This window comes from Magnetococcales bacterium, assembly GCA_015232395.1.
Classification (GTDB): Bacteria; Pseudomonadota; Magnetococcia; order Magnetococcales; family JADFZT01; genus JADFZT01.
This window is the reverse complement of record JADFZT010000007.1, coordinates 57672-106467: the sequence shown is the minus strand read 5'-3', so window position 1 is coordinate 106467 and position 48796 is coordinate 57672. Positions and strand designations below refer to the sequence as shown.

At 58.5% G+C, this 48796-nt stretch carries 58 protein-coding genes, 1 tRNA gene and 1 pseudogene (1 of these 60 running past the window's edge); 17 read left to right on the top strand and 43 right to left on the bottom strand.

The genetic code is table 11. The features are described from left to right. Nucleotides 1–41: 41 nt before the first annotated feature. The gene (locus HQL52_04045; GenBank protein MBF0368608.1) at nucleotides 42–311 is read right to left on the bottom strand and encodes a hypothetical protein; all 270 of its coding nucleotides are present in this window, start codon (nucleotides 309–311) and stop codon (nucleotides 42–44) included. Between the two features lie 188 nt (nucleotides 312–499). Between HQL52_04045 and HQL52_04040 the strand changes: the two genes are divergently transcribed. Further along, nucleotides 500–811, top strand: coding sequence for a DUF3301 domain-containing protein (locus tag HQL52_04040; protein ID MBF0368607.1), 312 nt, complete (start codon nucleotides 500–502; stop codon nucleotides 809–811). A gap of 32 nt (nucleotides 812–843) precedes the next feature. Here the strand turns inward: HQL52_04040 and HQL52_04035 are convergent, their stop codons facing one another. From HQL52_04035 to tsaD, 3 genes are all read right to left on the bottom strand, one after another. Then, nucleotides 844–1347: a hypothetical protein gene (locus tag HQL52_04035; GenBank protein MBF0368606.1), complete on the bottom strand. Its 504-nt coding sequence runs from the start codon at nucleotides 1345–1347 to the stop codon at nucleotides 844–846. Nucleotides 1348–1416: 69 nt separating this feature from the next. Beyond that, nucleotides 1417–2451, bottom strand: a complete 1035-nt coding sequence (locus HQL52_04030; protein ID MBF0368605.1) for an NAD(P)-dependent glycerol-3-phosphate dehydrogenase — start codon at nucleotides 2449–2451, stop codon at nucleotides 1417–1419. A gap of 105 nt (nucleotides 2452–2556) precedes the next feature. Continuing rightward, a complete protein-coding gene (gene tsaD / locus HQL52_04025; GenBank protein MBF0368604.1) occupies nucleotides 2557–3603 on the bottom strand; it encodes a tRNA (adenosine(37)-N6)-threonylcarbamoyltransferase complex transferase subunit TsaD in 1047 nt (348 codons plus the stop codon). Nucleotides 3604–3760: 157 nt separating this feature from the next. On the opposite strand from tsaD, the gene hemC reads away from it, so the two are divergent. Then, nucleotides 3761–4696, top strand: coding sequence for a hydroxymethylbilane synthase (gene hemC, locus HQL52_04020; GenBank protein ID MBF0368603.1), 936 nt, complete (start codon nucleotides 3761–3763; stop codon nucleotides 4694–4696). 15 nt (nucleotides 4697–4711) lie between these two features. After that, complete coding sequence (locus tag HQL52_04015) at nucleotides 4712–5497, top strand: uroporphyrinogen-III synthase (protein MBF0368602.1); 786 nt, start codon at nucleotides 4712–4714, stop codon at nucleotides 5495–5497. Nucleotides 5498–5892: 395 nt separating this feature from the next. Here HQL52_04015 and HQL52_04010 read toward each other — a convergent pair whose 3' ends face one another. Further along, nucleotides 5893–6789, bottom strand: coding sequence for an adenylate/guanylate cyclase domain-containing protein (locus HQL52_04010; protein MBF0368601.1), 897 nt, complete (start codon nucleotides 6787–6789; stop codon nucleotides 5893–5895). Between the two features lie 73 nt (nucleotides 6790–6862). Beyond that, complete coding sequence (locus HQL52_04005) at nucleotides 6863–7687, bottom strand: serine/threonine-protein phosphatase (protein MBF0368600.1); 825 nt, start codon at nucleotides 7685–7687, stop codon at nucleotides 6863–6865. A 381-nt stretch (nucleotides 7688–8068) separates the two neighbouring features. Between HQL52_04005 and hemB the strand changes: the two genes are divergently transcribed. The 5 genes from hemB to HQL52_03980 all read left to right on the top strand — a co-directional run bounded on the left by hemB (nucleotide 8069) and on the right by HQL52_03980 (nucleotide 12488). Then, complete coding sequence (gene hemB, locus HQL52_04000; protein MBF0368599.1) at nucleotides 8069–9058, top strand: porphobilinogen synthase; 990 nt, start codon at nucleotides 8069–8071, stop codon at nucleotides 9056–9058. Between the two features lie 39 nt (nucleotides 9059–9097). Continuing rightward, the gene (locus tag HQL52_03995; GenBank protein MBF0368598.1) at nucleotides 9098–10282 is read left to right on the top strand and encodes a tRNA (5-methylaminomethyl-2-thiouridylate)-methyltransferase; all 1185 of its coding nucleotides are present in this window, start codon (nucleotides 9098–9100) and stop codon (nucleotides 10280–10282) included. A gap of 116 nt (nucleotides 10283–10398) precedes the next feature. Continuing rightward, entirely contained in the window at nucleotides 10399–10857 is a 459-nt protein-coding gene (locus HQL52_03990) for a hypothetical protein (protein ID MBF0368597.1), read from the top strand. A 249-nt stretch (nucleotides 10858–11106) separates the two neighbouring features. Further along, on the top strand, nucleotides 11107–11301 hold the full coding sequence (locus tag HQL52_03985) for a sulfurtransferase TusA family protein (GenBank protein MBF0368596.1): 195 nt from the start codon (nucleotides 11107–11109) through the stop codon (nucleotides 11299–11301). After that, nucleotides 11298–12488, top strand: a complete 1191-nt coding sequence (locus tag HQL52_03980) for a cation transporter (protein MBF0368595.1) — start codon at nucleotides 11298–11300, stop codon at nucleotides 12486–12488. Before HQL52_03985 ends, HQL52_03980 begins: the two co-directional genes overlap by 4 nt. Before the next feature lie 245 nt (nucleotides 12489–12733). Here the strand turns inward: HQL52_03980 and HQL52_03975 are convergent, their stop codons facing one another. Together HQL52_03975 and HQL52_03970 are read right to left on the bottom strand one after the other, a co-directional pair. After that, complete coding sequence (locus HQL52_03975; GenBank protein ID MBF0368594.1) at nucleotides 12734–14587, bottom strand: diguanylate cyclase; 1854 nt, start codon at nucleotides 14585–14587, stop codon at nucleotides 12734–12736. A 147-nt stretch (nucleotides 14588–14734) separates the two neighbouring features. Next, nucleotides 14735–15610, bottom strand: a complete 876-nt coding sequence (locus tag HQL52_03970) for a CoA ester lyase (protein MBF0368593.1) — start codon at nucleotides 15608–15610, stop codon at nucleotides 14735–14737. 138 nt (nucleotides 15611–15748) lie between these two features. Here HQL52_03970 and rsgA point away from each other — a divergent pair, with 138 nt between their 5' ends. Beyond that, nucleotides 15749–16765 (top strand): ribosome small subunit-dependent GTPase A, encoded by a 1017-nt coding sequence (rsgA, locus tag HQL52_03965; GenBank protein ID MBF0368592.1) that lies wholly within the window; start codon nucleotides 15749–15751, stop codon nucleotides 16763–16765. Between the two features lie 65 nt (nucleotides 16766–16830). Further along, nucleotides 16831–16907: transfer RNA gene (locus tag HQL52_03960), tRNA-Arg, on the top strand. A gap of 680 nt (nucleotides 16908–17587) precedes the next feature. On the opposite strand, the pseudogene HQL52_03955 reads toward HQL52_03960, so the two are convergent. The 35 genes and pseudogenes from HQL52_03955 to HQL52_03785 all read right to left on the bottom strand — a co-directional run bounded on the left by HQL52_03955 (nucleotide 17588) and on the right by HQL52_03785 (nucleotide 45347). Continuing rightward, nucleotides 17588–18157: pseudogene (locus HQL52_03955) on the bottom strand (DNA cytosine methyltransferase). After that, entirely contained in the window at nucleotides 18090–18287 is a 198-nt protein-coding gene (locus HQL52_03950; GenBank protein ID MBF0368591.1) for a Com family DNA-binding transcriptional regulator, read from the bottom strand. Before HQL52_03950 ends, HQL52_03955 begins: the two are co-directional and overlap by 68 nt. Nucleotides 18288–18300: 13 nt before the next feature. Continuing rightward, nucleotides 18301–18927, bottom strand: coding sequence for a hypothetical protein (locus tag HQL52_03945; protein MBF0368590.1), 627 nt, complete (start codon nucleotides 18925–18927; stop codon nucleotides 18301–18303). A gap of 9 nt (nucleotides 18928–18936) precedes the next feature. Beyond that, nucleotides 18937–19164, bottom strand: a complete 228-nt coding sequence (locus tag HQL52_03940) for a hypothetical protein (protein MBF0368589.1) — start codon at nucleotides 19162–19164, stop codon at nucleotides 18937–18939. After that, nucleotides 19161–20741: a hypothetical protein gene (locus HQL52_03935; protein ID MBF0368588.1), complete on the bottom strand. Its 1581-nt coding sequence runs from the start codon at nucleotides 20739–20741 to the stop codon at nucleotides 19161–19163. The genes HQL52_03940 and HQL52_03935 overlap by 4 nt, the downstream gene beginning before the upstream one ends. Continuing rightward, nucleotides 20741–23296 (bottom strand): hypothetical protein, encoded by a 2556-nt coding sequence (locus tag HQL52_03930; GenBank protein MBF0368587.1) that lies wholly within the window; start codon nucleotides 23294–23296, stop codon nucleotides 20741–20743. The genes HQL52_03935 and HQL52_03930 overlap by 1 nt, the downstream gene beginning before the upstream one ends. A 4-nt stretch (nucleotides 23297–23300) precedes the next feature. Further along, the gene (locus tag HQL52_03925) at nucleotides 23301–23690 is read right to left on the bottom strand and encodes a hypothetical protein (GenBank protein MBF0368586.1); all 390 of its coding nucleotides are present in this window, start codon (nucleotides 23688–23690) and stop codon (nucleotides 23301–23303) included. Continuing rightward, nucleotides 23690–27817 (bottom strand): phage tail tape measure protein, encoded by a 4128-nt coding sequence (locus HQL52_03920; GenBank protein MBF0368585.1) that lies wholly within the window; start codon nucleotides 27815–27817, stop codon nucleotides 23690–23692. The genes HQL52_03925 and HQL52_03920 overlap by 1 nt, the downstream gene beginning before the upstream one ends. Nucleotides 27818–27893: 76 nt before the next feature. Continuing rightward, the gene (locus HQL52_03915; GenBank protein MBF0368584.1) at nucleotides 27894–28241 is read right to left on the bottom strand and encodes a hypothetical protein; all 348 of its coding nucleotides are present in this window, start codon (nucleotides 28239–28241) and stop codon (nucleotides 27894–27896) included. Nucleotides 28242–28293: 52 nt separating this feature from the next. Then, entirely contained in the window at nucleotides 28294–29043 is a 750-nt protein-coding gene (locus HQL52_03910) for a hypothetical protein (GenBank protein MBF0368583.1), read from the bottom strand. Between the two features lie 3 nt (nucleotides 29044–29046). After that, nucleotides 29047–29250, bottom strand: coding sequence for a hypothetical protein (locus HQL52_03905; GenBank protein ID MBF0368582.1), 204 nt, complete (start codon nucleotides 29248–29250; stop codon nucleotides 29047–29049). A gap of 10 nt (nucleotides 29251–29260) precedes the next feature. Next, entirely contained in the window at nucleotides 29261–29701 is a 441-nt protein-coding gene (locus tag HQL52_03900; GenBank protein ID MBF0368581.1) for a hypothetical protein, read from the bottom strand. After that, entirely contained in the window at nucleotides 29701–30141 is a 441-nt protein-coding gene (locus HQL52_03895; GenBank protein ID MBF0368580.1) for a hypothetical protein, read from the bottom strand. Before HQL52_03895 ends, HQL52_03900 begins: the two co-directional genes overlap by 1 nt. Before the next feature lies 1 nt (nucleotide 30142). Beyond that, nucleotides 30143–30511: a hypothetical protein gene (locus HQL52_03890; GenBank protein MBF0368579.1), complete on the bottom strand. Its 369-nt coding sequence runs from the start codon at nucleotides 30509–30511 to the stop codon at nucleotides 30143–30145. A gap of 12 nt (nucleotides 30512–30523) precedes the next feature. Next, complete coding sequence (locus tag HQL52_03885; GenBank protein MBF0368578.1) at nucleotides 30524–31027, bottom strand: DUF1320 domain-containing protein; 504 nt, start codon at nucleotides 31025–31027, stop codon at nucleotides 30524–30526. After that, entirely contained in the window at nucleotides 31027–31563 is a 537-nt protein-coding gene (locus HQL52_03880) for a hypothetical protein (GenBank protein ID MBF0368577.1), read from the bottom strand. Before HQL52_03880 ends, HQL52_03885 begins: the two co-directional genes overlap by 1 nt. An 11-nt stretch (nucleotides 31564–31574) precedes the next feature. Further along, nucleotides 31575–32054, bottom strand: coding sequence for a hypothetical protein (locus HQL52_03875; GenBank protein MBF0368576.1), 480 nt, complete (start codon nucleotides 32052–32054; stop codon nucleotides 31575–31577). Further along, nucleotides 32051–32587, bottom strand: coding sequence for a phage virion morphogenesis protein (locus HQL52_03870; protein MBF0368575.1), 537 nt, complete (start codon nucleotides 32585–32587; stop codon nucleotides 32051–32053). Before HQL52_03870 ends, HQL52_03875 begins: the two co-directional genes overlap by 4 nt. Then, complete coding sequence (locus HQL52_03865) at nucleotides 32584–33324, bottom strand: hypothetical protein (GenBank protein MBF0368574.1); 741 nt, start codon at nucleotides 33322–33324, stop codon at nucleotides 32584–32586. Before HQL52_03865 ends, HQL52_03870 begins: the two co-directional genes overlap by 4 nt. After that, nucleotides 33314–34978 carry a DUF935 family protein gene (locus tag HQL52_03860; protein ID MBF0368573.1) on the bottom strand — a complete coding sequence of 555 codons (1665 nt, stop codon included), beginning with the start codon at nucleotides 34976–34978 and terminating at the stop codon, nucleotides 33314–33316. Before HQL52_03860 ends, HQL52_03865 begins: the two co-directional genes overlap by 11 nt. Then, nucleotides 34971–36635 (bottom strand): phage terminase large subunit, encoded by a 1665-nt coding sequence (terL, locus tag HQL52_03855; protein MBF0368572.1) that lies wholly within the window; start codon nucleotides 36633–36635, stop codon nucleotides 34971–34973. Before terL ends, HQL52_03860 begins: the two co-directional genes overlap by 8 nt. Further along, nucleotides 36628–37125 carry a DUF1804 family protein gene (locus tag HQL52_03850; protein ID MBF0368571.1) on the bottom strand — a complete coding sequence of 166 codons (498 nt, stop codon included), beginning with the start codon at nucleotides 37123–37125 and terminating at the stop codon, nucleotides 36628–36630. The genes terL and HQL52_03850 overlap by 8 nt, the downstream gene beginning before the upstream one ends. After that, nucleotides 37125–37349 carry a hypothetical protein gene (locus HQL52_03845; GenBank protein MBF0368570.1) on the bottom strand — a complete coding sequence of 75 codons (225 nt, stop codon included), beginning with the start codon at nucleotides 37347–37349 and terminating at the stop codon, nucleotides 37125–37127. The genes HQL52_03850 and HQL52_03845 overlap by 1 nt, the downstream gene beginning before the upstream one ends. A 125-nt stretch (nucleotides 37350–37474) precedes the next feature. After that, on the bottom strand, nucleotides 37475–37867 hold the full coding sequence (locus HQL52_03840; GenBank protein ID MBF0368569.1) for a hypothetical protein: 393 nt from the start codon (nucleotides 37865–37867) through the stop codon (nucleotides 37475–37477). Further along, nucleotides 37864–38307, bottom strand: a complete 444-nt coding sequence (locus HQL52_03835; protein ID MBF0368568.1) for a DUF1018 domain-containing protein — start codon at nucleotides 38305–38307, stop codon at nucleotides 37864–37866. Before HQL52_03835 ends, HQL52_03840 begins: the two co-directional genes overlap by 4 nt. Continuing rightward, the gene (locus tag HQL52_03830) at nucleotides 38304–39095 is read right to left on the bottom strand and encodes a hypothetical protein (protein ID MBF0368567.1); all 792 of its coding nucleotides are present in this window, start codon (nucleotides 39093–39095) and stop codon (nucleotides 38304–38306) included. The genes HQL52_03835 and HQL52_03830 overlap by 4 nt, the downstream gene beginning before the upstream one ends. 125 nt (nucleotides 39096–39220) lie before the next feature. After that, entirely contained in the window at nucleotides 39221–39781 is a 561-nt protein-coding gene (locus tag HQL52_03825; GenBank protein ID MBF0368566.1) for a host-nuclease inhibitor Gam family protein, read from the bottom strand. 17 nt (nucleotides 39782–39798) lie between these two features. Next, the gene (locus tag HQL52_03820) at nucleotides 39799–40185 is read right to left on the bottom strand and encodes a hypothetical protein (GenBank protein ID MBF0368565.1); all 387 of its coding nucleotides are present in this window, start codon (nucleotides 40183–40185) and stop codon (nucleotides 39799–39801) included. Beyond that, nucleotides 40185–40748: a hypothetical protein gene (locus HQL52_03815; protein MBF0368564.1), complete on the bottom strand. Its 564-nt coding sequence runs from the start codon at nucleotides 40746–40748 to the stop codon at nucleotides 40185–40187. Before HQL52_03815 ends, HQL52_03820 begins: the two co-directional genes overlap by 1 nt. Nucleotides 40749–40750: 2 nt before the next feature. Next, nucleotides 40751–41482 carry an ATP-binding protein gene (locus tag HQL52_03810; GenBank protein MBF0368563.1) on the bottom strand — a complete coding sequence of 244 codons (732 nt, stop codon included), beginning with the start codon at nucleotides 41480–41482 and terminating at the stop codon, nucleotides 40751–40753. A 13-nt stretch (nucleotides 41483–41495) separates the two neighbouring features. Further along, on the bottom strand, nucleotides 41496–43739 hold the full coding sequence (locus HQL52_03805; GenBank protein ID MBF0368562.1) for a DDE-type integrase/transposase/recombinase: 2244 nt from the start codon (nucleotides 43737–43739) through the stop codon (nucleotides 41496–41498). Continuing rightward, on the bottom strand, nucleotides 43736–44326 hold the full coding sequence (locus HQL52_03800; GenBank protein MBF0368561.1) for a hypothetical protein: 591 nt from the start codon (nucleotides 44324–44326) through the stop codon (nucleotides 43736–43738). Before HQL52_03800 ends, HQL52_03805 begins: the two co-directional genes overlap by 4 nt. Then, nucleotides 44323–44565, bottom strand: a complete 243-nt coding sequence (locus tag HQL52_03795) for a hypothetical protein (GenBank protein ID MBF0368560.1) — start codon at nucleotides 44563–44565, stop codon at nucleotides 44323–44325. Before HQL52_03795 ends, HQL52_03800 begins: the two co-directional genes overlap by 4 nt. Then, nucleotides 44566–45024, bottom strand: a complete 459-nt coding sequence (locus HQL52_03790; protein ID MBF0368559.1) for a hypothetical protein — start codon at nucleotides 45022–45024, stop codon at nucleotides 44566–44568. A gap of 2 nt (nucleotides 45025–45026) precedes the next feature. Then, on the bottom strand, nucleotides 45027–45347 hold the full coding sequence (locus HQL52_03785; protein ID MBF0368558.1) for a helix-turn-helix domain-containing protein: 321 nt from the start codon (nucleotides 45345–45347) through the stop codon (nucleotides 45027–45029). 167 nt (nucleotides 45348–45514) lie between these two features. Here HQL52_03785 and HQL52_03780 point away from each other — a divergent pair, with 167 nt between their 5' ends. The 7 genes from HQL52_03780 to HQL52_03750 all read left to right on the top strand — a co-directional run. After that, nucleotides 45515–45937: a helix-turn-helix transcriptional regulator gene (locus tag HQL52_03780; GenBank protein ID MBF0368557.1), complete on the top strand. Its 423-nt coding sequence runs from the start codon at nucleotides 45515–45517 to the stop codon at nucleotides 45935–45937. A gap of 88 nt (nucleotides 45938–46025) precedes the next feature. Then, nucleotides 46026–46397 carry a hypothetical protein gene (locus HQL52_03775; GenBank protein ID MBF0368556.1) on the top strand — a complete coding sequence of 124 codons (372 nt, stop codon included), beginning with the start codon at nucleotides 46026–46028 and terminating at the stop codon, nucleotides 46395–46397. Between the two features lie 87 nt (nucleotides 46398–46484). Then, a complete protein-coding gene (locus HQL52_03770) occupies nucleotides 46485–46844 on the top strand; it encodes a hypothetical protein (GenBank protein ID MBF0368555.1) in 360 nt (119 codons plus the stop codon). Between the two features lie 54 nt (nucleotides 46845–46898). Next, nucleotides 46899–47519: a hypothetical protein gene (locus HQL52_03765; protein MBF0368554.1), complete on the top strand. Its 621-nt coding sequence runs from the start codon at nucleotides 46899–46901 to the stop codon at nucleotides 47517–47519. 2 nt (nucleotides 47520–47521) lie between these two features. Beyond that, nucleotides 47522–47896, top strand: a complete 375-nt coding sequence (locus tag HQL52_03760; protein MBF0368553.1) for a hypothetical protein — start codon at nucleotides 47522–47524, stop codon at nucleotides 47894–47896. A gap of 82 nt (nucleotides 47897–47978) precedes the next feature. Then, nucleotides 47979–48344, top strand: coding sequence for a hypothetical protein (locus tag HQL52_03755; protein ID MBF0368552.1), 366 nt, complete (start codon nucleotides 47979–47981; stop codon nucleotides 48342–48344). A gap of 351 nt (nucleotides 48345–48695) precedes the next feature. After that, nucleotides 48696–48796 carry the 5' end (the start) of a hypothetical protein gene (locus HQL52_03750; GenBank protein ID MBF0368551.1) on the top strand. 235 nt of this gene lie beyond the right edge of the window, so only the first 101 of its 336 coding nucleotides appear in the window; it begins with the start codon at nucleotides 48696–48698; the stop codon falls past the right edge of the window.

Genomic DNA, 48796 nt, shown 5'->3' with positions numbered 1-48796 from the left:
TGGGAATGCTATCAAGCTTGAACGGACTTTTTTCGGGGGACTCATAATTTAACTCGGGTTTCTTGTGGGGATATTTTGGTTTCATCGTTGTAGTAGGCGACGAACCACGCCACCCCCTTCTCAGTGGATTCCTTGGAGCGGAGGAGGAGTAGGGGGGCGATGGTGATGGAGATGAGGAGGTGATAGTGGGTGTCGTAATACCACGCGATCCACCAGTAGGCGCAGATCGCCAGCAACGTCTCGACGATGGCGAGAACGGTGGGTTCCCCCTTGGCGATGGATTCGTCGGTGGATATCCAGCGTATTTTCATGGCAGTCGGGATTAGACATGATTTAAAAGGAGCCAAAATAAAATATAGAGTTGTTTGTCTTCCCTGGCAAGCGGGATCTGGTCCATCGGGGGGGCAAGGGCAATGGTGGGGTGGGGGGGAATGGGCTAAGATGGGGCTTGGTAGCGGTTTTTGGCGGGCTCAACCTTTAAAACGGGGAATCGACATCCATGGACACCAACATTCCCCTCGCCATCATCATTTTGATTGGGATCTACTGGTATTTCAGCATGAAAGCCAGGGAGCGGGCTTTGAGGGTGGCGAAAGGAACCTGCCAGGAGATGGAAGCGGAGCTGCTGGACGATACCGTCGCCATCACCCATCTACGGCTGAAGCGAGACCCCGGAGGACAGCTGCGGGTGCGGCGGATTTATGAATTCAACTATATTCTCAACCATCCCACCCCCCGCACCGGCACCATCATCCTGCTGGGGGAGCAGGTGGAAGCGGTGTTGGTGGATACCAAAAGCGCCATCCACTGAGTGAATAGGGGAGGGGGCTGGAGCAAAATCAATCAAAAAGTGGTGGTGGTGGTGTCCTTGGAAAAATCGATATAGCTGATGGAAACCAGAGAGAGCACCACGTCAAAAAGTTCGTCGATAATCTGCAACGACTTGAGAAATCCCTTCTTGCCCTTGGAGTTTTTCCGCAAGCGATCATTCAGCTCCCGCTTTAAAATCGACGCCCCATGGTGGATATAGAGAATATTGACCTGCTTGTCGGCATGCTTGCGGCCTACTTCAATCTGCCGATCAATAAATGCTTCGATAGCGACATCGTTCTTTTCCGTAAAGAGCGCCTCCAGCCAGAGAATGATCGCTTCGCGCAGCTTGGGGCGGAAATTTTGATCGGCAAAAAACTCGCTCAACTCCGCCTCTTTTTCCAATTCGTCCAACAACTCATCCACCACCTCCGGTGCACTGGGAATCAAAAGCAGGCCGATGCGGCGAAACCGGTCGCGGGTTTTGCGGTTGTTGTGCCTGGCGAGTTTGTCTTTGACCAGCTCTTTGATCTCCATCACTGCCACCCTTTCACGCTATCGCACAAATATCAGCCCTGTTGATCCATGGCTGGACGCAATAATCGATTATATCTCATTTTCCGGTTTCAAATCCCGCTCCATCAACTCCGTCACCACCGATTTGGGGGTGCGGCCCTCGTGGACAATGGCATAGACCGCCGCCGTAATCGGCATCTCCACCCCCAGCTTTTGGGCTAGATGGTGCACACTGTAGGTGGTTTTGACCCCCTCCGCCACCTCCCGGGAGCCCTTCTGAATCTCCTCCAGGCTCTCCCCCTTACCCAAACGCTTTCCCACGGTGCGGTTGCGGCTGAGGTCGGTCGTGGCGGTCAGGAGCAGATCCCCCAACCCCGATAGCCCCGAAAAAGTCTCAGGACACGCTCCCAAGCGAACCCCCAAGCGAATGATTTCACTCAACCCCCGGGTGATGAGCGCCGCCCGGGCGCTGGAACCCAACCCCAAGCCATCGCTGATGCCGGCAGCCAGGGCAATGACATTTTTAAGCGCCCCGCCCAACTCCACCCCCACCACATCCTCGGTGCTGTAGGTGCGGAAAAAGGGGGTTGAAAAAAGCGCCTGGATTTGCTTCACCCGAGCGATATTCTGCCCGGCAATGGCCACCGCCGTGGGATGGCGCAAAATCACCTCCCGGGCAAAAGAGGGGCCGGAAAGATAGCAGGTGCCCAAACCCCGTTCCGGGCCTAACACTTCCTCATAAATTTGGGAAATCAGCGTGAGTGTCGCCACCTCGACCCCCTTGGAGGCGGACACCAATATCACCTCCGGACCCACCAACGGGGCAATTTTTTGCAGCACCCCCCGGGTAAACTGGGTGGGAATCACCATCACCAAAATATCGTGGCTGGAAGCGACCTTTTCCAGATCGGTCTCGGCCTGGATGTTTTCCGGCAGGGGCAGGTCGGAAATATAGACCGGATTTTTGTGGGTCTGGTTGATTCCGTCCGCCACCTCCTGCTCCAGACACCAGAGGGTCACCGTCGGACATTTGCTGGCCAAAACGCTCGCCAGGGCCGTCCCCCACGATCCCGCGCCAATCACCGCAACCCGGGGGTTGTCAGCGGTGGCACCCCCTCCATTCATGTTGGTTTCACTGGATGTACTCATTGTTTCCCTGACTTCCTTTTTTGCTATCGAGTCCCTGCCATCAAGCCCCGAATCAGGCCGTTCACGGGATCGGATAGACCTTCAACTGCAAATGTCGGCCACCGGCCACCGGGGTCGGGCATTCAACACCCTATCACTTCGCTCCCCCCGGGCCAAACGCCATAAACCCGCCGTAGCGATCATGGCACCATTGTCGGTACATAGATCCAGGGGGGGGAAGGAGACCCGAACCCCTTCCTTGGTGGCCGCTACTTGGAGTTTATCCCGCAAGCGTCGATTCGCCCCCACCCCGCCAGCCACCAAAAGCTGCTGACACCCAGTCCCGCGACAGGCCGCCAGCGCCTTGAAGATGAGGGTGTCCACAATCGCTTCCTGATAGCTCGCCGCCACATCCCGCCGCCGCTGTTCACTCCGGAGATTTTCTTCATCCTTCAAAACATGGGAGCGCAGGGAGGTTTTGAGCCCGGAAAAGGAAAAATCAAAGCGGGTTTTATCCAGCAGCACCCTGGGAAAACGCACCGCCGCCACATCCCCCCCCCGGGCTAACCCGGCAATCTGCGGCCCCCCGGGATAACCCAGGCCCAACATCCGCGCACCCTTGTCAAACGCCTCCCCCACGGCATCGTCCCGGGTCTGACCCAAAAAACGATATTGTCCAAAACCCGCCGCATGCAAAAGGGTGGTATGGCCCCCGGAAACCAGCAACGCCACGAAAGGAAATCCCATCGCCGCCTCATCACCGGTTTGCAGAAAGGGGCTCATGAGATGCCCTTCCATATGGTGGATGCCGATCAACGGGCAGCCAAGCCCCATGGCCAACCCCTTGGCTGTAGAGAGCCCCACCAACAGCGCCCCCACCAACCCGGGGCCACAAGTAACCGCCACCCCGTCGAGATCTTGGGGAGTGATCCCGGCATCGGCCAGGGCTTGGGTCACCACCGGGTGGATGTTTTGGATGTGCGCCCGGCTGGCCAGCTCCGGCACCACCCCGCCATACTCCGCATGAATCGACACCTGGGCGTGGACCACGTTGGAGCGCAGGAGGATCTTCCCTCCTGGAGTGCCATCCCCTTCCACCACCGCCGCAGCGGTTTCATCACAGCTTGATTCCACACCCAAAACCCGCATGGTCTTGTCCCCGGCTCCCTCCTGGGCTTATCCTGCCTGCTACAAAGTGGGGCAGTGTAACCCCTTTTGCCTTTTCCCTAAACAGCCAAACATCCCCCAAGCTTCCCTAAAGCGGCTTGTTGGAGACAAAGTGCCTATATCTGTTGGAGAGGATGACATGGAAACCTTGCGAATCGGTACCCGAGGCAGCGCCTTGGCCTTGTGGCAGGCCAACTGGGTTAAATCCCGCCTTTTGGAATTGAACCCGGAACTGACGGTGGAGCTTGTCATCATCAAAACCAAGGGGGATAAAATTCTCGATGTGCCTCTGGCCAAGGTGGGGGGCAAGGGGCTCTTCGTGAAGGAGTTGGAAGAGGCGATGCTTGATGGCCGGGCCGATATTGCCGTCCACTCCATGAAAGATGTCCCGGCGGAGTTTCCCGAAGGTTTGACCCTGGGGCCGATTCTGGAACGGGCGGATCCCAGGGATGTGTTTCTATCCACCACCCATGATTCCATCCAGGCCCTTCCCCAAGGGGCCAAGGTGGGCTCCTCTTCCCTGCGTCGCCAGAGCCAGCTGTTAAACCAGCGCCCGGATCTGCAGGTGATTCCTTTGCGGGGCAACGTCAACACCCGCATCGGCAAGCTGGTGGCGGGGGAGTTTGACGGCATCATTCTGGCCGCCGCCGGGGTGATTCGCCTGGAGATGACCGAACATGTGAAGGAATATCTCGATCCCACCGTCATGATTCCCGCCAACGGCCAGGGGGCGGTAGGTATCGAGCTGCGGGTGAACGACCCCCGGGTGGAAAAATTGATCGCCCCCCTGGATCACCCCGAAACCCGCATTCGGGTGTTGGCGGAGCGGAGCTTTTTGGCGACCCTGGAGGGGGGATGTCAGGTACCCATCGCCGGTTATGCCACCCTGGCTGATGGCCGACTGAAATTGGTAGGGCGGGTGGCGAGCCTGGATGGCAAGCGCTATGTCACCCTGGAGCGGGAAGGGCAGGCCGACGATCAGGCTGCGGTTGTGCTGGGTAAACAGCTGGGGGAGGCGCTGCTTTCTGGTGGAGGGCGGGAAATTCTGGCGGAAATCATGCCGGAGATTTCCTAAGGTTGGTGCGGTGTCATGTCTCCGATGATCCCCCCCAGCCAGATCGACCTCACAGGCCGCACCCTCCTCATCACCCGGCCCCAGCCGGAAGGGGGGGAAACAGCCAAAACCGTGGCAGCGTGCGGGGGGCGTGCCCTGCTGGCCCCGGCGCTGACCATTGAGCCCCCCCGGGATCCCAACCCCCTCAAAAGGGTGATGGCTGATTTAAACGGCTATCAGGGGATTCTTCTGACCAGCGCCAACGGTGCCCGGGCTTTTTTAGAGCATCGACCCATCGATAGACCACTGCCCCCCCTCTATGCCGTGGGTCCCAAGACCGCACGCATTCTCCAAAAAGCCGGACTCCCGGTCACCACCCCTTCCCGTCCCATGGATGGGGAGCGGTTGGCCCGGGCGATTCTGGATTGGAATGGGGGAGGGGGGCGGTTTCTCTTTTTGCGGGCGGAAAAAGGCCGGGAAGAGTTGATCTCGGAGCTGGAAGGGGGGGGTGCACAGGTGGATCTGGTGGTGGGCTATCGGGCCGAGCCCATCCGGGAAATCCCAGAGGGGGTGTTGCAGGCGCTGCTGGGGGGAGAGGTGGATGGGGTGGCTTTTTTCAGTAGTCGCTCGGTGGCGGCCTTTGTCGAGGTGTTGCCAGAAGCGGGAAAAGAGGCCCTGGCCAACACAACCCTTGCTGCCATCAGTGCTATCACTGGCAAAGCGATGACCAAGCTCGGCTTCACCCCCAGGGTGGTGCCGGAAAAACCCACTGCCGAGGATCTGCTCCAGGCGTTGGCGGATTATTGGCAATCGAGGGGCTGATCATCCCAGGAACGCTCGGTTGTTCTGCTGGGCAAGAGACGCCAGGCAACCCGTGTCATCCGTGCTGGATCGGGTGATCAACAGCAGTGGCATCCATCAAGACGATAGTCGTTCCATGCAAAGGTGGGACAGGCTCTTCTAACGCGTCATCCCCGCGTAGGCGGGGATCCAGAAAGTCCAGGACGAATATTTCCAGATTCTGCGTTACTTTCAGCCCATGGCAGGCGTCTTGAAGGGGTAAAGTTTCTTTTGGGTGCAAACTTTACCTCCCCTGGATTCCCGCATTCGCGGGAATGACGTCTCAAGGGAGGGTGTGTCTGATTTTTGGTTGGAATGGCTGTATAAGTCATAGATCCATCCTGTACTTCTGGATGGATCTACCCTGACCGGGTGGATCAGCCAGCGGAGCGGAAGAGAACGCCCAGGGGATCGCTCATACCCACTTCCCGCCCCAAACCAATGACACCGTTCCCCTCCAAAACCCGTTCATCCCGGTGGATGAAGCTTTTTTCACCCTCTTCGGAGATCACATAGGTGCCGTTGGTGGATTGATCCACCACAAAAATCCGGCCCCGGCGATATTCCACTTTGGTGTGGAGCCGGGAGGCCATGGAGTCGGGGACGATAAAGTTGTTTTTCTTGCCCCGGCCCAGGGTAATGGAGGGCATGCTTTCCTCCACTTCGATGGATTGTCCCTGGAACTGAATGGTCGCGCTCACCTTGGGGGCGGCCAAGTCAGCGGCAGTAAGCCCCCCGCCCATCACCGTCAGGTCATCTTCCTCACCCCAGGTGATTTCGCAAATTTGTACCGGCTTGGCTTTGCCTTTGACCGTGGTGGTGATCAACACCCGGCTGCTGCCCCGATGCATGGGGTTCATCCGCTCCAGGGTCTCCCCGGTGGTGATGATCTGGTCGGCTTTGGCCTGGGCAGCCATGCGGGCGGCCAGATTGACCGCGTCACCAAAGACATCTCCCCCTTCCTTGATGACATCACCGAAGTGAAATCCCACCCGGATGGCCAGGGCAATGCCCATATCTTCAGCCTGGGACTCCACATCCTCCTGCATGCGCACCGCAGCGTCACCTGCCAGATCAGCGCTGGGGAAGGTGCACATCACCTCGTCGCCGATGGTTTTGATGACCTGCCCCTGGCACTCCTGGGTAATTCGGCTCATCAGCTGGATACACTGGGAGGTGACCTCCCGGGCTCTGGCATCACCGATGGTTTCGTAAAGCTTGGTGCTGCCAGCTATATCCGCAAACATGATGGACAGTTGGGTCTGCTCTCTCATTGGATTCCTCCGATTGCCCCCGCATAGTGAGAGACTATGCCGGGATCCAAAAACTGAAACTGAAAAATTCGGCTTATTTGACCGAAAATCCCAAAATCGCTGTAATATTGTCTTTGCCGCCGGCCTCTCTGGCCGCCTTGATCAGTAGATCAATGCTGGCATCGAGATTGTCGGCAGTGACCTTGGAGAGAATTTCTCCGATTTTTTTATCATCTATCATGCCGCTCAGGCCGTCGGAACAGAGCAGCACCACATCCCCTTTGAGAAGATCCTGAAAACGTACATCCGGGCGGACCTTTTGGGCGGGGCCCATGGCCTGCAACAGAATGTTTTGGGCGGGGGGGCGACCTTTGCCACCAAAATTGATCCACTGCTGATACATGGAGTGGTCCTGGGTGACCTGCAACAGACGCTTTTGCCGATAGAGGTAGAAGCGGCTGTCGCCTACGTGAAAGACCACCTGGGTCTCGGAAAACTCCGGAAACCAGAGCCCCACCACCGTGGTGCCCATGCCCATGCCTTCGGGATAGCCTTTTTCCCAGTTGGCGTTATTGATGGAGGAGTTGGCCCGATTGACCGCAGCCGAGACGGTATCTACCAGGGGATTGGGAATATCGTCCAGGGTGGGTTCTTCATCGTCATCGTCACACTCAGCGGGCTGGTTTCGGGCAGCTGGCGGATCTTTTTTTTCAGCGATGAAGGTGTTCAGGGATTCCTGGATGGAGTCGATCACCTGGGCACTGGCCACTTCTCCAGCATCGTGTCCGCCCATGCCGTCTGCCACCACCAGCAGGCCCAGCTCCTCGTCGATTCGGAAACTGTCCTCGTTCAAGGTGCGCACCAAGCCTACATCGGAGCACCCCACTACCCGCAAGCGATCTGCGATATGTTGGACCATTGAAGAGTTCTTCCCAAAAAAATGGGGGGACGACAGTCCCTCGGAATTGAACGATATACCAAGTTATGGTAGAGTCCGCCACCCTGCCAAGGGACAATATTGTATTTTGGAGGGATGAGATCTTTTGCATCCCGAAAATGAAGCGTTGGGACAGGGGGTGGAAAGGGCTTTTTTAATGGCTCTATCCAAGGTTTTCCTGCCAATCCACACTTCGTGTAACCAGAATGACAACCCCTTTTTCAAGCATGATCCCATGGGCCGGATGGCCGAATCAATGCCGCTCATGAATCATTTGGAACAGCGTTTCGACCATGGACCATCCCGAATAACCATGGACCATTCCGAATAACACCCGATCAGCCAATTTGAGGTCAGCCGCCCATGTCCACCGATGTCATGATCAACCGGCCCCGCCGGCTACGAAAAAACCCGGCCATCCGCCGAATGGTCCGGGAAACCCGCCTGACACCCCGGGATCTGATCTATCCCCTTTTTATCGTGCCAGGGGAAAATATTCGCCATCCCGTCACATCCATGCCTGGAGTATATCAACTTTCCGTAGACCAGGCCATCCCTCTGGCCCGGGAAGCGCAGGAAATGGGCTTGGGGGGAATTATTCTGTTTGGCATTCCCGAGGGCAAGGATGCCACCGGCAGTGATGCCCTGGCTTCTGAGGGAATTGTTCAACAGGCGATCCGGGGGATCAAGGCAGCACTGCCGGATCTTTATGTCATTGCCGATACCTGTTTTTGCGAATATACCGACCACGCCCACTGTGGGGTGATTCGGGACGGGGATGTGGACAACGACGCCACCTTGAAGCTTTTGGGTCAGGCCGCCGTGACCCAGGCCGAGGCAGGGGTGGATATGGTCGCCCCTTCAGGGATGATGGACGGCATGGTGGGAGCCATCCGAGCCGCCCTGGACCAGGCGGGCTACCAGGATATTCCCATCCTCTCCTATGCGGTCAAATATGCCTCCGCCTATTATGGTCCTTTCCGGGATGCAGCGGATAATACCCCCAGCTTTGGGGATCGCCGCAGCTACCAGATGGATCCCGCCAATCGCCGGGAGGCCCTGCGGGAAGCGGCTCTGGATGTGGCCCAGGGGGCGGATATGCTGATGGTCAAACCGGGTTTGAGCTATATGGATATCATCCGGGAGGTGAGAGACCATTTCGACCTGCCCCTGGCGGTCTACAACGTCAGCGGGGAGTATGCCATGGTCAAGGCTGCCGCCGAAAAAGGCTGGATCGACGAGGAGCGGGTGGTGCTGGAAACCCTGACCAGCTTCAAACGGGCTGGCGCCGACCTGATTCTCACCTATCACGCTCTGGAAGCGGCACGCCTGCTTTCCAAGCAGCAGGATTGATGTAATGGTAATTGATTTTCCTCCAAACCAGGGAATGGTATGAGCGACCCAACGATCTTTGAAACAGCCCCCAAATCCGCAGAGAGTCCCAAGGAGGGGACGATCCTGGAATCGGCGGCTTCTGTTGAAAATTCCGAATCAGCGGCACTTGCTGAAAACAGCCCGGGTGAGACAGCCTCCCCGAAAAAAACCTATCGCGCCCTGGGGCTGCTTTCCGGTGGTCTGGACTCCATCCTCGCCACCCGCCTGCTCATGGAGCAGGGGATCGAAGTGGAGTGCGTCAACTTTCACACCGGCTTCTGTATCCAGACCCACACCGGGGCTATCCGCAACCCCAAACCCGGCAAACCCCCGCCCCGCCACGACGCCCTCTATGCCGCCGAGCAGCTGGGCGTCAAGCTCCACATGGTGGATATCTCCGAGGTCTATGTGGAGATCGTTACCAACCCCAAATATGGCTATGGTAAAAACTTGAACCCGTGCCTGGATTGTAAAATCTTCATGGTCAAAAAGGCCTGGGAGATGAAAGAGTCCATGGGGTTTGATTTTCTCTTTACCGGGGAGGTGGTGGGGGAGCGGCCCATGAGCCAGCGCCGGGACACCATGCCCCTGATCGAACGGGAAGCGGGGGTCACCGGCTGGCTGCTGCGCCCCCTGACGGCCCTGACCCTGCCGGAAACCGAGCCGGAAAAACGGGGTTGGGTGGATCGTGCCCGGCTGAAACACATCACCGGCCGCTCCCGCAAGCCCCAGATGGCCCTGGCCGCTGACTTGGGTATCGAAGAGTATCCCTCACCTGCCGGGGGGTGCTGCTTTCTCACCGACGAAAACTATGCCCGCCGCCTTCAGGATCTTTGGGACAGCCGAGGTACCAAACGCTACACCCTGGATGATATTGTCCTCCTGAAGGCGGGCCGCCATGTGCGTCCCTCTCCAGACTATAAGGTGATCGTGGGGCGGGACCGTTCGGAAAACAATTTTCTCTCCGGCTTTCGCAAAGGGCGTTGGCTGCTTCAGGTGCAAGGGATGCCCGGTCCGTTGGCTCTGGTGGAAGGGGAGCCCGGGGAAGAGGGGCTTAAGTTGGCTTGTCGCCTGGTAGCCCGCTTTGGCAAAGGGCGCGACCTTCCCGAGGTGGCGGTTTCAGCGGAAGGCCCCGATGGTCGGGAGATATATAAAGTGGCTCCCATGAGCGCCATGGAAGTGCAAGAGTCATGGTATGTCTAAGGGGGATCGATGTCCTTGGTTTTGACGGATTCCGGCAGCGACTACTTAGTGCTGAAGCTCTCAATCAATCAGTGACCCCTTAAAACCTTTTCACCTTTATTCTTAGGAAAACGCCCATGGAACCCGATGCCTTATGCCAAAAATTGGCGGCCTGGTTCAGAAAATATAGCCAGGAGGATCCTTTTACCTTTGGTGAAGCCCATCTGTTGACCGATCGCTCCGAAGGGGATGTGCTGATTGTCCTGGGCAGGCTGGATGAGGCGGATCTTTTTGCCGTGGATGAGGAGCAGTGGGAAGGCACCACCTACGACGCCCCGGTGACCTGGCTTTGGAAGCAGCTGGCCGATGGGGTGGCGGACGACTGGCTTCGGCATATCTATGAAACCGAATTTTATGACAAGAAGCGCAAAATGTTGATGGCGCTTTTGGAGCTTGCAGAGCTGGTTGAGGGCAACGGCTATCACCTGGACTGGGAGCCTGAAAGCGAAGAGGAGATGCGCACGGTGATTGTTATTAATCGCACCTCCCGGAACGAATCCCAAGAAGCCGACCGGTGGCGGGGACTGCTGGATTAGGGGTGCTGCTGTTTTCCTGGGGAACCAAAGAATAAGCCAAGGGTCACAAAGGTGGTGAATGGCGTGGGTAGAGCCCCTCCGATTTTTCTGCCGACATCTCATCCTTGGATGAGTTTTGCGATCCACCCCTCTGGTGGGATATCCAAAACCGGGCAACCATTCACTTAACGGATCAACATTGTGTCCAAGGAACCTTCTCATCCCCCCGTCATCAGCGAGGAGGTGGACGCCCGGCGCCTGCTCTGCCCCATGCCGATTTTACGTACCGAAGCCGCCATGGCCACTCTCAAGCCGGGAGAGCTTCTCCAGGTGCGGGCTTCTGACCCCGGTATCACCCGGGATCTCCCCTCCTGGTGCCGCATCCATGGACACACACTGCTCTCCCTGGACCAATTGGCTCCCAGGGAGTGGTTGGGAATGATTCAAAAAGGAAACGATCAATGAGTGAAGCTGTCGCCATCACCAAGGAAGAACGCTACCAAGCCGCCCAAAAAGCCACCCTCATCGGGGTGGTGGTCAACGTCATTCTTTCCATCGCCAAAATTGTCGCCGGTATCGTGGGACACTCTGCCGCCATGTTGGCCGACGGTATCCATTCCGCTTCGGATCTGGTCTCTGACGGGGTGGTGCTTTTGGGAATGCGTATGGCCCGGGAGGAGGCGGATGAGGATCATCCCTATGGTCACGGCAAGTTTGAAACCCTGGCGACGCTTTTTATCGCGGTGGCGCTCCTGGGGGTCTCCCTGGGGATTGTTTTGGATGCGGTGGACCGCATGCAGGAGCCCACCCTGGAAGTGCCGACGATGATCGCTCTTGTGGCGGCGATTTTCTCCCTGCTCTGCAAGGAGGGGCTGTTTCAATACACCATTAAAGTGGGGGAGCGCCTGAACGCCAAGGCCCTGATCGCCAACGCCTGGCACCATCGCTCCGATGCCATCTCTTCCCTCGCGGCCCTGGCGGGGATTGCCGGGGCGATGCTGGGCTGGCCTTTGGCTGATTCCGCAGCAGCCATTGCGGTCTCTTTTATTCTAGCCAAAGTGGGGTTTGAATTTTTGCAGGAGGCGGTCAAGGAGCTGACCGACTCTTCCTCGGCCATCGATGAAGAGGTACGCAAAAAGATCAGTGAGTTGGTGGATAGCATTCCCGATGTCCGCTCCGCCCATTTTTTGAAGGCGAGACGTTTGGGGCCGGATATCCTGGTGGATGTACATGTGGTGGTCAATCCCCTGCTCTCGGTCTCCGAAGGCCACCATATTGCCGACAAGGTGCAAAATACCCTGACTGATGAGGTGGATGGCATCAACGAGGTGCTGGTTCATGTGGATGTGGAGGATGATCAGAAGGGGGGGAGCTTGCGCGTGCTGGATCTGCCCAACCGCAAAGAGGTGCAGGAGAGCATCTATCGGGTGGTCCATGGTGGCGGGGATTTTATGGGGGTTTCGGGATATACCGCCCACTATCTGCCGGAAGGGTTGCAGCTGGAACTCAGACTGGCGCCTATGCCGGGTCAGCCCCTGGAGGCGTTACAGACCGCAGCTGAAGAGATTTCCAAAAAACTCAAAGCGGATATCCACAACTGCATCGAGGTGGCGATTTTTATCGGCTTGACCGAACAAAAGCAGATGGCCTGATCTTGATTTCAGGCCATGCTCATCCTGGCAAAGATGGAAATCCGGGAATGGCCCCGTTGCCCTGAAGTCAGCGTGAACCATCCGTTGGGTTTGGGCTTCTGGGCAACGTGAACGTATAGGGAATATGTGGGATGGGGTGAGCTACGCGAACCGCATCGTTCGGGCTTACCGTATCTTGCGAATTGGTCTTGAGCTTGGCAACCAAACCTGGAGCAAGCCGGGTCATCAGGAACCAAGTGGGGTCGTCAGGAATCCTTCTTGGTGTCGGAGACGTAGGAGACCACCCGGTTGCGCCCTTCCTCTTTGGCTTGATAGAGGGCGATGTCGGCAAATTTGAGAACGGCCCAAAAGTCGGGTCCGTCCGAGGGAAAACGGGCGACGCCGATGGAAACGGTTTTTTCCAGGGTGGCGCCCGGCACCTGAATTTTCAGATCTTCTACCGCCTGGCGGATTTTTTCGGCCATCTTGATGCCTGAATAGCCTTCCCCCTCTTGCAGTACGATCAAAAACTCTTCTCCCCCATAGCGCACCACCAGATCCGAGGTGCGCACCTGGCGGCCCAAGGTTCCCGCAAAGGCCTTGAGGACCGTATCCCCGGCGTCGTGGCCGTAGGTGTCGTTGACCTGTTTGAAATGGTCCAGATCAAGCATCAGGATGGAGAGTTTGTTTTTCTTGCGCTTGGTGGTGGCGACCAGGGTTTCGACATACTCCTCCAGGAAGCGGCGATTGTGCAGGCCGGTGAGGGCATCCCGCAGGGCGGACTCCCGCAGGGTGTCCATCAACCGTTTGGCTTCCACTACCGATGCGGATTCTCGCAGATAGATCTGGATAAAGGGTACCATCAACTGCACCAGCCGGGCATGCTCCTCAGAGACTACCAGCTGTACCACCGAACCCACCATGCCCGAGTGGAGAACAGGCAGACAGATGTGTTTGATTTGCGGGTCATTCGGGGGTGCTAAAAATTGATTGCAGATGTGGGGGCTTTCCACCGAGTCGATCACATGCCCGGTGCGTTGGGCACGGCAGGCACCAGCCTGATAGAGAATCGCCTGATTGCACCAACGGCAGTGGGAGTTTTCCTCACCATCCACCAGAATCGGCTTCATGTGGTTTTTGCTGGAGGCGACCTCATAGATGGAATAGTTTTGGATGCTGAACTTGTCCTGCATGATACGGGCAATCCGGTTGTAGACCTCAAGCTTGGACTGGTCTTCCTCGATGGATTGCTTGAACTGGGCCACTTCCACCAGAAGATCGACCATTTCGGTGGTGGAGGTGAGCAGGTTGGTGTTGCCGGTGAGCTCGTATTGAATCAATCTCGCCACATCCCGGCTGACGCTGCCCAGATTTTCCTGGAGATATTCCATCAGCCGATTCAAGTCTCTGGCGATCTCGCCCACTTCATCCTGGCTGTGATGGATGACTCGGCCACTGAAATCACCATCTTTGGCCCTGGAAACCGCTTTTTGCATCTCCACGGCGGTTTCCACGACGGGTGTCACCTGACGGCGGAAAAAAAACGTAAAAAGGGTGCTGAAAACCACCACCAACAGGCTCATCAGAGCGATGGTGGTGAGGGCCTGGGTTTTGAGAGGGGCCATGGAGAGATGGATGGTGATCGCCCCCAGAACCGTGCCGTTGCCCACTTCATGACACTCCAGACAGTTTGGGGTGCCACGCTTGTGCGCCACAAAGGGGATGGTGCCGCGGAATACCGGGTTGGAGCCTTCCTGCACCATGCCGAAATAGGGGATGCCCGTCGCCAGAACCTCTTTTTCCAGATCGTCCTGCACCACTTCGTGGCTCAACCCTTCACCAAACTGGTTGTTGACCTCTTTGGAGCGTAATACCCGGGCATCCAGCAGGCCGTCCACTTCGGCCAAGCGGGTGAGAAACTGTTCCCGTTGATCGATGGAGCCGTTGATCATCGACTCCGTGAGGCTCACCCGGACTATTTCGGCGGAGGCCCGCACATGCTCCTTGGCAGTGGCCAGAGAAAATTGGCGAAAGGCAATGAGGCTTACGGCGATCAGCAGTGCGATCATCGCGCCTGAAAAGGAGAGGGTGAGAAGGGTGGTTTTACCTTGCAGTTTCATTGTTATATGAGTGGTTCAAGTGGTCTCTTTTTTCAAGTTTTTTTGTCGAATATGCGCAAATAGTTACAATTTGACAAAATTGGGTGTTGGTTGGAAATTTTTTTCATCTTTTTTGATTTATGGCAAAATAATCAAAATTAATCAATCTTATTTCCTCGACCCATCCAGGAAAGCGGTGTCGAGACCCAGGATGCGTGCAGCCTGGCGGGCGTGAAGACGCTCTAAAAGTTCGCCATCCATCAGGCAGATCTCTTCGCCCCTGGCTTGCGCTGCCTGCCAACTTTCCAGCACCCGTCGGGCTTTGTCGATCTCTTCAGGGGTGGGCTGAAAGGCCAGATTGGCGGGTTCCACCTGACTGGGGTGAATCACGCTTTTGCCGTCAAACCCCAGAGTCGCTCCCTCCCGGCACTGGGCGGCGAATCCTTCTGGATTTTTCAGATCCACAAACACCCCATCCACCACCGGAATGTCGGCGGCTCGGGCGGCGAGAATGGTTTGTTGCAGGGCAAAGTGCAGGGGAGCGCGGTTGATGCCGGGTTTTAATCGCAACGCCGAGGTGAGATCAGAGGTGCCCATCACCAGGCAGGCCGTTCGGGGATGGTCGGCGATGGCCGGGGCGTTTTGCACCCCCCGAGGGGATTCAATCATGGCCCAAATGGGGGTTGGGTGTGGGTGCCCGACTTGGGTTTCCAGTGTGGCCAAGTGTGCTGTCAATTGTTCAATCGCTTCGATACCATCCACTTTGGAGAGCACGATGGCATCGGGTTTTCCGGGCAAAACCCCTTCGACATCCTTTTGCCAGAGGGGGGTATCGATGGCGTTGATGCGAACGGTGCGGACCATCTGCTCCGGGGGGATTTTTTGGAGAGATGTCAGAATATGGGATCGGGCTTGGGCTTTGGCATCCGGGGCGACGGAATCTTCCAGATCCAGGATCGCCCCATCCGCTCCCAAAGCGGGGAGTTTGCCCAGTGCCCGGGGGTTGGAGCCGGGGACGTAGAGGAGGGAGCGCAAAAGATTCATGAAGGCTGCAACCAAGAGGCTTTGACGTAGCTGATCCAAGCTGGCAGCTTTGTTCCCCTGGTCGAAATTATTTCAGGCCAAGGTTTAGCGACACTCCCAGATCAAGACACTTCCAATCTACTGGAATCGACCGCCCATATGCCACGCAAAAAATCATCCCGATCCTTGAACCACCGTCAACGGGAACGCATCCGTAAAATTCAGCAGCAGCGGGTGGATCGGTTGAGTGAAAAACGCACCCAAGAGTTGGATCAGATTCTGGATGGCCAATTGGGAGAGGAGGAAGAGGGGCTGGTGATTGCCCACTACGGGCTGAACGTGGAGGTGTCGGATGCCCAAGGAACCCGTTTTCGCTGTGCGGTACGGGAGACGGTCCCGGAAAATCCGGTGTGTGGGGATCGGGTGGTGTGGCAGCGGGGGGAGCGGTCCCAGGGAGTGGTGGTAGCCTTGCATGCCCGGCGTTCGGTGTTGCGGCGACCAGCGGCCTATCAGCGCTTGCAGACCTTGGCGGCCAACGTGGAGCGGATGGTGGTGATCACCTCGGCGGATCAGTTCAACCCGGGATTGGTGGATCGTTATCTGGTGGCGGCGGGGGTGACCGGGATATCTCCGATCATTGTGGTCAACAAGGTGGATCTGCCCCACGATGCCGAGGCTTTGACTGTGGCGATTATGCCCTATCAACGCATGGGATATGCCCTTTTTCAGGTCTCGGCCCTGGAAAAACGCGGGTTGAATGAGCTAAAGGCGGCTTTGGGGGGGCATATTGCGGTGTTTGTGGGTCATTCCGGGGTGGGTAAGTCTTCGCTCATTTCATTTTGGGAGGCGTGCCATACGATTAAAGTGGGAGAGGTTAACCCCGAAACCGGCAAGGGACGCCATACCACCACCGTGGCCCGGCTCTATCCTTTTCCCGAGGGGGGTGGTTTGATCGACTCCCCGGGGATTCGGACGTTTGGCTTGCATGGGGTGAGCCGGGAGGAGGTGCCCCACCATTTCAAGGATATCGCCCCCCATTTGGGCCGTTGCCGCTTTTCCAACTGCAGCCACCTCCATGAGCCGGGCTGTGGGGTGAGTGCGGCGGTCGAAGCCGGGGAGATCCATCCCCCCCGCCTGGAAAGTCTCCACCGAATCCTCGATTCCCTGCCGAAGTGATTTTTTGCAGTTGACGCCCACTCTCTGGGAATCTACTCTGCCCCCACTTCGCCACAAGCGCGTATGCACCCGTAGCTCAGCTGGATAGAGCAACTGGCTACGAACCAGTAGGTCGGGCGTTCGAATCGCTCCGGGTGCGCCAAACAAAATCAAGCACTTAGCCTTTTGGGTTAAGTGCTTTTTTTGTGGGAAAAGTTCAGAGATGGGGGTTGGGGTTCCCTCTGGGGTTCCCTTTGAGTTTGGTGAAAGGTGGAACATGTGTAAACGGCCACTTGCTTTGGCATTTTTGGTCATTTGGTTTGGCATGAAAAACCACGAAAACTGATTTTTTCTTTGTTTGGTTCTGGAGAGGATTGCTGGGGGGTGGGTCGGGTGGTTTGGCGTGGGGCCGGTGCGGTTTGCGTACCGGCCCCGTTTTGTTTTTGGGGTGGGGGCTGGGAGGGGTTAGGGGGTGGTTAGGGCAGTTGAGAGAGAGCGGAACGCATACGCCGCAGCCAGAGGGACCACCCCGTTGCCGAGCATGTGATATCGGTCCAGCCGTCCGGCCAGCCCATCAGCATCTCGACGAATCGCGGGTTGCAGATGAGGGGACTCTCGGAGTAATTCACCCCAGGCTTCAAGGTCATCCGGAGCGGGAGGGAAGAGAGGGTTGTCTTCGAGGGTTTCCCCGGCTTCAGGTTCGCTGCCTGACTCCACAGCCACAGCATCATCCATGCAACTGACGTCTTGTCTATCCCGCACTGGAAAGCCCCTCTCACCATCCGCCAGCCCTCCCCGCTCATCTCGATGTCCGGCCAGTTGCCTGACTGCCGCACTGTTGGCGTGGGCCAGAATGAAAAGTCTTGCCCGCCCGTGGCTCGCGCCGACTTCAGACGCCGCGAAAAGTCCCGCTGCAACCCGGTAGCCCAGCCCTTGAAGGTCTCGGCAGACCTCATGGAAGCCGAGGGTAAGATGGCCTCGGACGTTTTCAAGAAAGACGGCTGGTGGCCTCGCTTCTCCGATAACCCGGGCGACGTCGGGCCAGAGGTGTCTGGGGTCTTCATTGCCCTTGCGCAGGCCTGAATAGGTAAACGGCTGACAGGGATATCCGGCAGTGAGGATATCCACCTTTCCGCACCACGGTTGGCCGTTGAAGGACTTAAGATCAGACCAGATAGGAGCCTGAGCCAGGGTCTGTTCTTCCATCCTCGCCACGAGATTGGCCGCAGCTCGTGCGTCCCGCTCGACCCAGCAAACAGTTTGGTATCCGGGTGGAGCGATGTGGAGCCCGAGATCAAGGCCCCCAGCTCCGGAGCAGAGGGAGAGACCTTGGTATCGTTGGTGGTCAGGACTGATTTTGGGATGTAGAGCCACACGAGCATTCCTTTTTTTCTGGGTGCTCGGGGCGCTCATTTTGGGAGCTCGTGGCCCTCTTGGTGGTTACCGATTTACAGCGGGAGCATTTGATTTCCAGGCTGTACGATTCGCCCCCGGCTCTTCCCAGGAGCTTGTTGCATCCATAACAGCGCACCTCTTTCATCATCACCCCCCCCGCATCATTCAGACCACGCCGCCAGAGCGGCACGATAGAGGGACTTTGCCTGGCGGCGGGTGGTGGCGTTTTCGATGTCGGGCTTGGCCGCCTGGCAGATGGTCCAGATATCCGCCGTGGCGGCCTTGAGGGTAGCAGCCTCAGCTGGCTCCAGGAGTCCGCAGGCGTCCAGCAGGCGCTGCTTTCCAGTGAACGCCTCTTGCATTTTCGCCAGTGCCTTGGCTTCCAGCCTGGTGGCGAGCGCTGCTTTGACATCAGCCAGGGGCTTGGGCTTGCTTTTGCGGGTGGCGGTGGCTGATGCGGGGCGGGTGTAGGTTTCGTCGTTGCCGTCGGCATCTTTGATCGGCTCGCCTTTTTCATCCCTTTTGACCACCTCTTCCATCATCACCGTCACAGCCAAGCCCCCCAGAGCCTCCAACTCTGGGTCATGGGGGTCTTCGGTCAGCTGGACAGGCACGACCGTGTGACCATCCAGGATTGAAAATGGCTCTGTCAGAGCGGGGGTTGCGGCATGCTGGGTGGTGGGCGGTCTCAGCTTGGTCATCTGCCGCTTCAGCTCGGGCTCGCTCCACTCCCACACCTCTGATGCTGGCTGGTTTTGGGGGTCGATGATGATGACTTTTTGCGACATGATATCCTCCTATACATATTCAGTTGAGGCGGGCAGGCTGGGGGCTTCCCCGGTGATCCGGCCATCCTGGACAAAGGCTTTATTTCCCACGCTGACGCTGGTTCCCTGGGCGGTAAACTCCCGGCTGGACGCGTCGGTGAGAGTGCTGGTGCCATCGGCGTTGTGGGCGTCTACCGTGCCCACCACCAGGCGGGTTTTGGGGAAGAGGGATTTTAGCTTTGCGTAGGCGTTGCTCATGTATAAACCCTCTCAATAGTGAGCGTCTGGGAGACAGTGAGAGCACCCCCGCCACCCACCCCAGCCGATACCGACACCCCCGACACCTGCCCCCGCCAGGTCTCCAGGGGCTCCTCAATCTCCACCAGCTCCCCCGGCAGTCTCAGCCCCGGTTCTGCCGGGTTCGTAGCCAGCGGCATGGTGCGGGTATAGATCGACCGGTCGTAGCCGTCTTGGTCCAGGATCGAGCGGGCGCGGTCTCTGGCTACCGTGGTGTTCAGGATCAGGGGATCCACCACGCTGGGAGCGTGGGTGATGCCTGGGGCTCCGGATCGCAGTGCCGTCACCAGCACCCCTTGATCCTGGCCCGATACCACCACTGCGTCATAGCCGGGGCCGGGGCTCCAGCTCTCCGACTGGCTGAAAAGGGTGGCGTCGGACAGGGTGGCGGCAGGAGAGGTTGTCGCCCACTCCTTGGGGCTCACGGGATAGCGGTGCTGGACGATCAGGGATGGGTCACTCCGGTGGGTCTGCACCACGCCACCACACGCCTGGGCGATGGTGGTGATGATCTGCATCGATGACTGATCTGTGACCGAAAAAAGATCTGCCGGGATACTCCAGTCGGTGATATGCCACTCTTCTGCCCAGCCGCTCCCGGAAAGCTCCCCGGCCACGATCTGGCGGGCGGAAAGCAAGCCCCACTGGCGGGTCTGAAGGGGGGCGTATGGTGCCGCCAGTTGGCAGGAGGGGGAGCGGCCTGAGATCTGCCAGCCCCCAGCGGCAAAAGAGCGATCCTGCCGGATCTCCTCCACCAACATTCGCCAGCTGTAGCCGTTTATCGAAAGCTCCACCTCCACCGGGCCGGATGCGGTGGGCCGCACCAAATCCATACCACCCCTGGACGCCAGAGTGGCGGAGATGCGCCAGCACCAGGAATCCAGATCGATGGCGGCGGAGCCTCGCAGCAAGGGTATGTTTTGTTGGGTATCCACCCGGGTGAGTGTCAGATCAGGCATTCTGATGATGCTCCCGTAGAGGCCGCGCCAGACCAAGCGGACCGGGCGGACGATGTGGGGGGGGATTTTCCAGGGGGTGGAGATCTTTCGATGGGCCGGGGAGCGCTCCACCCAGAGGATCACCACCGACCGATCCAGGGGGGTGGCTGGATGCCAGGGGGTGGTCACTGGTCGATCTTTGGCGGGTGGGATTTCCCACGGCATCACCGTCTTTCGATCCCTCGGGGTGGTGACCTCCCATGGGGTGGTGATAGGGATCGGCGTGACGATGCTGGCCGGAGACCAGGGGATATCCACCCCTCGATCCCTGGGGGTGGTGGTGTCCCAGAGGGTGGTGATGGGGATCGGCGTGACGATGCTGGCCGGAGCCCAGGGGATATCCAGCCTTTGATCCCTGGGAAGAGTAGATTCCCACACCACATCCACGGATCGGGGGGTGACGGGGGTTGCCGGGGACCAGGTGACAGTCGCCCCTCGATCCCTGGGGGTGGGGGTTTCCCATGCCACCTCCATGGACCGGGGGATGGCGGGGGCCGCTGGGGACCACGGGAGCCCGACCGCTCTCTTGATGGCAGTCATCAGGCATCCTCATCGCCCCGCATCTCAATGGTGGCGGAGTCGCTGGATACCGCATTGGTTCCAGCCGCCACGATCCGCGCCACCCAGATGGGAGCGGCGGCATCATCTGTATTGATTCTCAAGGCGTGGCCATATTGGATGCCGGAGCCGGGCCAGCCAGCTGCCGCCAGGGTAAAATAGGGGGTGGAGGTTTGGGAATTGTTGGGGCTGCAATCGGTGGATGTATCGCCTGTGCCAATCAGACCCTCCCGCTCCGAGTGGATCTCAAAATCGGTGGCGGATGTAAATTTGACGCTCCACCGATCAGCCGTGCCGCCGTTGTTTTGGATGGTGAGGGGGTGGCCGGTAAAATCGTAGGTCCAGCCCGATGGCGTGCCGGGGGTGTCGGACCAGGTGCCATCCCACGATTCCAGGCTCCACTGATCGATCATGCGGGCCTGGAGATCTCCAAGCTGTAGCACCGGGGAGACGGTGGCGGCGGTGGTGTAGGTGTTGGTGGTGACCCCTCCCAGGGTAAGGGTGTCGCCGGAGATGTCGGAGATCAGCAGCAAATCCTCGGCAGCCCCTTCCCGGATCAACGCCACGCCGCCAGAATGAAAAATCCCTACCTTACCATCAGCTGGAAGCGCCTGGGTGTCGAGCCCCAGGATTTCGGGATCGGGGGTGACGGTGGTCTCGTAGCTATAGTGCAGGACCAGGGAGGTCTCCTGGATATTCTCACTGAATGTGGGGTTGATATAGCCGGTGGCGTAGTCGATAGAACCGCTGCCATCCCCAGTAAGAGAGCCGGAGCCGTTGTCATTCAGGGTAAGGGTGGAGCTGTCTGAGGCTGCTGTGGCGATCACCTGGAGAGATCCGGACGAAAGGGGGTTGCCCTGGCTGCGGAGCTGGTGGGAGTCGGTGTGTTCTCCGGCGGATCGGTAGGTGTACTCTCTCGCTATCACGTCGGTGGCGGCGTCGGGGGTGTGGGCGGTGAGGGCGATATCGCCGGTGGTGTAGCTGATCGTGCCGGAGTCAGAGCCAGTGCCGGTGAGGAGATCCCGCTCGGTGTAGAGCTTACCATCCCCACCATCCCACAGGGTGACGGTGGCGGTGGATTCGGTCAGCTCGATGGATGCCGATCCGGAGAGGGGAGCATTGGTCAGGGTGAAGGCGGTAGTGGGGCCTGTGCCCAGCGTCTCATCCTGAACATCCTGAGTATAAAAGCCAGTCCGCCACCGATAGAGAATCTCAGCGCCGTAGTCTGGAGCGCCAGCGGTGGTGAGGGAACAAGCGCCGGTGGTGTAGTCGATGGTCCCCGCACCATCTCCGGTGAGGATCCCGGCCTCATCATCGGTGACCCTCTTCCACACCTCCCCCTGGCGATAGTCGATCACGATGGAACCCGGGGTGATCTGGGCTGGAGAAAGGGTGGGCGTGTAAAGGGAGGAGGTGGTGGCGGTCTCGCTATGGGTGCGGGTCACCCCTGCCGCTGTCGGGGTGCGGTGAAAGCGGAGCCAGGCCACATCCCCATCACCGCCCGGGGAAAAATCTTTTTCCAGATCCAGCTGGCCGGTGGCATAACTGATGGTGCCGATGATCGTGTTGCCTGCCTCACCAGCGCTGGAGGTGGAAATGCCCCCCGCGCCATCGTCGGCTATTTCCACCCACAGCAGCCCCCCCCACTCGATACGAGCGGTGAGCGTGCCGGGGCGAACGGGAGCGGCCTGGGTATACAGGGTGGCGGATGCGTCCGCGCCAGGCCAGACGGCATCCTGCAATCCATCCCACAACACCGCCAACTCATGATCTTCGGCGGCCTCATCCCACGGAGCCTCCCCGGTGACAGACTGGGAGCCAATGCTGCCTGGGGCAACCGGCTGCCGGGTTTCGGTTACCTGGATCTGGGAGGCTCCGGCGCTGACGCCTGCCGCCAGGGTGGTGACCCCGTAAGCGCGCCAGGATGGATCAGCACCGGTGATGCGGGGTTTGCAGGCGCTGGTATAGCTGTTTTCCAGGGGTCGAGCGAGACCGAGAACGGTATATTCGTACTGGGACAGCATTCCATATTTGACGATTTCCACAGAGGTGATGCGCACATATTCGCTTAACCCCCCATCCTCCAGATAGAGCACATCATCCACTTGCAGGTAGTCATGGCCGAGGATGATGGAGACTGATTGGGAGCCGGATGGCATTGTGCCTTTCAGGACGGCATCATCTTCCAGGTAGTCGCCGGGCAACCAGTAGGACTCGATATAGGTCCGGCAGTCATCCCGGGTATCATCATCCCCGCCGGTATAAAACAGCATCACCCCCACCCCGACATCATCCGGCGCATCGATCAGGACCGCATGGGCTCCCAGATAGGTGTCGTCATTGCTGGAGCGGACTGAGAGAAAAACTTTTTCCAGCGCCACATCGGAATAAACACGGTCCATCCTGGAGACATCGGGAAAAAGATTGTTGGCCGCCCCATCCACCACTTCCGTGGTCCCCACATATCCCCCGGCGGTGGCGTCCTGGCCGGTGGTGAGGGCGCGGTAGAGTTTGATATCGGTCGTTTGGATTGTCATTTGATCAGATCTCCATCAGTTTCAGCTTGACCTGGTAGGGGTCGCTATCGTCGGGGATATCCACCGGCTGGATGGGGTGGGCCTCCAGGGGGGGTTGTTCGTGGTGACGCCAGCGGACGGTAAACTGGCGGCTATCGGCCAATGATAAAGTCATCGTCTTGGCTGGGTCTTCGGTAGTGGCGTAGAGGGCGGCCACGGTCTGCCGGTCGATCCAGGCGTGATCCACCCCCCCTTGCAGGGTGATGGGTCGGCCTGCCTGGAGCTGGGAGGCTTCAATTTCCAACGCCCCGCTTGCCGTGTGTTGGACGGTTTGGGCGACCGGGGACCAGGCGGCGCTGTACTCATCGGTCCAGAACAGATCGTCGGGTAGGGTTATGCCGTCGAGTTCCGCCATCAGAGCGCTCTCCCCTGCTCCTGCTGGAGAATGCGCAAAAGGGCGTCGGTGTCCGACTCTTGGAAGTCCCCTGCCACGGTTTCACCTCCCCCGGACAGCTCAATACGGATGGTTTTGACATCCCCACCGCTGGAGCCGCCCCCCACGCTGCCACCGCTGGCAAGACCGGGGGCGGAAAAAGCCCCTTTCGGGAAAGATTTTTGGTTGAGCATGGCCATAAATCGCTGGCCATAGTTCTGGACGGTATCCGGCGGCATGAATCGCTCGCCGGGGGTCAGCCAGGCATCCACCAAGCCGCCGGTGGCCAAGCGGGGGGCGCTCATACTGGTGATAGCGTCCATGAGGGCGGAGCCGTAATAGTCGCTGGCACTTTTATTGATAATCCAGGAGCCTACCGGGAGGGAGTAGGGTTCGGTATCCTGATTTCCGGAGCCCGGTACGGTGGAGCGGGTGAGGCGTGGGAAAACTGCCCCGCCGCTGTTGAGTTTGAGCGCTCCCACCAGGCCGCCGTCGTGGTGCTGCTCCACATAGCGGGTGGTGATGGTGATGGTCTTGGACTGGATGGCGTCGAGGGCGGTTTTGATGTTGTTTAGACTGTTGAGGGCAGAGCTGGTTCTGGCGTTGACGGTGACGGTTTTATCCTCCAGATCATCCACCGCGTCCGCCACCTCTTCCACCATCCGGACAGCCTCTTCAGCGGATTTTTCCAGCCCCTCCAGAGACGCCTGGAGATTGCCAGTCGTCTCCTCTGCTTTTTCCAGGCTGCCGTCATATTCATCCACTGTCTCCACCACTGATGATAGGGCATCCTGGACCTCCTCGGTTTTGGTTTTGATCTCCGCCAGCACCTCCCCCCACTCGGTGATTTTTTTAATGTGGGGAGTGAGCGCCACCTCATCCAGCTCCAGCAGCAACTTGCCAAAAGAGATGATTTTTTCCTGAAGACTCACCACCACCTCCCCCAGATCCACCATCAGGCGGCCCATCTCCTTGATAGCATCCACCGGGCCGGAGACGCTTTCACCCATCTTGGCACCGGGGCCATCGTCCACCTCGGCAGCGGTGGAGAGGGCGCTCTTTAGATCGTCCAGGGCGTCCGCCATCTCCTCGATATCGGATGCCAAAGCGGCGACCGATTCCCCCGCTTCCGTCATCCCGTCCACCGCCTCGGTGGGGTCCAGAGTGAGGGCAATATCGGTGGAGACGAAAAGGGCCAAAAGATCGGTCACCTCGGTGAGGGCGGGGAGAGCTTCTTCGGTATCGACTGACAGGAGGGTGGCGGCCTCTTCCGGGATCAGCGCCAGGGCGTCGGTGGCCAGGGTCACCCCCTCTTCCATCGCTGTAGCGTCGGCGGTGAGGGTGATATCGATATCGGTGAGGCCTGCCAGGGTATCGATCAGGAGGGTGGCGGCGTCGGCGGCCTCGGTGAAGCCGGTGGCGGTGAGGACTACCGACGGATCGGTCATGGTGGAGAGGGTGGTGGAGAGGGTGGTGAGGTCCGCCAGGGCTTCCTCCAGACCGGAGACTGACACCACCACAGAGCGGGACTCATAGGTGGTCACCGGGTCGGCGGACTCCTCCACCACCCCCCCATCGGCATAGCCCCGAACCACCCCCCGATTGATCCTGGACATCATGCCCACGCCATAGTGATCGACGATGGCGGGGGGGATGATCTTTTCTCCGGGAGTGAGCATGACCGGGACATGTCCGCCGGATGCAAAGCGGGGGATTTCCCTGTTCAGTAGCGCCTGAAAAAAACCGTTCCCATACTGGGCGGCGGATGATTTGCGGATGACGTAGGAGCCGATGGGAAGCGAGGCTGGGACCGTATCGCCATCACCAACGCCCGGCACCGTGGACGCTGTGAGAGCGGGAAAAATCCCCCCGCCGCTGTTGCGGTGCAAGGGGGTCATGAGGCCACCACCTGCCGCCTTTTTGACCGTCTTTTCCTCGACTGTGATGGTGACGGTTTTATCCTGGATCCGGTCGATGGCGGCCTTGATATCCCCAATCCCGTCCAGGGCTTTGGATGTCTCGGCGGTGATGGTGATACCCTTGTCTGCAACCTCTTTCAGTCCATCCTGGACATCCTCGATGGGCTTTTCCGCCTTTTGGGTCTCAGCCTCCACCGATATGATCTTATCCCCCACCTCGTCCAGGGCCGTCTGCACCCCCTCGATGGCCTCGGCCTGGGTATCAATGGACTCCGCCGCCGCCTGCCCCCGCGCTTTCTCCACCCCCACTGCCTCTTTCAGCAGGGTGGTGAGATCTTTTTCCTGTCGGGTGATGCCGTCCAGCTGCTCGGCGTGATCGGTCATCATGCCCAAAAGAGGTCGATCCTCTTCCAGCTCCAGCCGGGTGCGCTCGGCTTGCAGGGCCTCATATTTTTTGGAGATGAGATCTTTCAGGATTTCCAGTTCCTCCCCGGAAAGATCGGTCACTTTTTCACTACCCACTGCGACATCATCCAGCAGGGCGGCAACATCTTTTGATCCTGCCGCCATCTCCTGAAAGGCCTCGCCAGCGCTCTCGGCAGCCTCTTCCACAGCTGTTTCAGCCGACTCCGCCTCCCACATCGCCACTCCCAGAGCCCCGACCGCCACCGCCGCCGCTGCCGCCTCGATGGCGATCCCGGCCTTCATCCCCATGGAGAGAGAGGAAAAGCGGCTAGCCAGCGAGCCGGATCTATCGGTCAGAGTGGAGAGGGTGGAGCCCAGGGTGGAGAGAGGGGTGGAGGCGGTTTTGGCGCTGCCGGAAATGCCGGAGATGGCAGACGCCGCCCCGTCGATAGCAGTGGATGCGGCGGTGGCGGTGGTGGGGAGAGAGGTGAAACGGCTGGCGAGGGCATCCAGCATGGTGTCGCCGATCTTGTAGGCGGCGAGGCCTGCCAGGGCGGTGGATACCCCGGCCACAGCGGTGGCAACGGCGGGCATTTCCGTGGCGAAATCGGTAAAAACGTTGATCATATCGGTCAACGCTTCCGCCCCGGCGTTGACGACGGGCAGCAGCTGATCCCCCAACACAGTGCCCAGCCCGGCGACGGCGTTATCCAAGAGCACGAGCTGGTTGGAGGTGGTGGCGGACTGTTTTTCAAACTCGGCTTGGACCGATCCCGCCAGCTTGGTCTCATCTGCCACCAGGGCCAACGACTTACGGTAGCTTTCCAGAGACCCCACCAGCACGGCAACATCATCGGAATACTCCATACCGAAGAGCTTTTTCAGCAATCCGGCCCGCTCCTGGCTGTCTACGCTGGAAAGAGTTTCCAGGAAGGACAGAAGAGCCCCTTGAGCATCTTCCGCAATTGATTTTTCCAGATCTTCCGCCTGAATGCCCAAATCTCCCAGGGCCTCCTTAAAACCTCTGGTGCCGTCCGATGCTGTTTGCATCTTCACCAACATGGAGTTGATGGCGGTGGCGGCCACCTCCGGGGGTTTGCCCAGATCGATGAAGGCGGCTGTGAGGGCGGCGGCTTCGTCTTTTGCCAGCCCAAACTGCTTGGCGTTGCCGCCGATTCTGGTCATGGCGCTGACGATTTCTGAAGCTTTGGCGGCGGTGTTGTTACTGAGGGTGTTGATGATATCGCCGAAAGATTCAATCTCGGTGATGGGCTCCTGGAAGACGTTTGACAGCTTGGCCATGGACGTTCCGGCCTGCTCGGGAAGCATGTCAAAGGCCACGCTGATTTTGGCTACCTGCTCGGTAAAGCCCGGGATCTCCTTAGCCGCCACCCCCAGCTGGCCGCCCGCAGCGGCGATTTCAGCCAGACCCTCTTTGGTCACAGGGATGGTGCGGGAGAGATCCAGGATAGTCTCCCCCATCTGCTTGAGGCCTTCAGGGTTTTCAAAATCCACCACCTTTGCCACCCCGGCCATGGCGGTTTCAAAGTTCATAGCCGATTTTACTGCTGACGAAATCCCAGCCCCCAGCCCAGCAACCCCCGCCGTGATAGATGCAGCGTCCAGGGTGAGGGCGTGGGAGAGGGATTTTCCAGCGGCCTGGGCCTTGACATCCACGCCGTCAAAAGTCGTGCCGAGCTGGCCTTCCACCTCTTTCAAGCCTGCTTTGAGGTTTGAGGTGTTGGCTGTAAACACGACTTCGATGTTGTTGTTTTTGGCAGTCATTTTTCAGAAGACCGTTCCAAAGCGTGGATAAAGGTTGACAGGGGGTAGTCCCAGACCAGCAGGTGGCCCCGCTCAATCAGGTGGAAAGCGAGGGATTCAAGCTGGCGGCGGCCGCTTTTTTGGCTGCCACCCCCGCCTGAATGAGTGGGTCCAGGAAAGCGAAAAAATCGGGGACTTTCTCCCGGAGCAGGGCGAGAACTTCCCGCAACTGGGGCAGGGTCAGGCTGTCAATCTGGATCTCATCCCAGTCGGTGAGGAGGCTGAAAACCGTGATCGGGATGTGGTCGACAGTCAGATGGGAATCCAGTTGTCGCCTACCCTCCTCAGTTTCGGTGCTGGCGACCCAATCGCGGATCTTTCCCACGGTGGGCTCGGTGATGGTGATTTGTTGGCCAAAAATCTGAGTCTTGTTTTGCTGTGACATGGGTCTACGTCCTTCTATTCACCCCCCCGCCATAAAGGGGGGGGGTGGGCTGTTATTTCTCTGGGGTGACGGTGTATGGGGTGGTTTTCCCGGTGAGGGTCTTCATTGTGCCGGAGAGAGAGACCTCCACCCAATCGCTGGACATAAAATCAACCGGGGAGTCCGGGGTGAGCACCGCTTCATCCACCTCTACACGCACCCCTTTTCCGTCCTTGATATTTTTTCCGTCCAGCGCCAGCTTGGCCCGGATGATGGGCTGGGTCGCGCCACTGATCCGGGAGGCGGAGATGGCGGCGTGGTCATAGTCCACCAGTAGATCCGCCCCATCACTGATACCTCCCCCCGACTTTATTTCCAGAAGACCCAACGCATAGTTCACACTGTAGTCCGTGCCATCCACATAGGTGGTGACCTCTGGGTCATCCGTTACCACAACCGTAGCGTCAGTGAGGTTTTTCTGGGCCAGGGAAATCCACTTGCCCGACTTGGCGGTGACACTCTCGTCTGTGACTGTGCCCGCCCCAACATTATGGTCGACAGCCTCCCCGAGCAGAATCATGGCCAGAACGTCCGTGGATACCCCGTTGAAAGCGACCTTGACGTTGGAGTTGGTTTTTAACGCCACTACGTCCAGTTTTTGGCCGTAGGTCTCTTTCATTTTTGACGTCCGCTCCTTAAGTTCGGACTCTTCCTTGATCTCAAAGGCGGTGCAGTTGTCCACCTGGATAAAGCCGGTCGACTCACCGGCGTCTGTCAGTCGGTCGATATAGAGTGTTCCAGAAGCTAAAAATCCTCCCTGCATGACTTAACCCTCCTCTTTCTTGGGCTGGGGATTGGCGGGGTCTTGAATCACGCCTTTTTTAACGAGCTTTGCCACCGCGCCCTGACGGACCTCGGCGACATTCCCAGCGTGATATTGGACGCCCCCATGGGTGTGGGTTTTGATGAAGGTGACCTTCACTTTCGGCTCGGGTTTTGGCTCTTCTTGTGTTTTTGGCTTGGCGACCATGGTTTTTCTCCTAGATGACAAACTCGGTGTTGAAAAACAGGGTGTAATAGATGAACCCGGATTCGGAGTGGTCCACCTGGTGCGGCTCGTTTTCCGGCATACACAAGGGGGTGTAGGTGTCGCCCTCCACCTGGGGAGCCCAGCTGGAGAGGGTGGTGATGACCTGGTGGATCAGCGGTCCGGCCTGCTCCCTGGCGCCACTCCCCCCTTTCACATCCCGGTAGCTCCTCGCCACCACCGTGACCGCCCACACCTGGCGCATCAGCTGCCCGGAGTGAGGGGTGCGGGTGTTTTTGGGGGTGGTGGTGACGATGGAGAGATAGATGGCGGGCGTGACCTGCCCCCGCTCCTGAAGCCCCCCCAGATCCCCCATGGGCAGCACATGGGCGCCCGGAATCTCCTCTTTCAACCTCTGGAGGATGGGCTTTTCTGCGGCGAGAAAATCCGACATCAGGGAATAACCTCCCTGATGATATTTCTGGCCCGCAGCCCCTTCACATCGATCTTCAGCACGACCACCTCAGTCCCGGCTGGATATAGAATCCCCTGATATTCATAGGGTCTGAGAAAAACTGCCTTGACCGCCTCCGCCAGCCGCTCTCGATGGCTTCGCCGATCCACCGGCTTGGGGGTAGCTTGAGGGCGACCGGTATCGATCCTCACGATGGCACCGCTGGCGAGCAGTTCAGCGGCCTCAACCTCTGACAGCTCAACGCGTGACCCCATCGGGTATTCCACGCCGCTGTTGCGCAGAGGGGTGCGGACGATGAAGACGGCGGACGGCTCTTCCACGGTCGCCTCTGTGACAGGCTCCGCTCCCGGGGGTGGCTCTATCGGGGGTGGCTCTACCGGTGGGGCTTTTTCCGGGGCAGGTTTTTTGGGCTTGGTCATGTCAGCTCTCCACCCAATAAAGGTCTTTGATCGATCCACCCCTCAACAGCCCGGCTACATCACTGCCGTGGACGACGAGGGACTCCCCCGCAAAATAGTTTTCGCCCAGATAGGTGATGTCGTGGGTGGCGGTGGCGGTGACTTTGACGACTGGGGAGCCCTTCTGGCTGACGTGGTTTTTGTCGTGAAAAATTCGTGGATTGTGTGGCGGGATGCACTTGATCACCCCCTCCTGGATGAGTATGCAGGCCTCGCCGATGGGGAGTGTGATGCGCCCCCCGGCGGGGCAGGTGTTGCCATCGCGCTTGATGGGGGTGACGGCCTGATAGCGCTCCTCCCCCAGAGGGGTGGGTTTTTCTGTCTCGGACATGCCGTGATCTCCTTAAAATCCGCTGATTTGCGTGGTGGAAAATTGAGCCTCCACTCCCCCCTGAACGACCTGGGGGGAGCCTGTCGGGGTGGTGGTTTGGGTGGCGCTGTCAGAAAGGATGGCCTTGCCGCTCTGAAGGTCTTTCAGATAGCTGATGGCCGCTTTTCTCCGCTCGCCGATCTCGGACGTGGGTAGATCGTCGTGGAAACTGTGACGCGCCAGATCCCCGCAGATCCGGGGGAGTGGGGATTGATCGATGGCTGCCTGATCCAGGGGCAGCTGGTAGCGGCTCCGCAGATAGGTGTTGATGAAGAAAAATCCAGTCTCGATGCTCGCCTCGATCCGGGCCAGGACCTGGTCGGCGGCGTCGATCTGCTCGGGGGTGTAGCCGGAGCGGTCCCTCCCATCGATAGTGAGCTGCATCAAACCGCCGTCCACCGGGGTGGTGGTGGAGCAGGCCTGCCCCAGCTCGTCCGCGCCAAACCATGTGGCCAGCTGTGCGGGCGTGCAGTACATCACCGCCCCCTGCTGGCTACGGCGGTAAAGGCGGCCTCATAGGTCACCCCCTCTTTTTCGGCATAGCTCCGAATCTCCTGATCCAGCACCCGCCTGTCTGGATCAATCTGCCAGTGGGTGCCGCCGATCTTGATGTTGTCTCCACTATCAGGCGCAGCTGGTGAGGTGTATTCGCCCACCCCCGCCATCAACTCCCGAAAGGCGACGGTTTGAGGGACGGAAACCTCTTTGCCGTCCTTGCCGGTGTGGGTGACCATCTCCTCGGGATCGAGGCTGGCCATGAAGAGGGCGAATTTGGCTTTTTGACCAGGAGGAATTACCCCCCTCTCAACCTGATCCTCGGCAAAATCAAGGGCGCTTGCAGCATCCTTTTCAGCCTGGGCTTTCAGGTGCTTTTCTTCCCGCTCGGCAAAGGCGACCTCTTGCGCCCTCAAGGCTTTTTCTCTGGCGGCTGCGCTTTGCTCCCGAGCGCTCAAAGCCTCTTCTTGGGCGGTGAGGTCTTCAGTGGTGGGGGTTTTGGTCGTTTGGTCTGGCATGGGGTTCTCCATCATTTGGCGGCTTGGTTGGCGGCCTCTGCATAGGCGAGACCGGGGGTTTTTTGCATCAGGTGGAGGGCGCGGCTGTGGAGTTTGAGCCCCTCCGGATCGACGGTGTAGCCTGCCGGGGTTTTGAAAAATGCGGTGCTTTGGAGCCCTCTCTCCTCAGCGGCCACCTCGGCAAAGTGGACAACAGGAGGGGCGTCGGCCAGCAGATCCCGCAGGGCTTTTCCGGGGGTGGCGGTGATCTCCTCCCCGTCCAGCTCGGAAAAAGCGAGGGTGCCGCCCAGTTCGTCGGTGGCGGTGATGAGCTGGACCAGGCGCTGGCGATGTTTTGGGGCGGCTTTGCCCTCCCTGATCAGCCCCTCCACAAAGGCGAGGATTCCATCCTCCTGGAGCTGCTGCTCTCTGGCGGCCACGGCCTGCTCCCGGAGCTGGAGCTGGATCAGGCGGGCGGCGAGATCGTCAGGCTGGGGTTTTGCGTCACTCATCGGGCGGGCTCCATCATGTGGCTCTGGAGGATGGTCAGCACCTCCCCCATATCGGTGTCATTGAGCTGGTCTTTACTGGTGGTGAGAGCGGAGCGCCGGGGCATCTGGAAGCGGTGGGATTTCCGGCCCGCCTCGCCCCCCTTTTCGTGGATGGCGGCATATTTTTTGCCGGAACCTACCCGAAGTTGATCCTTATCCGCTTGATAAACATAGGATCTCCGAAGCTTTCCAGAGGCCGAAAGAATCTTCATGGCGGAGATGGAGCGGGCCGCCTTGGCTCGGAGCCCTCCCTTTTTTTTGAAAGTCTTTCTGCTCCCCCCCAATCTTGACATTACTGTCGAGTAAGAAAGATCTTGCCACTCCTTCCCATCCGGATCTTTTTCCTGATCGAAGCGGGCCTGGATGGCGCTGACCAGGCTCTCCCCGGCATCAGCAAAAGCGGTTTTGAGGTCGCCGCCCCTCTCCTGAATCCGTCCCAACAGATCCATCACCCGGGCGTCATCCACACGGATGGAAATAGCGTCGCTACTCATCGTTTTTGCTCCTCCTGGAAAAACGTTTGCAACTCTTGTGGCCAGCCCTGGATCTTGTTTTGAAGCTGATCAGCGCCGGATTTATCACCCGGCATATGGTCAAATCCGGGATCGATACCCGCCGGCACAAACATTTCCCGGCCATCTTTGGTGGTCCACTTGTAGGTCTCGATGACAGGGGCCTGGTCCACAACGAGTCCCTGCCGATCCAGATCCCACTGGGAGAGGGCGGAGACAAAGCACTTGCAGCCGTAGCCGTTGGGGGGGTAGTGGGTGCGCCACCAGGGATCGTCAGTCGGGAGAACCATCCCGTGCCAGGCGAGGTGGTGTTTTCGGGGGTTCATCGATCCGCCGTGGCGGTATTGCCAGAACGGCCTGTGCTCCACCAGCGCCTGTTGCTGCTTCAACCTGCCCGCGCTGTAGGAGGAGTGGAAATTAGTGTCGAGGATGGTGTTGGCCCGGCGGGTGGGATCCCCTTTGAAAGACCAGCCGTGCTTTTCTGCAATCTCCCTGAAAATCTTGACGAAAGTTTGCCCGGATTCGCCTTCCTCGATGTGGCTGGTGACGGCGTCGTGGAGATCAATCAATAGATCCCCTTTGGTGGCTCCAGCCACAGAAAACCCCCAGATGTGCGCCCCCTCCAGCATCTCCTGCCAGCTGTCGGTGGGGATCATGGCTTTATCCCGCAACAGCTCCAGAGCAGGGAGGAAGGGGAAGCGGCTGAAATCAAGCGCCATCGTTGGAATCCTCTTCCATCACCTCGATGCGGCCTCGTAGCTCGGCATAGAGGGAGGCGGCGGCGACGATCTCAGCGAAATCAGCGGCATCAATCCGGGGATAGGCCTGAAAAATCGCAGCTCGCAGCGCGTCCGGATCGGTGGCGGTTTTGATGGCGCTCTCGATGGATTCCCCCCAGCTGGCGATGGCCTGCCCCAGGAGGGCGGCGGCCTGCTTTTTAATCTCGTCCGGACCGGGATCTGCGGGGGGGGCCGGGTCGGCAAAGTCGATGGGCAGGTGGCGGTAGGCCCAGGGGTCGGTGGCGGACGGAACAGGACAGGAGCCGCCGGGGCAGTCGTCAGCGAAATCCACGGATTTTTCAGGGGTTTTTTCTTGCTTTTCGACTCCCTCTTCCCCTTCCTGGATTCCCGCCTGTGCGGAAATGGCGGGGCTGGCGTCGGTTTCCGATTCCGACTCCCCGCCCTCTGAAACATCCTCCCACTCTCCCCCGTAGGTCTCCCTGACCTGCTCCAGAGTAGGCCGAAAACCCATACCAAAGAGCCGCCCATCCCGCTCAGATCGGCTATCGAGATCTTCAGCTTCCTCGGTGATACGGGAGACGATGGGGGGGGTGGCGTTGGAAAAGTTCCACCCGGTGAGCCATCGGACCACGCTTTTGTTAAAGCTGGCGCAGACCAGATCGGCATCCGCCTTGACCACCTCGTTGCGGACCGCCTTGTGGACCTCGGCTTTATACTGCCCCCCCGCCGCATCGGTGGTCATGGTCTGGGAGAGCACCACCTTGGCGATGGCGGCGTCCATCCGGTCATAAAAATCGCCGTGGCCGGGAGAGCCGGAGCGGGAGGCCTCCAGGAGGTCAATCCGCATCTCTTCCGGGATAACCACGCCGGAATCGGAGCGGATTTTTTCCAGAGCTGACAAGAGGTTTTGCTTTTCCGCGTCGGTGGTGCCGGACGGAAAGCGCCCCAGGGTGGTGGGGGAGCCGAAGCGGTCGATATATGACAGCCAGAGCCTGGAATTGCCGGTTTTGAGAAACACCGGCCAAAACAGGTGGTGAGCCAATCCCAGTCCATAAGGCTCGTCATCGTTATCTCCGCCAGTGCGGAAATGCCAAAATTTCTTTTCTGGCAGAGGCTCCCCATCCAGCTGATTTTGCAGGGTTAACAGTCTGGGGTTGTCGTCCAGATCGAAAACAAAGCGCTTTTGCTTTCTGACCTTGATTTCATCTAGCGTGAAAAGGCGACCGTCGGACGCCCACAAGCACTCCGCCACCGCATAGCCGTAAAAAACGCCGTAGAGCATTTTATCGGTGACGTTGTCCCAGCCGATCCGATCCAGGGTTTCCTCGATCAGCTCAGCGGCCAGGCGGGAGGGTTTGTCGTCCGCTCCGGGCTTCACCTCCCACGGGGCGGCGGTGACGGCCAGGCGGCGCTGCTGGAAGGTGGAGGCCACCTGGTCGTCTCTCAGCAGCTCCTCATAGACGGTATAATCCCCGCCCCCTTGAGCCTGAAGAACGGGATCTTGAGGCTGGAGAATACCCAGGGTGTTGTACGGCCGGGTGATATCCCTCCCATCCCGGGTGGTGGCGATCTCCTGGCGGATGGTTTTTGGAATGGCGCGGCTTTTCTTGGTATTTTTAGATTTTTTAGCCACGGATCAGCCTCCCGAGTCCACTCCAGATGCCGTCAGCGCGACCCATCACACCACCCAGTCCCGCAGCTGGTCCGGAGCGGGGGGTGGAAAGGGGGGCAGAGTCGGCGCCCTGGGATTGGTGGGCGGCGGCGAACGCCATCTGCAGGGCGTCCGGGCCGTCGTCGTGGGTGCCGGGCTCGCCCCAGTGTTTCAGTTGGGATATCAGGGTTTTTTGGGACTGGTGGAGCTGGATCAGGCCGTTTTTCAGGTGGGGCTGTATGGAGCTGATACGCAGACCCTTGTCCGTGGAGGGTTTCACCCCCTGGGCGGGCACCGGCGTACCGCGCTTGGCCGATCTTTTGACCAGCTCATCCTTGAAAAATTCTTGAAACTGAATCGTTTCCACCACCCAGCGGCGGCAGCCGTATTGCAGTTGCAGGGCTATAATGTCCTCGATGATCTGATCCGGGGTGCGGCGGCGGATGTCTGCCTCCACCACTGAAACCACCCCCGTTTCCCGGTCAAGCCCCACCACAATCAGAGCCGACGGATCCCCCCGCCCCCCCGATTTACCCATGGAGGGATCCACCGCGCCGAAATAGAGCCAGTTGGGGTTTTCCTGGGACCAGAACAGGATCTCGCCAAAGGTGGCATTTTCCCGCAGGGGTTGGTTTTGTAGCTCGGAATCGAAGGCATCGTGATCATCGGCGCGGAGTTTCATGAGGTTTACCAAGGGCCGCACCCCGGGCCAGGAGACCACCGCCCCGGCATCCATACGCCCCTTGTTTTGCTTGTAAAAAGCCCCCGCCACCTCTTCCCCCTCCTGGCGGAGAAGCTGCTCCCAGCGATCCCAGAGGGGCATCTCATCGGGCCAGCGGCGGATGGCTTGAAAGCGCATCGATTCCCACAACGGATCATTCAGCAGGCGGTTAAGGACCGAGTCGTGATGGAGCACCGTGCCGACGATGATGACATCCATGGAGCCGTCTGGCGGCCCCAGCTTGAGGGCCGATTTTTTCAGCCAGGCGTCCAGCTTGTCCCGCTGCTCCAAGCTTCGCACGCTCTCATCATTTTCCATATCGTCCAGAATCAGGAGGTCGGGGCGGTGGGGGCCGTGACGCAGGCCGCGCACCCGCTTGCCCGATCCGAAAGCCTGTATTTTCGCCCCACCAGCGGTGACCGCCACCCCCTCCTGCCAGACGCGTCCAACACCGACATCCTCGGGAAAATCCTGCTTTAACCGGGGGTTGGCTTCCAGTTCGGCCTTGATCGCCTCCAGCATTACCGCTGCCTGGTGGTAGGCGTCCATGGCGATGGGGATGAACCGCTTGCGCTGGGTGAGGAGGCACCAGAGGGTAAAAATCTGGGTGATGATGGTGGATTTGGCTTCACCCCGAGGGGCGGCGATGGCGAGTTTTTTGCCCTCTTTTTCAGCGATCAAGGCGGGTAGGCGCTGGAAGAGGTACTGATGCAGCTGGCTTTCGGAGCCGGTGACATAGTGGGGAAAGTAGGTTTGGGCGAAAAAGCGAAACGCTTTTCGGGCCTGATCCTGGCGTTTTTTGGCGGCTTTGGGGGTACTGTCGAACCCCTCAACCTGGGCCTCGATAGCCTCTCTGAACGAGTCGGCATACTCTGCCAGGCTCTTTTGAAAAGCTTTTGGTGAGAGATCCTTAGCCATGATCTTTGGCCAGCCTCTCACCAAAGGGCTCCAGAACTTCCAGAAAAGCGCCTGCATGCTGGGGAAAGTCGCTCTTGATAAAATCTCCCAGTTTTTCCACGGTCTCCATAGCGACACCCAGTGTGGCCAGCTTGGCGTCGAGCTTGGCGACAGATCCGGTAATTTTATTGAACGAATCCGCGAGCTTGGCTAGGGCGTCGGTGCGCTCCAGGGGTTCCAGATCGTCGGCGGCTTCCAGCGCTTCCACCGCTTTGAGGTAGACCCCCATATATTTTTCGACGCCCTGACGCATGGTGGAGCGACGACCTTTGCCAGCCAAAAGAAAGGCGTCTCTCGCCTGCTGCCAATCGTCGCCACTTTTCAGCGCCTCACGACGCCAGCGGCGGGCGGTGGCGATGGCGACCCCCAACCGCTCAGCGACCACAGCCAAATCTCCCCCCTCGATAAAGCGGCGGCGGAGTTTGGAGCGGGTTTTGGAAGTGTGGGCCATCAGACGCCGAGCCGGGCCCTGATCACGCTAACGCCGCTCGCTACCACCAATCCGGCGAGACCGCCGACAGTGCCAGAGTGAACGGCGGCTTTTTGCTCCACATTTCTCAGCCGCTGATCGACGCCGGAGAGCATTTCCGTGTGGTTATCCTGGGTTTTTTTGATCCCGTCGATAGCCCCCTCGATGCGACCAATGGCCAAGGAAAGATCTTGGTTTTCTAGCATGTTCAGCCCCTGCTCGGCTTGAAGTTTGACCGGACCGGAAGAGCCCGGCCCGGCGCTTGCGTTCATGGCCGTGAGTGTGCCAGAAGGGGAGGGAAAAACTTGAGATGAAGAACTTCAGCAGGGGATCAGGAGGGGGTGTTTTTTGGGTCGCTCAATATGACGTAGATGGATCGCTCGGTGAGATCGTACTCAACCGCCAGCCTTCTTACCGGCACTCCTTCGTCATAGCGGCGAACAATCTTCCGGTTACGGATGGTGCGGAAGGCTTTTTTTGCCTGGGGGATCATCAACACTTCCCCGCCAAACCTCTTGCCCAGGCGTCGGGCCTGCTCGATCCCCAAAAGCTCTGCCAGGGCGTGCTGTGCGCTGAATTTTTTGGGGATAAAAAGCCGCGTCCCTTTGTACTTCTTGATCATCTTCAGCGCTCCAGGCAGGCCGGTTACCTCGGCTACCTCCTGAAATGCTTCCGGCAGATCCTTCATTCTGACGTCTTGATTTTTCCGCCCTGCTACGCTCATGTCCGTCTCCCGTGTCGCCTGGCATCCTCCGCCAGCTCGCCAATGATGTGGCGGAGCTGGTGTTTGGTGCACCACTCCACCCTGTCCACCCGGTACATTCTCTGGGCCATGGCGTGGACGTAACTCCACGGCCGTTTCGCTTCTGCCAAAAAGGCTTCGATTTTTCCCAGCATGGGGCCTTTTTTCGGGTCTTCCATCAGACTGGGCCGCCCGGGAAAACCCTGCCCCCCACCCCCGGCCCGCTGATTCAGATAGCGGATAAAATCCCGGCGCTGATCCGGGGTGATACGGCTGGAGCTGTTCACCCCGTAGCGGCTGGTGAGGAGCGCCCGATATTCCGGATCCTCGATCCCAGCCTGTCTTTGAAGGGCGTGAATTTGCCGCATGTCCTTGAGATAGCGCGCCCTTTGAGGGGATATCGATCTGGTTTTTTGTTTCACGCCTGCTCCCTCCTGACGAAAGCGCCGCACCCCTCCCGGCTGGTCTCGCACTTTTTCTCAGCTATCCCACACTCCCCCATCAACGGGCAGGGGGTGGCGCTTTCCGATCTATCCAACCCCTCTTCCCGGGAGAGAAAACGCTCACACTCCGGGCCGCCTCGGGTCTCCTTGATCTGACAGCGGCTCCCCCTTCGGCAGCTGGCGGCGACGGTGCAGACGATCTGGGGTTGGCCGATATTTTTCAGTAGTTCAGAGAGCTGGCCGGGCTTGGCATAGTTCGTGTCTGGCCGCCAATCGTCCGGGGCTCCCTTGGGGGCGTCGGGGTGGCGCTTGGGGGGGGATGACTCTCTCCCGGTGGGCTCCCGCCTGCCTTCCTGTTGCTGCTCTCTCGATGCATCCGCTTGGTCGGCCTTGTTGTAGGCGATGGCTTGCAGGTAGGCATGACTTTTCAGGGGCCTGACTTTTCCGGTTTGCTCCGGACTGTCCACCAGATCCCGGATGGCCTCCCGCCAGATGCGGGGATGGCAACGCCTGGGCGCGCCGTGCTTGTGAGTGACATACTCAGAATCAACCAGCCCCTTCAGATCCGCCAAAAGCCGCTTGGTTTTTCCAGCGCTCAAGCTGTGGCTCTTTTGGGTGCGGAAAAGTGTCAGATAGGGGATGACCAGCCCGGACAGCTCCCCCGGCAGCTGGTTCATCAAAACCAGCGCCTCCCGGTCATCCAGGTGGGCCTGGAGATCTTCCAGAGTGTGGAGCCTGCCGCATCCAGAGCAGGGGAAGACGATCACGGGTCAGGGAGCCATCACCGACCAGATCGCGCCCACATAGAGCAGGAGCGACAGGCCGGAAAAGAGGGAGATCCACACCCCGGTGATCCAAACGGGCTGCTCCATGATCCAACCGGAGAGGTCCATCAGACGGCCTCCCCTTCCTGACCGGGCGCCCAAGCCGTGGGGATCTCCTCGCTCACAGCTTCCTCCTTCAGCTCGTACCAAAAGAGATCCTTATCCATGCGTCGCGCCCCCACCATGGCCAGTCGCTCCTCGGGCCACTCCCGCAGCACTTCCTTGTTGACATCTTCCCGGGTGCGGATGGCGTCCTTGTATCCCAGCTCTTTGATGCGGCCCAAAATCATGGCCCATTTGGAGCGGGGTTTGGGTTTGATTTCAGAGGAGCGGCGAAAGCCCAGGTGACCAAAAGCGAGATCCACAGAGCGTTTTTTCTTGAACAGCCCCTCTTTGTGGTATTCGGCAAAGGCGGTGAGTCCGGCGGTCAGGGCCTCCAGCCTGTTGCGGCGGGGGGCGGCGAAAGCCTCGGCGGCGGCTTTGATACGGTCGATGGAATGGTTCATGTCGGTTTCAATCGCTGAAATATTGCGTTTCAGATGAGCGATTTCTCCCAACACCTGGTTGGCGTGCTCCAGGTCTCGAACGATGATGGGGCTCTTGGGTTTGACGCGTTTTTTGCTGGCCATGGGGCTGGCTCTCCTCTTTATAGCTGGGTGAATCCGGCTGTTTTGTGCCAATAAACCGCCTCAAAAACACCGGGGCGGGCGGCTTTTTCCATGTGGGCGGCGTGAATCTCACCCCTTTGCATCCCCCGCAGCAGCAGGTCCGACAGCTGGGTGGGGTGGAGATGGGGGAGGTGCCGGCGGATTTCGGTCTTGGTGATGCCCCCCGGATGACGCCGGACCAGCTGGTGGAGGGTCATTTCGTCTCCCATCTCGGCGATGGCCCTGCCGATCCGGGCCATGATGCGCCCGGGCCGCCATGTGGAGAGGGCATGGCGGCCCGGGCTTGCGGCCCCTGCTCGAACCCGGCCCATCGCGTGAGAGGCTGGGGAACTGGGGCGCACTCTGGTGTGGCGGTGATCGTGCATTATTTGGAACCCCCTGTTTTGTGGTGCGCTTTTCCGGTATTGGGATCAAAAATGGTTTTGTTGCGTTTGACCTGGGGAGCTTTTGGGCCGGTGTTGTGGCTGGATGGCAGGGTGTAGCGGGCTTTGGAAGCGTGGGTCGCCTCCTGCACCGTCACCAGAATTCCCGCCCGGGCCAGATTTTGAATATAGTCCTGGGCCGCTGCCGGTTTGATTCCCGGATAATGGGACAGATCCTCCCAGGAAAAATCCCCGAAGGTCTTGATCAAGCGCCACACTTTTTGATTGGTCTGTTCTGGAACTTTCGAGCCGTCTTTCCTCAGCCGGGGCCGATCCACCCCCACATCCCGAATCAGGGTATAGGTGGCCGGATTGTGCAGCCCGCCGACCCCCTCTTTTTCCAGATAGCCCCCCCGTACCAGGCTGGTCAGGTAGGTGGTAATGCTGGATCCGTCCACGTTGGTGTGATCTATCAGATCCTGCCAGGTGAAAACCCGTCGCTCCCGCATGACCGCCCAAACCCAATCAAGGCCCTTGGGGCGGGCTGTTTTTTGCCTCCTGGCCATGCTCACCTCCCCAGATCCGGATCACAGGTGAAGAGGGGCTGATCTCCCCACTCGGAGAGGCCAATCTCTTTAACGCCACTCAATTTTGACCAGTTTTCAATTGTTTCCAGAGCATTGCAAACCCTTCGAACCACACCACCGCTGGCCTCGGCGATGGTATTCAGCATGTCGGCGTGGATGGTGACCTCGCCCTGATAAAAGTGGTGAAGGTTTTTGACATCCTCCCCATCAGCAGGTCTGGCGCGGTACCAGGTGAGCACCCGGTCATAAAAGCGGGGGGTTTTTTTGAGCTTGAAGGGCAGGCTTTCCTCCCCCACCACGATGATGGTGGCCTTGCCCTTGCTGGCCAGGTACAGCTCCCGGACATGCTCAGCCAGCCCCTTGTCCACCAGCTTGTCGAATTCATCAATAATGAGTGGTCGACCGGATAAAAGAAGCTGATTGCCTGCCTGCTCCGTCATTTCCCAGATGGTTTTGGCCGGGGTGATGCCCATCTCCCTGAGGATGCGGGTGAACAGCGCCTTTGCGGTCCACGATTTACCCGCCTCGATGTAGTAGGCCTGGAACTGAAGGAGGGCAAAACGGGCGGAGATGGATTTTCCCAGCCCCGGCTCCCCATAAAAACAACCAATCCCCTCCATGTGGGAGGCCCGCCCCTGAAGCCGCTCCATCATCTCCATAAAAAAGGCGACATTTTTCAGTGGTGCGGGCGTGCCATTTGATTTTTCAGCCATTTTTTTAAATCCCTTATCCGGCTGCCTGTTGAGGGAAAGCTTTGGCCATCCGGAGCATAGCTTTATATTGCGGGCTCTCCTTGTAGGTGTCGTACCAGGATCCCTGAATCTCCCCCACCGCCTCCCCAGCCGAAATTTTCCGCTCGATCTCCTGAGCCCGCAAAAACCGCTCTTTGCCTGGGTCTTGGGTCGCTTGCTTTGGCGCGGTGATCTCTTGATGGAGCCGGTCATAGGCGGCGCGCTGCTCCAGGGTCATGGGTTTCGGCTTGGCTGGGGTGCTTGATTTGACAGCCTTTGCGGCGGCGTTGATGGCGGGGGAGGCGTGGGTTGTTTTGGTTGTGGGGAACGCCACCACCTGGGCGGCCTCTTGCTCTCTTTTGTTCTGGATCTCCTGATGGATGTCCCGGGTTTGGGCGAGTCTGGCTTCCCTTTTCAGGATTTTGACACCCTCTTTCATCACCCGGTTTTGGATCGCCTTGGCTGCCGCTGCTTTTTCTTTGAGCGAAACCCCGGTCCACTCGGGATCCTCAGCCAAGCAGATGAATTCCATATCCAAGGTGAAAACGTAGGCGCGGCCCATGTCGGTCTCGTCCAGCAACACCCGCACCTCCTCCTCTTCGGGCCTGCCCCAAAGTTCTGCCGCCACAAAACAGCGACCGTCGGCATGGATGCCCTTTTTCTGGATTGTGCGGGTTTCCTTGCCTTTGGGGGCCTGAAAGAGGAGTAGATCCAGCGCTCTTTCGTTCTCGATCTGCTTGATGGGGCTTTTCCATTCGGCAGCTTTTTGAAAGGGGGTTTTGCCGTGCAAACCCTTGCGCGCGCCTTGGTGGTAGGTGTTTTCGCACCACGCGTCACACTTTTCTTGCAGCTCGGCAGGGGTGAGGCGGATTTCCACGGCCTCCGGCTCCCCGTCACGTTTGCGGGACATCAGGCGGTTGGCAAAGGAGCGGCGGGACTCGATAGCTTTTCTATCGGCGACGTTGTGACCGATGAAGCCGGGGAGTAGCTCAACAATGCCATGGCTGAAGGTGCGGAAAACCCTTTCAATATGGGGTTTCATCCAGGGGCTGAAAGGCTCGCAAAGGGATTGTTTTATCTTGAGATCTTCCAGCACCCGTACCGTATGCTTGGCCACATAGTCCTGGCCGTTGTCGGTTTTGATCTCTTCCGGAACGCCCCAATCGAGGATGGCGCGACGGATCAGCGACGTGATAGCAGTAGATTTCGACACCCGACTGACATGAAATTTGACCCGTCGGGTGTAGATGTCGATAACGCCGATGATCTGGTGGCGTTTGCCGTCGGAGAGGATGACGTCAGCGGGGGTGGAGTCCATCTCCCATCTTTGATTGATGCGGATAACGTCTTGGGACATCGATCCCGGCGCGGCCATCTTTTTGGAGCGCCACTGATCCGGATCGGTAAGAAAGAGCCAGTAAGAGGCGTTTTTCTTGATCCAGGCCATACGAAATCTTTTGACGGATGAAGGGGATGGAACCGCTTCCGATCCGAAACGGGTTTTCAGCGCCTCATGGATCAAGCTAATGGAGGCGTGGGGATGATCCACCAGCATCCCCACCACCACTTGCTGCTGTAGCTCTGGCAGGGACCATTTGTTTTTCCGGTTGCCGAAAGCAGGCAACAATCCGGCGATACCCTTGGCCCGATAATCCTTTTCCCAGCGCTGGAGGGTGCGGGGGGTGGGCTTTAGATCTGCGGCGCTCTCTGGCAGGGGGACCAGGTGGGCCTCGACCAGCTCGCAAAAGCGGGTGATAGTGTCGATCTTGCGGTGATTTCTGCCGGAAAGTGACTGATATTCCTGGAGCAAGCGCAAAATTTCCCGGCGGCCCTCTGCGGTTTTTTGGGCGTAGCCTGGCGCTCTCTGATATTTCACCAAACCCCTTTCCCTGCTCTCAACTCGGGGGGGGTGGTGGATCTGGGCGAGGGCTGCCAGGGTGGGTTTTTCCCGTTCACCGATGATGTGGGCGGCGAGCAGGGCCACCTCCGGGTGGAGTTCCTGGGCGACTTTCAGGGTGATGGTCTCCCGATGCTGCTCGACCCAGGCGGCTTGAGCGGGAATGGGCAGGCTCGATAGATGATAGAGAGAGCCGCCACCCTTGCCTTTTCTTTCGGTGGATCGCCACTCCTCCCGGATCGCCTTATCCCGGAGATTTCTCTCCGATCCGGGGAGGTTCGGGAGGGCCAGGGCAGCTAGATCCCGGGCGGAATACCAGGGGGTGGGAGCGGCTTGCCTCATCGGAGCCCCTTCCGGAGCTTTTTCAGGAGCTGTTTTGGTTTCAGCCCGGCTGGATCCAGATCGTGGATGGTGTGCTTTTCAGTGTATTTCACCACCATGAAGGCTAGATCGTCTGGCTCCATCTCGGAGAGGGCGTTCTCCAGAAAGGCCGCCAAAAGCCACCGCTCGCCACGGGAAAGGGGCGTCTGGATGGTTTTGGTGGGGCCTTCCGGGGGGGGTGAGGGTTTTTGTTCACCCCGCCTCAGCCGCTCCACGTCTTTGTGTTCCATGTGGGGCGTGATTTGGTTTGTGGCTAGACCCTGTTGAAATTGAGGGTCTTTAAGCTTGGAAATCTCATAAAGAATTCTAAGGCCTTGCGGCAAATGCGGCCAAATGGCCGCATTTGACAACCTTGGATCTTTTGCAACTTTGATGTAGCGCTGGGCAGTGGTGTTGGAGATGCCCAAGGCCTCCACCAGGGGGAGATAGTGCCCAAATTTGGTGTTTTTCTTGACGCGGATCAGCACTTTGCCAGCCTCGATCACCCCCGCCACTGATGAACCATGGTGGCGCTGGAACTCTTTGACCAGCTCTTGGAGGGTGGTCATGATTTCGGCACCCCTTGAGCCTGCTGCCCGGCCTGCTCCATATGCTCCACCACCAGATCCCGGGCCAGGCGCAGGGCGTGAAATTCGGTCTCGGGGGCCAATGAGGTGGGATCGGAATAGATGATCAGATCAATCACCGCCGCCGCCCCTTCCAGCCGCCGCCTCTGTGGAGCTTCCGCGATCAATGGCGGGGGCTGCTCCAGGGGGACGGCGGCATATTTTTTGCGGGGGGTGGCCACTTATCCGATTCCCAGCTTTTTTTTCAGTTTGCGCTTTTCTTCCCGAGCTTGCTGCTCGATCCGGTCCAGCTGGCCCATCTTGGCCAAAAGCACTTCCTCCCCCACCAGCACGGTGGAGCCGCGCTTTTGGGCCAGCAGCTCCTGGAGACTGGTGGAGCTGGTGACCTCCTCGAAGGCGGCGGCAAACTCGAAGGGGAAGCGGTGGCCTTCCTTCGATTCAGCGGTCCAGGCGTCGAGCTTGGCTTTGGAGATGGGCTTGCCGGTCAATCTCGACATCTCCATGGCGATCTCGTCCCGATCCTTGCTGCTCTCCCGGATGGCGCGGCTGATGGCTAGACGCATCTCGGTGGCATAATCCAGGGAACCGGCTCTGGGGGCTGGAGCTCTGGGGATCTCGAAAAGACCCTCCAACACCAGCTGATCCGGATGGGCTTGGCGCTTTTTGCGGGGGCGGGGCATGGCTATGCGACCTCCCTCGCATAGATGTTGCAGGGATCGGCAGTCGTGGTATTCTGAGAGCGTCCACCTCGACCCTTGATATCAGGCCTCAGAGTGCGGCCTTGGCCGTCGTAGCGGCTGGGCCAGATGCGGCGGGGTTTGATGCCGATGGCGTCGGCGATGAGTTGTTCCAGGTGGGGCATGGGGCGCTCCAAAACCACACTGAAGGCTCTGGTGTGGTAGCTGTGGGTTTGCGCCAAATCAGAGATGGGAGTGCCCGCCAACTGCAACGCGGCTTTGACTTCCCTTGGGGTCCAATCGCGGTTTTTTGGGGGCATTTTCATCAGCTTGAGTCCCGAATGATCATGTCTAAATGAAATGTTGGATATAGATATGCCACACATTTGTTGCACTGTAAACATATTTATTGCATTGGCGGTGACTATTTTTCGCCACGGGGTTAGATGTGACATTTTCTGAGCGGATCAAAATAGCTATAGGGAAAGACAGCTTGAGAAGTTTTGCCAGGAAAACAGGCATCTCAGACACAGCTATCCGCCACTATTTGGCCGGAAAAGGGGAGCCCTCACTGTCTAAACTTATCGCAGTCGCCCAGGCATCCGAGCTAAATTTATTGTGGCTTGCCACCGGAGAGGGGTCGATGCGGGCGGGCGAAGAAGAGACGCCCCGCCCCGGCGACGGCTCGATACCGGGTTATCCGGAGATTGACGCGGCGATGATCATCCAGGCGATGGATGCGGTGGAGGGCCACCTGAAGGGGGAAGGCTCGGATATCCGGGCGGGGGCCATGCGGCCGCTGGTGGTGGCGCTGTGCAAACGAGCGGTGGAGAGAAGGCGGGCGGAGGGGGGAAAGGCGGGGGGAGCGGTGGTGGACCTTGAGGAGATGCGGGAGCTTTTTGAGCTGGCGAGCTGACCTTTTTCCCGGCCCCACGAAAAAGGTCTTGACGGATGTGGTAGGCTCCCTGGGATGAGGGGAATTTGATCCCATGGGGGGCTTTATTATGCCAGACACAGAGCTGAAAAATTTACTCCAGGCCAGCCGGAAAAGGCCCAAAAAAAATACGCTGCTGACACTACTCTATATAGGGGGCCTGCTGGGGGCTCTCGGGATGGGGGGGTACTATCGGGCGGAAGCGGTGCGGGTGCGGGGGGAGCTGGAGCGGATTGAGGCGCAACTCTTGAGCCCCATCACCCCGGAGCAGAGGGAGAGCCTGTCGCTGATGGTGATGGGGGTGGTGAAGCGGACGGGGCAGCCGTGGCAGGGGGTGTGGGCGCGGGTGCATCGGCGGTTGGGGGTGCGGAAGGCGAGCGAGATCACCAGAGGGCAGTATGGGGAGGCGGTGGGGGTGTTGGTGGAGGAGTCGAAAGGCTAAAAAAATTTGGTTGATTGCAGGATTGATTTTTTGATACTTTGCATGCAATAAAATAATTATTGGGGTATCTTGACAGGAGCTTAATTAATGGCCAGAAAAAAAGGTTTTAGTGTTGGTGGTTTGTTGGGGGTGGCTGTGCTTTTGCTTGTGGCAACCTCAATGATTGGTCAAATCTTTTTCAGCAAGAAGGGGCCGCGCGCAGTCGAAGCAATCACAGCCTGCCAAACCTTTGTCAAGCAAAAGCTGAAAAATCCAGACTCTGCTGAATTTCCATACGATTATCTCACACCGACGTTTCATGTTGAAGGGGGGTATGGGTGGGATGTGACGGGCAAGGTGAACGCTCAAAACGAGTTTGGAGCGACTGTAAAAGAGCAGTGGAATTGCAAAACCAAGACAATGGATCAAGGAAAGACGTGGAACTTGTTTGAGTTGAGGTTTTTTTAGAGAGGTGTTGTGAATAAAAAATGCTTCAAATCTTGCTCTGTTTTGGGCTCTTGGTTGAACCAAGCCGATAAAAACTATATTGAAGGCAGGTGCTTGTGGTTTAACTGGTTTTATGGTGGCGCTTGCAACTTGCTTTGGCTGGGTGTTGAGCAGCTTTTTAAGTTACTGATATTGCAAAATAAATTATCTGAATTTCCCGAGGAACCCTCAAATTTGGAGGAACACTTTAAGGTTGCTGAAAAAAAAGCTCGGAAGTTTGGGCATAATGTCGACAAGTTGATGGATGCGATTCACCGCATTCACCCGGATATTGAAATACACCAGCACAACGCAACCCTCAAGAACATTCATTACTACTTTAAAAGAAGATACGTGATTAATGAATCCGGCCTGATGAGAGGCGATACGATTGATGCGGTAGATGAAGTTTATTTTTCTTTACGGGGCAAAGTTCAACCGGAGGCGGGAGGGAGGTTGATGGATGAAATTTTCATTCAAAAGAAGCACAAAACCGGCCACCCAATTCCAGGATTCGCCTTTGCCTATCACAGAAACAAAAGCTTTCGTCCCAGAAAACACGAAGTGCGGCACATGCAGATTGGAAATGAATTTTACGCTGAAGCCGGGCAGCATGACGCCATTCTTTGCAGTGACTGGAAAGAGGGTCAGGGATAGCCATGAAAAAGACAGCTCAACTTTTGATCCTGCTAGCCATCCTTATGGCTGCCCCCGCCACCAGCTGGAGCGAGACCGAGCAGCAAAAGGCCAGCAGGATCTGGGGCGGGCAGCTGGCGCTACTGGCAGAGGGGCTGACCATGGCCGACATGCGCACCTACGATATGAAGGGGTGCGGGCGGAAAATGCGGACCATACTGCCTAAAGCCAAGACACTGAGAGAGGAGTCCCAAGGGCTCCACCGCTCCCGGTATTACCATGTCCGCATGGCGGCGACCGAGATGACCCTGTGCGCCACCTGTGGCAGTGTGATCGACGCTTGCGCCAGGGCTGCCGGGCATATCCGGGACGGGATAGCGGAAATCTCCGCAAAATAACCAACGATGGGTGATGTCTTTTTTTTGATCTCGTTGGTTGTTTGTTGTGGATCTTAGATGATCATTTACATATTATGAGGGCATGCGCTGGCTTGCTCTCATTTTTTTTGTTTTTCTCTCCCTCCCCGCCGATGCCGCCCGGCTGCATCATGAGGCGTGGTATCAGGAGCGGTGGTGCCAGGAGATGGGGGGTGAAGCCGAGGTTAGGTTGGCAGATCGGACGCGGGTGGACTGCCTCACCGATGAGTATGCGGTGGAAGCGGATTTTGCCGGGAAGCTCTACCAGGCGGTGGGGCAGTCTCTCCACTACGCCAAAATGACCGGGAAAAAACCGGGGATTTTGCTGATCCTGGAAAAGCCCGGGAAAGAACAAAAATATCTGGACCGGCTCATGGGCATCATCGGCTATCACGGGCTGGGTATCCGGGTGTGGCAGGTGAGTCCATAAATCCCGCTTTGGTTGGGATAGACCATTTTGTTTGTGTGGACAAAATGGTGGTGAGCAGACCATTACGAGCACTGCCTCTAAAAGGTTGGTGGTGCGGCCTGTCCACACACAAAAAACTCTCTCGCACCCGCCCCGCTTTGGCGGGTTTTTTTTGGCCCAATCTAAAGTGGGGTTTTCACCCTGGGTGCGTCTGTGCAGATGGAAACGGCTCGGGCGGGGCTAAAAAACAACCCACTCAAAAAAAACACCTCTCCCATCATTTTCCCCTTGATAGTTTAGCTCAAAACGAGCTAAACTTATTTCAACAGATCAGGGAGTTCCCCAGATCGACACCTTACGAGGAGAAGACAGATGGCCAAGTCCTACGCCTTTACTTACCTTGACGGAACCCAGACCACCGCCGACTCGAGCCAGATTTCCAGCCTGACCCACCGACTCGAAAATCAGCACAG

What these genes read in the sequence shown, in the direction of transcription:
- HQL52_03895 (MBF0368580.1), bottom strand. Translation starts at nt 30,141, where the DNA reads ATGACCAAGCCCAAAAAACCTGCCCCGGAAAAAGCCCCACCGGTAGAG.
- HQL52_03850 (MBF0368571.1), bottom strand. Translation starts at nt 37,125, where the DNA reads ATGGCCCACACTTCCAAAACCCGCTCCAAACTCCGCCGCCGCTTTATC.
- HQL52_03940 (MBF0368589.1), bottom strand. Translation starts at nt 19,164, where the DNA reads ATGAGCAACGCCTACGCAAAGCTAAAATCCCTCTTCCCCAAAACCCGC.
- HQL52_03920 (MBF0368585.1), bottom strand. Translation starts at nt 27,817, where the DNA reads ATGACTGCCAAAAACAACAACATCGAAGTCGTGTTTACAGCCAACACC.
- HQL52_04030 (MBF0368605.1), bottom strand. Translation starts at nt 2,451, where the DNA reads ATGAATGGAGGGGGTGCCACCGCTGACAACCCCCGGGTTGCGGTGATT.
- HQL52_03775 (MBF0368556.1), top strand. Translation starts at nt 46,026, where the DNA reads ATGCCAGACACAGAGCTGAAAAATTTACTCCAGGCCAGCCGGAAAAGG.
- terL (MBF0368572.1), bottom strand. Translation starts at nt 36,635, where the DNA reads ATGGCTAAGGATCTCTCACCAAAAGCTTTTCAAAAGAGCCTGGCAGAG.
- HQL52_03905 (MBF0368582.1), bottom strand. Translation starts at nt 29,250, where the DNA reads ATGGTCGCCAAGCCAAAAACACAAGAAGAGCCAAAACCCGAGCCGAAA.
- HQL52_04035 (MBF0368606.1), bottom strand. Translation starts at nt 1,347, where the DNA reads ATGGAGATCAAAGAGCTGGTCAAAGACAAACTCGCCAGGCACAACAAC.
- HQL52_03930 (MBF0368587.1), bottom strand. Translation starts at nt 23,296, where the DNA reads ATGACAATCCAAACGACCGATATCAAACTCTACCGCGCCCTCACCACC.
- HQL52_03760 (MBF0368553.1), top strand. Translation starts at nt 47,522, where the DNA reads ATGAAAAAGACAGCTCAACTTTTGATCCTGCTAGCCATCCTTATGGCT.
- HQL52_03915 (MBF0368584.1), bottom strand. Translation starts at nt 28,241, where the DNA reads ATGTCACAGCAAAACAAGACTCAGATTTTTGGCCAACAAATCACCATC.
- hemB (MBF0368599.1), top strand. Translation starts at nt 8,069, where the DNA reads ATGTCCACCGATGTCATGATCAACCGGCCCCGCCGGCTACGAAAAAAC.
- rsgA (MBF0368592.1), top strand. Translation starts at nt 15,749, where the DNA reads ATGCCACGCAAAAAATCATCCCGATCCTTGAACCACCGTCAACGGGAA.
- HQL52_03820 (MBF0368565.1), bottom strand. Translation starts at nt 40,185, where the DNA reads ATGCACGATCACCGCCACACCAGAGTGCGCCCCAGTTCCCCAGCCTCT.
- HQL52_03935 (MBF0368588.1), bottom strand. Translation starts at nt 20,741, where the DNA reads ATGACTGCCATCAAGAGAGCGGTCGGGCTCCCGTGGTCCCCAGCGGCC.
- HQL52_03890 (MBF0368579.1), bottom strand. Translation starts at nt 30,511, where the DNA reads ATGTCCGAGACAGAAAAACCCACCCCTCTGGGGGAGGAGCGCTATCAG.
- HQL52_03815 (MBF0368564.1), bottom strand. Translation starts at nt 40,748, where the DNA reads ATGGCCAGGAGGCAAAAAACAGCCCGCCCCAAGGGCCTTGATTGGGTT.
- HQL52_03810 (MBF0368563.1), bottom strand. Translation starts at nt 41,482, where the DNA reads ATGGCTGAAAAATCAAATGGCACGCCCGCACCACTGAAAAATGTCGCC.
- HQL52_03785 (MBF0368558.1), bottom strand. Translation starts at nt 45,347, where the DNA reads ATGAAAATGCCCCCAAAAAACCGCGATTGGACCCCAAGGGAAGTCAAA.
- HQL52_03875 (MBF0368576.1), bottom strand. Translation starts at nt 32,054, where the DNA reads ATGAGTGACGCAAAACCCCAGCCTGACGATCTCGCCGCCCGCCTGATC.
- HQL52_03995 (MBF0368598.1), top strand. Translation starts at nt 9,098, where the DNA reads ATGAGCGACCCAACGATCTTTGAAACAGCCCCCAAATCCGCAGAGAGT.
- HQL52_03885 (MBF0368578.1), bottom strand. Translation starts at nt 31,027, where the DNA reads ATGTACTGCACGCCCGCACAGCTGGCCACATGGTTTGGCGCGGACGAG.
- HQL52_03805 (MBF0368562.1), bottom strand. Translation starts at nt 43,739, where the DNA reads ATGAGGCAAGCCGCTCCCACCCCCTGGTATTCCGCCCGGGATCTAGCT.
- HQL52_03845 (MBF0368570.1), bottom strand. Translation starts at nt 37,349, where the DNA reads ATGCTAGAAAACCAAGATCTTTCCTTGGCCATTGGTCGCATCGAGGGG.
- HQL52_03950 (MBF0368591.1), bottom strand. Translation starts at nt 18,287, where the DNA reads ATGATGAAAGAGGTGCGCTGTTATGGATGCAACAAGCTCCTGGGAAGA.
- HQL52_03865 (MBF0368574.1), bottom strand. Translation starts at nt 33,324, where the DNA reads ATGGCGCTTGATTTCAGCCGCTTCCCCTTCCTCCCTGCTCTGGAGCTG.
- HQL52_03990 (MBF0368597.1), top strand. Translation starts at nt 10,399, where the DNA reads ATGGAACCCGATGCCTTATGCCAAAAATTGGCGGCCTGGTTCAGAAAA.
- HQL52_04010 (MBF0368601.1), bottom strand. Translation starts at nt 6,789, where the DNA reads ATGAGAGAGCAGACCCAACTGTCCATCATGTTTGCGGATATAGCTGGC.
- HQL52_03800 (MBF0368561.1), bottom strand. Translation starts at nt 44,326, where the DNA reads ATGACCACCCTCCAAGAGCTGGTCAAAGAGTTCCAGCGCCACCATGGT.
- HQL52_03925 (MBF0368586.1), bottom strand. Translation starts at nt 23,690, where the DNA reads ATGGCGGAACTCGACGGCATAACCCTACCCGACGATCTGTTCTGGACC.
- HQL52_04005 (MBF0368600.1), bottom strand. Translation starts at nt 7,687, where the DNA reads ATGGTCCAACATATCGCAGATCGCTTGCGGGTAGTGGGGTGCTCCGAT.
- HQL52_03880 (MBF0368577.1), bottom strand. Translation starts at nt 31,563, where the DNA reads ATGCCAGACCAAACGACCAAAACCCCCACCACTGAAGACCTCACCGCC.
- HQL52_04040 (MBF0368607.1), top strand. Translation starts at nt 500, where the DNA reads ATGGACACCAACATTCCCCTCGCCATCATCATTTTGATTGGGATCTAC.
- tsaD (MBF0368604.1), bottom strand. Translation starts at nt 3,603, where the DNA reads ATGCGGGTTTTGGGTGTGGAATCAAGCTGTGATGAAACCGCTGCGGCG.
- HQL52_03770 (MBF0368555.1), top strand. Translation starts at nt 46,485, where the DNA reads ATGGCCAGAAAAAAAGGTTTTAGTGTTGGTGGTTTGTTGGGGGTGGCT.
- HQL52_03945 (MBF0368590.1), bottom strand. Translation starts at nt 18,927, where the DNA reads ATGTCGCAAAAAGTCATCATCATCGACCCCCAAAACCAGCCAGCATCA.
- HQL52_03840 (MBF0368569.1), bottom strand. Translation starts at nt 37,867, where the DNA reads ATGAGCGTAGCAGGGCGGAAAAATCAAGACGTCAGAATGAAGGATCTG.
- HQL52_03825 (MBF0368566.1), bottom strand. Translation starts at nt 39,781, where the DNA reads ATGGCCAGCAAAAAACGCGTCAAACCCAAGAGCCCCATCATCGTTCGA.
- HQL52_03870 (MBF0368575.1), bottom strand. Translation starts at nt 32,587, where the DNA reads ATGAGTAGCGACGCTATTTCCATCCGTGTGGATGACGCCCGGGTGATG.
- HQL52_03900 (MBF0368581.1), bottom strand. Translation starts at nt 29,701, where the DNA reads ATGTCGGATTTTCTCGCCGCAGAAAAGCCCATCCTCCAGAGGTTGAAA.
- HQL52_03790 (MBF0368559.1), bottom strand. Translation starts at nt 45,024, where the DNA reads ATGCCCCGCCCCCGCAAAAAGCGCCAAGCCCATCCGGATCAGCTGGTG.
- HQL52_03970 (MBF0368593.1), bottom strand. Translation starts at nt 15,610, where the DNA reads ATGAATCTTTTGCGCTCCCTCCTCTACGTCCCCGGCTCCAACCCCCGG.
- HQL52_04015 (MBF0368602.1), top strand. Translation starts at nt 4,712, where the DNA reads ATGTCTCCGATGATCCCCCCCAGCCAGATCGACCTCACAGGCCGCACC.
- hemC (MBF0368603.1), top strand. Translation starts at nt 3,761, where the DNA reads ATGGAAACCTTGCGAATCGGTACCCGAGGCAGCGCCTTGGCCTTGTGG.
- HQL52_03985 (MBF0368596.1), top strand. Translation starts at nt 11,107, where the DNA reads ATGCCGATTTTACGTACCGAAGCCGCCATGGCCACTCTCAAGCCGGGA.
- HQL52_04045 (MBF0368608.1), bottom strand. Translation starts at nt 311, where the DNA reads ATGAAAATACGCTGGATATCCACCGACGAATCCATCGCCAAGGGGGAA.
- HQL52_03910 (MBF0368583.1), bottom strand. Translation starts at nt 29,043, where the DNA reads ATGCAGGGAGGATTTTTAGCTTCTGGAACACTCTATATCGACCGACTG.
- HQL52_03980 (MBF0368595.1), top strand. Translation starts at nt 11,298, where the DNA reads ATGAGTGAAGCTGTCGCCATCACCAAGGAAGAACGCTACCAAGCCGCC.
- HQL52_03975 (MBF0368594.1), bottom strand. Translation starts at nt 14,587, where the DNA reads ATGAAACTGCAAGGTAAAACCACCCTTCTCACCCTCTCCTTTTCAGGC.
- HQL52_03755 (MBF0368552.1), top strand. Translation starts at nt 47,979, where the DNA reads ATGCGCTGGCTTGCTCTCATTTTTTTTGTTTTTCTCTCCCTCCCCGCC.